Raw genomic sequence first — 56037 nt, forward strand, 5'->3', positions numbered from 1 at the left:
ATCCATATTAGCTCCACCTTTCTCAGGTACTATCCGCTGTATGATAAGTAAATAGACAATACCCCAATGACAATCATCGTTATAAAAGGTAGAACAAAGGCTAGGAAAATAACAGCAGATTCCGTTTTGTGCTGTTTTATTTTGGATAACACGAAGCCATTCTCCTTTCACTTTATCATTCACATCAATAGTATATCGAATATTCGCTTACCTTTTCGCTGCTTTCTTGAACGTTTCCGTACTATTCTAACATAAGTTCAATCATGACATGCATGATGAATCGCTTGATGAAGCAATGCCATCACATGTTGGTCGTCAGGAGAATAAAAGATACTTGTTCCGGCTCTTCTGAACTTAACTAATCGTAAGTTCTTTAGAAAGCGAAGCTGATGCGACACAGTCGACTGTGAAAGATGAAGGACATCTGCTATTTCACTAACAGCACATTCCCGATCAGCTAGTAAGTTCAAGATCCGTATCCTTGTAGGATCACCAAGAGCTTTGAAGGTTTGTGAAACAATGAAAAGCGTTTCTTCATCTAAATCCATTTCTTCATTTGTAAGATCCTTATCTTGATTATCCAAGTGAATCTCCCCCCGTTTCATTATATGAACAATTATTCATATTTCACTCTGTTGTCATTGTATGAAAGTCATCAGTCTATTGTCAACATCAGGCTGTCACGATTCCTTCACAGAAACTCTTGAACCTCCCTTGAGTTCACCTTCAATCCTTTTTACAATAGAAAGAGAAGAAAAAGTAAAGGCTTTCCTATCATAAGATAGGATGCCTGTTCATGATGTGGTATGATGAAAACGGTCAACATTTACGAAACAGTATTATGATCATAGATGGAGGTGTTCCTTATGTGGGAACAATTAACGAGCACGTTTTCGTTTAGTGCTCTCTGGAGCCCTGGAATTCTCGTAGCTGCGATTGTTATCGCTGGCTTCTATTTACTTCTTACAGGACCCTGGAAAGATAGCTTTAAAGACTCATCACCCTTCCCCCTTTATAAAAAGATCTTCTTCTTAATTGGGGTTGCCTTATTTTACATTGGACTCGGTGGACCATTATCACTAATGGGACATTTATTACTCAGTATTCACATGACTGAAATGGCTCTTGTCTATTTAGTGGCGCCACCTCTTATTCTCGTTGGGACACCCGCATGGTTGCTTCGACCATTACTAAATGTCAAAGTTATCCGCAAAATCGTTCAATTTTTTACTGTCCCAATTATTTCATTGCTTTTGTTTAATGGATTGTTTTCTTTTTATCACATACCAGAAATATTCGACTACTTAATGGTCCATTACACAGCTCAAAATTTCTATAAAGCAGCTCTGATTGTGACAGCTTTCGCGATGTGGTGGCCACTCGTCTGTCCAGTACCTGAATATGACACGTTATCAGGTGTAAAGAAGCTCGGCTATATTTTCGCAGATGGCGTTCTACTAACACCAGCATGTGCATTAATCATTTTCGCAACTACTCCACTTTACGCAACCTATACAGACCCGACCGTATGGGCCAATGCAATGGGATACTGTGTCCCTAGTGGCACAACCGTATCACCTGAACTATTTGACCAATTCAAGCCGCTAGGAATTATGGAAGACCAACAGCTAGGCGGAATCATCATGAAAATCATCCAAGAATTATCATACGGCAGCGCCCTTGGCTACATCTTCTTCCAATGGGCAAGAAAAGAACGCGAAAAAGACGCCGAAGAACTACAATCAGCAGAATTCAGAATGAGTGAGATTTAATAGAAAAGCGGAGTGGGCCCGTTTAAATCCGCAGGATGTTGGAGCCCTTTCGAATGAGACGCTTTTTGTCTCAATCGAAAGAGCGAAACAGCCGGAGGATTTGGCCCACGCAGCTAGACACGAAAAGCGGAGACGAGCGTTTAGAAACGGAGATATTGGAGTTCTTGAACTAGAACACGCCTTTGGTGTTCTGGTGAAAGAGCGAAATATCGCAGTTTCTGCGAGTCGCAGCTAGACATGAAAAGCGGAAGTGGGCGTTTAGGGTCGACAAACGCTGGAGGCCAATCAAAAGAACACGGTTTTTGTGTTCATTTGATTGGGTGAAGCGATCGAGACCCTGCCCACTGCAGCTAGACACGAAAAGCGGAGACGAGCGTTTAGAAACGGAGATATTATCTTAAACTAAAACTCATCGCTCAAAAGCCATGAAGCAAGTTTGCTTCATGGCTTTTTTGGTTCTTTTACACGTAGCGAATTAATAAAGTGCGTACCAAACTTCCAACACCCACTCCCAAAACGATACCAAAAATAGCGACAAATGTGGGTGGAAAAGGAATACCGCCTAAATTTGAAAATATGACTCCCACAGTAGAAAAATAAGCACCGGAAACAAAGGGGAGTGAAAGGTATTTCCTTGCTTGTTGACCGGACCTTTCTAAAGCACATAAATAGCTTTCATAAATGGCAAATAGATAAACACATGGATAAAACATCGCCCACTCATAATTAGTCACTTCAATTGCTTGAGTGGTTTTACCTTGAAAACTATAAAGAATATTCATGTTTAAATTTGCATTTACATTGATGACAAACTCTAAAACAATAAAAAAAGCACCTTTTAAATACATTTTATTTAAAATTTGTCCAAATCCGGGAAAGGCAATACTCCAAAGAAGAACTTCAAGTGGGTACACGTTTCTCTTCATCTCATCACCAGCTTCTCGTCAACTACCTCGTTACTTTTTCCAAATTAATGGTATTTCATCCATGCCTCATGGAATTATTTTCAGAAGTAACTCAAGGTATTTTAGTTCATACTACGTACATAAACAAACGAAAGGAGATTTTTCAATGCTAACGACAGGTCAACTCCGCTCATTTAAAAATACAATTCAAAAACGTATTAGAGCACTCAATGAAGAATTGGTTGATAATGATGAGTTTGGAATTTCTCAATCCTTTGTCCAACATTCTACGGGGGAACTTTCAAATTATGATAATCACCCTGGCGATACAGCTACAGAACTTTATGAGCGAGAAAAAGATCTTTCATTGAATGAACATGCGAAACAAGAATTAGCTGAACTTAACAATGCACTTGAACGTATAAGTAACGGCAAATATGGTAGATGTGAGATATGCGGAAATGAGATCTCCATCGAAAGGCTTTCCATTCTCCCCACTGCCAAAACCTGCGTCGAACATAGCCCGTCACAAAAAACGTCAAACCAAAGACCTGCAGAAGAAGATGTACTTGGTCAATCATTCAGTGAGCATATAAATGATGATGAAGAATCGAATTTTTTTGACGCTGAAGACTCCTGGCAACGAACCGCAAGATACGGAACATCTGAAACCCCTTCTGATTTTAATGATCAGCAAATGAGCTATGATCGCATGTATATCGATTCGAATGAACTAAATGGGTATGTTGAAGAAATCGAAACTTTTTTATCGGCTGATATTGACGGTAAACCCACTGGTGTCGTTCCTAATGAACGGCACGAACGATATGAGGATCAATTGGATGACTATGAAGAACAGGCTTCAGAAGGAATGATTGAAGATACTGATTTGAACAAGTGAAAGAAGCAACCCATTAATTTGGGCTGCTTCTTTACATTTCTTCAGGTGCATGAAGACCAAGTAATCGCAATCCCTCTTTCAAAACAATTGATACCGCCATAACTAGATGTAATCTAGCTTGTTTGGATGAGTTCTCTTCTAAAATACGGACTTGCCCATAGTATTTGTTGAAAGCACGTGAAAGTTCTAAAACAAATTTTGCGATTTGAGAAGGATCATATTCAGTAGCTGCTCGTTCAATCGCATGTGGGAACTGACGAAGTTTTGTGACCACTGACCAGGCTTCTTCACCTTCTAGCATTTCGACATTTTCTACTTTTTGATAATTCCCTTTACGTAGAATGGAACAAGCACGAGCGTGTGTGTACTGTACATATGGACCAGTTTCTCCTTCAACTCGTAACATATCTTCAAGGGAAAAGTCGATGTCATTTCGACGATCATTCTTTAAATCATGAAACAAGACGGCCCCAACCCCAATTTGTTCTGCAATAGCACTTTTGTTTGCTAAATCGGGATTTTTATCTTCAATATTTTCTTTTGCAAGTTCAATCGCCTCACTTAGCACCTCTTCAAGCAAAACGACTTTCCCTTTTCTCGTTGACATTTTCTTTCCATCTTTAAGCATCATCCCAAAGTTGATATGGTGCATTTGCTCTGCCCATTTGAATCCTAACTTTTTTAGAACTTCAATTAATTGTTTGAAATGAAGGCTTTGTTCATTCCCTACTACGTATAGAGATGCACTAAAGCCATATGTTTCATAACGATAAATCGCTGCTGCTAAATCGCGAGTGGCATAAAGAGAGGCTCCGTCCTTCTTTTTAATTAAGCATGGAGGGAGATCTTCTGCAAGCTGAACAACCATGGCACCATTGGATTCCACTAACAGGTCCTTTTCTTCTAGCATCTTAATCACTCGCTGCATTTTATCGTTATAAAAAGCTTCTCCATTTGTCGAATCAAATGTGATGCCCATGAGGTCATAAATACGATTAAACTCTTTAAGAGATTCTTCACGGAACCACTTCCAGAGCGTCACAGCTTCTAAATCGCCTTGTTCTAACTCTTTAAATGCCTTTCTCCCTTCATCTTCTAGTAAAGGATCAGCGGTTGCTTCTTCATGAAACAAAATATATAATTTAAGAAGTTCTTTAATTGTTTGTTCACGAACTTTTTGCTCATTCCCCCACTTACGATACGCCGTTATCAACTTTCCAAACTGCGTACCCCAATCTCCAAGATGATTAATTCGAATAGGACGATAGCCAACTTTTTCAACAATTAACGCTAGAGCATTCCCAATCACCGTTGAGCGTAAGTGTCCCATTGAAAAAGGTTTCGCAATATTAGGTGATGACAAATCGATCGTTACCGCCCCGGCTTTACCTAAATCGGAGCTCCCATACTCTTCTCCTTGACTAAGGACCTGATTAATAACATCACTCGTAACCATTTTCTTATTGAGAAACACATTGACATAAGGACCAACGGCGTCTATTTTCTCAAATAGAGGATCGTTCAATTGACTAGCAAGATTTGTCGCAATTTGATTAGGGGACATTTTTTCCAACTTAGCAAGTTGAAAACATGGAAATGCATAATCACCATGTGACTCATATTTCGGAATTTCAATGCGTTGCATTAATTCACTACTCTTTACTTTTCCACCGCATGCTTGAACGAGTTTGTCTGCAATGATCTTTTTATACATCTACATCTTCCTCCTTATGGCATTAAACGCTTTTGACTTAAACAAAAAAATCTCCGTCTCTCTAATAGAGACGGAGATTTTTTCCGCGGTACCACTCTGATTGCTCAACAAAGATACTTGAGCCAACTTCACTCGGATAACGGACGAGCCCGACTGTTTCTACTAAAGTTCAAAACAGTGTCTTGAAAGTCCGGTTCATGTCTAATTAGGTTCCGGGCTTTCACCATCCCCGTATCGCTTTATCCGTCAATAGACACTACTCTCTTTCGCTCTGACGATCAAATATTATTTTCATTATAGCCTATTTTATTATAAATTCAACTAATTATCTGATTATACCTGGTTCTGCCTCCAATTGTACGTTTTTCTCTCCATCCTGATAACCTTCCTGATAGGCTTCTCGATAAATAGAAGTTAAATACATTGAAATCAGCTGTCTTACTTTCGGCTCTACGTTAACGACCTCTAGATGTTTCATACACCGATCAACCGCTAATTTTTCCTTTTGGATATTTTTACTCGTCAACGTAAGAACCACCTTTCCATCTAAGTTTACTTCATTATACATTAATTAGACAAGTGGTGTACATTCTTTCGACAAATGTCGATTTTATGTTATAAAAAGTGATATAGATGAATACAAAAAGACAGTTTTCAATTACGTAAATGGCTTATTTTGCAAACGGATCCTCCTTCTACGAATCCTTTCCAATTTTGATACATAACTTTACCATTTCATCACAAGCTATACTTATCTATCATCACTAAGAGGAGGTTGCAGCGTGAGACGTGGTAAACGAAAATCGATTCGAAATGAACCTTATCAAATCCCAACTGCTACTGAATCATATGAAGCATTTCCTTCACTTGAGAAAAACAAAGAATATATACTTTCACAATTCCACAATACAGAAGATATTAAATTCAGAAAATTGACCATAGAGAATATTACATGCAAACTTGCCTATTTGGATCCTCTCGTTGATGAAGATAAGCTACAAAAAACAATAATGAAACCATTAATGGAGAAGAATACGTTAAATATTGAAGATACAGTGACATCTAAAGAATATCGAAGCTCAGTGGACTTAAATGAAGCTGTAACTGGTTTAACAAAGGGCTTTGTTGTTCTTTTTATTGAGGGACACCAGCATTTTTATTTACTAGAAGCCTTTTCTGCAAATTCTAGAGCAGTATCAGAACCAATCAATGAACAAGTTGTTCGTGGTTCACACGAAGGTTTTGTCGAAAACATTATGCAAAACTTACAAATGCTTCGGAGAAGAATTGAGAACCCAAATCTTGTGATAAGGTTTTTTAAAGTTGGGAAAACAACCGATACAAAGTTAGCGATTATCTATTTGCAACACCTTGTTAATCCAGAGCTGATTGATGAAGTAGAAAAAAGGATTACTTCCATAAAAACCGACTCTATTCAAACTCCAGGATATGTAGAAGAATTTATTGAAGACTCTCCATTTTCTCCATTTCCACAAATGCTAAGTACAGAACGGCCAGATCGCTTAACTGCTCATATCATTGAAGGCAGAATCGGGTTGTTAATGGAAGGAAGTCCTTCCACCCTAGTCATGCCTGTTACGTTCTTTGCATTTTATCAATCTCCGGAAGATTACAATAGCCGGTGGTATATTGGTTCAATCTTGAGGCTCATCAGAGTAGCCAGCTTTATTTTCGCACTCGGTTTGCCGTCTCTTTATATTGCCACCGTTTCCTTTCATTCTGAGGTGTTACCTGCTGAATTAATTTTAAACATCAAAAGTTCGCTTGAAAATGTGCCGTTTCCACCATTACTTGAAGCACTCATCATGCAAATTATTCTTGAATTATTAAGAGAAGCTGCCATTCGCCTGCCCGGTCCTATTGCCCAAACAATTGGTATCGTTGGAGGTTTGGTTATCGGGACTGCTATCGTCGAAGCAAATCTTGTCTCTAATATGATGATTATTGTAGTTGCTTTAACAGCCATTTCCTCCTTTGCTGTTCCATCTTATGAAATGAGTATGTCCATAAGGCTTCTAGGTTTTCCACTCATGCTACTCTCTGCGTCTTTTGGTTTTATAGGGCTTGTTTTTGGACTATCGATCATCCTTATTCATTTATGTAGTTTAGAAACATTCGGTACTCCTTACTTTTCGCCACTTGCACCTTTGCGTTTGAATGAACTAAAAGATTCCATTGTTCGACTTCCTAGATGGCTACTCGGGGATCGACCAACGGATGTACATCCGCAGTTTAATAAGCAAGAGTGGCGTTCTAGAAGGTGGAAAAAGAATGAAAACGACTAGCACGATTAATAATGCACAACTGTTTTTTATTATTTTCCAAACACAGGTTGGCGTTGGAGTCCTTTCACTTCCTTCATCCTTATATGCAGAGACAGGTACTGACGGATGGATCACGCTGTTGATCACCGGTGGAGCAATTCAATTCATTATTTTTATTCTATATTTTTTATGTGCCCGTTTTCCAACCTTAACGTTATACGAATTTGCTCCTAAAATTATTGGCAAGTATGCAGCAGGGAGCATTTCAGTTCTTTATGTTGCTTTTGCGATCGCAACTTCCGTCATTGTATTAGAGCTATTTGAAACAACCATCAAAACTTGGATTTTGTTTCGTACTCCGATGTTGGTTATTTTATTATTGCTAACCGTAAGCGGGACTTACCTTGCAGTTGGCAAGATCAAGGTGATGGGAAGGTTTTATCAATTTGTATCCATCCTCATCCTCCCGCTAATCGTAATGTCCGCTTATACATTGAAAGATGCAGATATCAGGTATATCCTACCAGTTGGTCAAAATGGCTTTGCTTCAATTCTCAAAGCGACTCAAAATGGGATTGTCTCCATGCTTGGATTTGAAATCGTTCTATTTATCTATCCTTATGTTCAAAACAAGGGTAAGGCAGCACTTAAAAGCCTAACTCTTGCTAATATTGCTGTCACAACTTTATATACTTTTTTGACCTTCACAACCTTTGTTTTTTTTAGTCCTAACCAACTTGAAGTGATTCCAGAGCCTCTCGTTTATATGTTAAAAGGCATCTCCTTCGTTATCGTAGACAGGGTTGATTTGATCTTCTTGTCCATCTGGATTATTTCAGTGATGACATCTTATGTGTCTTACTTATACATCGCAGGAAGAGGAATACAGCGCTTAACAAAAAGAAAAAAAACAACCGGTTCTATTCTGATTGCGTCCTTTATTGCACTTTTTTTCTCCATGTTTTCACATGATCGATATACAGTTGAAATGCTTTCGGGCTACCATGCAAAAGCCAGCTATTTTTTTGCACTTGGTTTTCCTCTCATGCTCTTGCTCATTAGTCTTTTATTTAAGAAGAAAGAGGAATCGCAATGAAAAAAACATGGCACCTTTCCATTATCTTTTCAACCACACTATTGTTTTTAACTTCTTGCTGGGACCAAGAACTGTTAAAAGAATCCAAGCTTATTTATGGGGCTGGATTGGATTATGAGAATGAAAATGAAATTCGCACAACGTTCGCCGTTCGTAACCTTGGTATTCCAGTTAGTCAAGGGGGCGTATACTCTAATCGTATTCTTTCCGTTTCAGGATCTTCACCAAGAGATACGCGAATTAAAGTGGATCGAGTTTTATCAAAGCAAGTAACAGCTTCAAAAAATCAACTCATTCTCTTAGGGAAAGAGATAGCCCGTAAAGACATTGACCACATTTTTGATGTCCTGTACAGAGATCCAAAAGGTCCACTAGACGCTAGAGTCGGAGTTGTCGATGGACGAGCAGAAGACATGTTAAATTTAGATCATATCGGCGATACTCTCATTACAGAATTTATGTCAGATCTTATTAAAGGCGCTGAAAATAAAACAGAAGCCCCGCCAATGACGATTGAAAAAACATTTCGTTATTCTAAAGATGTTGGACAAGATTACGCCCTTCCATATATTAGGTTCAACGAGGATGTTGGTGCACCTGAGATAAACGGAATTGCTCTATTTCACCAATCAAACTTCACCGGGGTCGTGCTCCCTCCTTTTGACGCTACACTTCTACTTCTTATGGCTGATGCTAAGAGTAAAAAAGCCAGTATTGTTGAAAATATAGGTAAGGAGCACGATCAAGGATTCCTTACTCAAACCGTTACGATTAATATTCAAAACGCGAAATCAGATATTGAGTATTCGTTTCAAGAGGGGAATATAAGTAAGGCAGTCATTCATCTAGAAGTTAGAGGAAATATCGAGGAATATCCTCAAAACCACCTCTTTAAAGAAAGTCAGGTAGAAAACATTGCAGATGAGTTATCGAAGAAATTAACGGAGAGAGGGAACAACTTATTAACAAAGCTCCAGGAAGCGAACTGTGATTTTCTTGGAATTGGACGCGATCTAAACGCTTATCATCATGAAGCATGGCATCCTAAACAATGGGACAAAGAATTCACCAAATTAAATATAGAAGCCAAAGTGAAGGTGAAAATTTCAGAAACAGGGATTATTAAATAGAAAGAGAATGAGCAATAATGCTCATTCTCTTTCTATTTGCTGCATCTCTTCGATTGTCGGTTCTTTTGAGCCATACCAGGAATAAGCCACTTCATAAATCTCGCCTTCTTGCACAAGATTCCAGGACATTTCGTCTTCCATTAAGAGTTCAATTGCCTCTCCTTCTCCTTCTGGCTGAACAAACACGTAATGATGATGTTCAGTACTTTCTTTCTTAATCACCTCTCCTCTTTCAAGATGTTCTTCATGCACATAGGTGTATCTTCCGATTAAAAAAATACTAACTAGTACAACGATGCTGGCAATGGAAATGTTTAATGCTCTCTTTTTATTCATAATGCCTCCGTCAAGTAATGGTTTACTAATAAAGTACCACAAACATGATTTGTTTAACAAAGTTAGGCATATATGTTTAATGAAAAATTCGCGAGGGTAACCCTGTACTAAGAGACATTACAAGGAGGAATTACAAATGGCTAAGAATTCACAATATCAACCGATTCATGAAAGCGGATTTTCTCTAAGTGACGCGCAAGAGGTAAAATACGCGAAAGACTTTAAAAAAGCAGATATTGCAGGAGGCATTCGTAAGCCTAAAGTTAAGCGAGCTAAGAATGAAAATCCTGATTTACTAAAGTAAACCGAATCATCTATCGACAGTAGCAAAGAAACAATCAATCTAAAGCTTACATGAATGAAATAGTAAGCTTATCGTAAATAAAGAGAGGGAGGCCAATGGCCTCCCTCTCTTTATTAGTGTACTTAGACCATTTAACCTTCTTGTTTCACAAATGCATCGTAACCTTTGTTTTTCAATTCTTCGCATAGTTGCTCGGCCCTGCTCTTTTCCTTATAAGCACCCGATTGGACGAAATAAATAGGACTGCCTTTTGTGTAACGCACAGCAGCAAGCGCTGCTTCTTCAGCTAACTGGAAACGATAGGATCGAACATTTAATTTCTTTCGATCGACAGCAGAGTCTAGAAAACCATACTCAATAATAAGTGTTTCAACCTGACCAGTTAATCGATGCATATAATAATAATCTTTCCCATTTGACCCTTCTCTTGAGAATACCCTCCGCACCGGCATTACCTTCTTCAATGCATCAGCAATGCTTTTAGCAAAAGCGGAGGTAGCATATTTCGAATGAATCACTTCTGCCCCACTTCCACCGCCTGCATTAAAGTGATTGCTTAAACAAACCGTTGCACCAGAAGATCGTACGAGCTCTGAGCGCTTATCAGGAGACAAATCACTATCCGTTTTTCGAGTCAGTTTACAAGGAATACCGAGCTTTTTCAAAAATTCATATTGATGTAAGGATACCTCTAAATTCCAATCCTTTTCTTTTACTCCATCCGCAATAGCCCCTGGATCCTTACCACCATGACCCGCATCAATGATAATCATTTTTTTCCTCCTTATTCTAAGTGAATTTGTTATTACTTCTTAAAACTACAGATCCTTCTTATCCTATATATCGAAAGAAAAAAGGAAAAAGGGGCAATGTTATCAAATTATTTATCAGTTAACGCAACTTTACAGCTACGGACTCGTCTTTATAATAAATGTCATTTAAAGGATGATCGTATGAATGAAAACTCACAAAGTGATTTCAAATTAGATTTCACTACCTATACTACTGTTCAAAAAACAGAATTAATTGAGCATTTAATGGAAACGTATGGTGAAGCGTTAGTAAGACTCGCTTATACATATACAAAGGACTGGGGAAAAGCAGAAGATATTGTACAAGAAGTATTTCTTGCATGCTTTTTAAAGCTTCACACGTTTCGTGGAGAGGCATCGTTAAAAAACTGGCTTTATCGCATTGCGATAAATCGTTGTCATGACCATGTGCGAAGCTGGTCTTTTCGAAATATTATACCGACAAACGTGATGATGAAGTTCGTCAAAAATCATACCACCTCACCCGAACTGATTGCAGTAAAAAATGAAGAATCGCATAAATTACGAACCTCTATTTTTCAACTTTCATTAAAATATCGTGAAACATTCATTCTCTATTACCATGAAGACTTATCCATTCGAGAAATTAGTTCACTCCTTGACACAAAAGAGGCCACGATTAAATCAAGGTTGCATCGCGCTCGTCGCCTTCTCGAATTAAGACTTAACGAAGAAAGGGAGTGAAGCACAAGATGGAGGAAAAACAGTTAAGAGAAAAGGTAAAAGAATCCTTGTTTCAAAAACAACATTTTACAAACAGAAAAAAAGAACAGATGCTCGAAACTATCCTTCTTACCCATTACGGTCACAACAAGAAAAAAAGAAACCTTATGCTAGAGTGGATGGGCATCGTAGCCTGCATTTCATTATTCGTTATCGCCACCCTCTTTGTTACTGGTATTTCTTTAGACTCACCTAAAATACAAGAAGGTTCACTCGACCAGAATGAGGCTCCATATATCAGTGCTGCCTATCTGAAAAGGGCTTCCGAAATTGCTCATCGTGATTTAGATATTATCGACGCTGTTTATTTTTCAATCGATTCCACCGTTTATCTCGATCTCATGGTATCTGACAAGCTTTCCGAACAGAAAATGAAGGAGCTCGCAACAGAGTATTTAGGCGTGCTGTCTCATTTGTATCAAACGGAAAACGTAGGCATCAACGATATTTGGAACCATTATCATGTGGAAGTGACCATTAAAGGTGATCGTGAGTATCCTTCAACCGCTTATTTTGATGAAGCAGATGAGTCCTATTATTTAAAAGGCTCAAAGAGAAAAAAGGAAACGACCATTCAGTGGTACTCTACTTCCCAATAAATAACCAAATGAATAATGAAGGAAAAGCACCACCCTAATTGTGCTTTTCCTTTTTTTGTTCGATATCAATTATCCTTTTAGCAAAGATGGGGAAGTAACGAAAAAATCTGCCTCCACAACTACCTACTGGCTGTTTTTCGTTCTTCTCCCCTATCAGTTCTTTCCAAGAAATAAAATGCGTTCGGATCGTAGCTCTTCTTATTACTGTCACTCCGAATAACCTTACGTGAACGTGGCATAGTTTGCTTTTCTATTAATTGCTTAAAACCTTCTAACAATAAATTTACACTGAAGATAACGAGCACAAAAAATAAAATCGGAACAAGAGGAATCCACGTATCATATGGGAGAAATCGAAATGTAGAACCGATTAGACCTGACCATTCAGATGACACAGACCGATATTCATCTCCTAATATTGGATCTGGATTAAAAAATGTGCCTCCAAAAAACAACTTCAATAAACCAAGATGAAGTAAGAGAATCAGTACGTTGATCAATTGTTGGAGAAATATAATGACCATCCGCGGTCCTAGGTGAGGAAGAATATGTTTTATTAAAATATGAACTCGAGATCCACCTAGCGTTTTAGCTCCTTCAATAAACCCTTTTCCCCAAATGGCATGCGTTTCATTGGAGATTAATGTTGTGGTAGTTGGAATCGCAACTGCTGTTAAAACAACAATTTCAAATACCATCCGCTCAAGAAATGAAAACTGAAATGTCCCTTCCATCCCATTTTCCATTAAAACACCGCTAAGAATAAAATAACAAAGCAGTGAAATCGGTATGTATTGCATAGCATCAACGAATCCAGACGTACTTCGCAACGTGCGGCGAAAATAGGTCCCCCCGACTACACCAGCAACAAAAGAGAGCGCAATTCTCATCGAGGCAACGAGAAATGCAATACCAATTGTATATTTTGCACCAATTATGATTTGATCAAATAGATGATACCCATACTTATCTGTTCCAAATGGAGCAACCTGTAACGGTGTAAAAGGTGAACGGTCGATTAAATTTCCGTCTTGATCATAAAGCATGGAGGTTTGCGGCACAACATCATCATAAGCAATGGAATAGGTTATACTGCTACCGAGCAGAAGAACAATGATAATCATTCCTGTGACGAACATTGGATTTTTTAAAGCATATTTCAAAGTTTGTAATCCCCCTTTTCTGCTACATCAAAGCTTCTTCCTGAGCAGTTCGCTCCGCCACAAGCTGATAAACGGTTAGAAATAAGAAAATAGGTATAAAAAGTAGTAGTGCACTAACAGTGAATATTTCTGGTGTTGGATGCTCATACATAAAGCGAATCAATCCATTAAGGTTAAACACATACTCCATAATAAAAAGATTAGACAATGTAAACCAAACAATCGATTTTGAGTGGAAATAAGTCGATAATAGTGTATTTCGAAAAATATGGACAAGAAATATTTTGGTGGGTTCTAATCCTTTTGTCCTTGCTAGTTCAACATACGGTTTCTCAATTTCCTCATCTAGCACGTGTATCATAATTCGATACAATAAAAAGGTAGGCAATATAGAAAGGATGAGAATTGGCATTGTGTAAATGCGTTCATATGCAGCAACGTCCATCAACAGAACCTCTGTTTTTTTATAAACCCAAATCACCCCAATCTGAACAATCGCGAGTATAAAAACGTCTGGAAAAGATTCTGTCAAAAATGCTACTCTTTTGAACCATTTTTGAATAAATGAAGGAGAGATGTAAGTTACATAGGTAAATAGAAATGCAACAATAAAAGCAAGAATCAAAGCACTAAATAAGATGATGATTGAATAGAAGAGGTATTCATAAATGAGAGGAAATAGTTGATAACTCTCATTCCCTGACCGAAACGTTAATTGTTGAAAATAAATCAATTCATCTATCGTGCGTTGAAGCCTTTTCATATAACCTCCAAGATCTAATTTCATTCCATTAAATAATCCTGGTGTGGAGCCAAGTAACAACACGCCTAGAAAAGCAGCAATAAACTGAAAGCCAATGCGTCCCATATTCCCCATGTGTATACTCCTTTCTTTGTGATATACATTTAAGACGGTCCTAACCCTCGAAGGTTTCAATAAAATGACCAATTTGATTAGCTGTGATGAAATAGTGCTCTCTCGAATAAGCTGGTAATAGTGCATTTTTGAAAGGAGGCAACACGTTGAAACACTCTGTCTCACTTGAAATAATCCGAAAAACAGAAGGGATTAAACGACTGGAGCACTATGTAAAAAATCTGATTGATCACGATAAAAGAGCAGTGATTTCTCTTTTAAATGAAGATACTCTATCTTACCCCACTATCTATGTCCTATCTCCCACTATAAGAGAGCACAATCTATCGAAACACTTGTCAGATCGAAACAGAATCGCTTTATCGATTCAAAAAGATATTCTCTCAAAGGAGCGTGCACCTGCTGCTCCATTTCCCTACTCGATCTGCGACCTCCCACAATATATCCACTCTGTACTCAGATGGATGGTTGAAACAGGTTCTGAAGAGAAATTAAACACCCGCTATCGTCTTGTAATTGATCGAGCAGCTGGATTATTGACAACGATCTATCAACATCCTGACGATTTATTACTTGTTTCAAAGTTACTATTCAACAGGAAACGCGCAGGCCTTTCTACTCACTATGTGACTTGGGCTTATTTTTCTTCACACAATATTGCAAGTTTACTTCCAATCGGTGAAAAATTACTATCAGCCGACGAAGAAGAAGTTGCATTTGCAAGAGAGCTTCTTCACTTTATTACTGGTTTAGATGAAAGTGATGACCCTTACGCTTACTTTAGAAGCTGGTATGAAGAAAACCTGCCATATCTTTTGCATAACGAAAATAGCTATGAATTAACTGCTGAGCTCGCACCATATGTTGTCGATCACGACACTAAATATCGGGAATGCTTCTCTCATAAAGCATCTTCCGACTTAAGAGAAGATGGATTTCATTCTCTTTCTGAACAAGAAAAAGAACAGTTAGCAAATCTTTCTTACAAAATCCGAATGAGGTCACGTAGTGAATGGATAGAGTGGATGAATCGTCCCCTGAGTGCCCAGTTGATGTTCATGGAGGAGGTTCAGCATGATCACGATAGCAGGTAGCAGTGCAAATAAAGAAGTTATAGTAAATGCAGGAATACAGACCCCTCTTGAACTAACCATTGTCGACGTCATGTTGATGAGTCCACATACTTATGCGTACAGGTCGCTCGATGCTTTGATGTTTGAAATTCGGTTCCGAGTTTCTATTACGAGTAGTTCACGTGACCTGTATTATAGCGGAGTCCAATTTGCTGACTTTTATCGTTCACGTTGTAATCCTATGTTTTGGCACCTCTTACCGGACGGCGCGTTTCAACTTAAGGCGGGGGTGCCGGCTTCAGAAGCGATTTTAGATATTTATCGGAATGGACCAATGTATGCATTTGAATGCGCCACGGCGATGATCATTATTCTCTATCATGCGGCTGTAAAAATGTTACCAGTTAACAAGTTTAATCAACTATTCGCCAACATGCGGCTGTGGGGATGGAAATACGACCAGGATTTGCAAATTGTTCACAATATACCACCTGATTATCTTCCCGGGGATATTCGTTATGTAAAGAACCCTGACGTGAACCCTCTTACACCGGAATGGCAGGGAGAAAACATAGTCGATTTAGGTGATGGTACTTTTTTTGGTCATGGATTGGGCTTTCGAACCGTAGGAGGAATGATTGAGGCACTGGCGATGCGAAGAAGACCAGGAGCAACACGAATGCCGTACTTAATGCTTCCGGCCACCAGGCCAGGTTTTTCTTATTTGTATCAGTACTCGTTCAATCGCACAATGTCAGACAACTCGATTTTACTTTTCGATAATGGGCTCGAGCGTTCATCACTATCACCTGAAGAATATGAAGAGAACCGTAGTGAACTTCTTAAGAATTTTATTACGGTTCGATTTGGAAACACGTATTAAACGAATTCGGGCTTTTCATCGTGTTATCCGCCCTCTACCCTTTCTTTTAAGAACATATGTTAAGGGTAAAGGATGGTGAAGTGATTGAGAGTTTTTCCTGAAATAGAAACAAAGCGCCTTAACCTTACCGCACTAAAAGAAGAAGATCAGACATCTCTTTTTTCCATTTTTTCAGATCCACAAGTTACGTATTATGATGGTGGTAACGTCATGAAAACACAAACTCAGGCTCTTCATTACATTCGGGCGTATAAAGATCCCTCTTCTATCTTATCCACCCATGCAATCCGTTTTGGAATCCGCTTAAAAGGTTCTGGAGAATTAATCGGAACAGCTGGTTTTCAAAATTGGGACCGCGCCTCATCAAAAGCAGAAATGGGTGCTATATTATCCAGAAATTATTGGAGTGGTGGATACGGACTTGAAGCAGCCAAAGCGATTATTCATTATGGGTTTCATCACATAAAGCTTCATAAAATTTATGCTCAAACAATCGAAGACAACCATTCAGCAGTTAAGCGGCTCGAACAACTAGATTTTGAAAAAGAAGGCCATTTTAAAGATCATATCTATTTGCGAAACCGTTATTATGACGTGGTTGTTTATTCTCTCATACACAAGTAAGCGCTCCTTCCGCGTGCGAGAAGAAGCGCTTTGCTATGCTTGTTTTCGTGGACCCCCATCAACCTCAAATCATTCGATCATGCGCGACTTCAACAATCACTCCGTTTAATCCCCCTACACCAACACAGTATATCCCTTCGTTTATTCTATACCTCTTCATCAAAAACTATCTCTTTTTGTAATCTTCCTGTAACCTTTTAATTAGATAACTCGTTTTGTTTAATAGAAGAAGGAGGGCTGAAGAATGGATAAGACATTTGAGCGTTTATACGATCGCTACCACACGAACTTATTTCAATTTTTATTTTATATGGTGAAAAATAGAGCGATTGCAGAAGAACTCGTTCAAGAAGTCTATATTAACGTGCTTCGTTCTTATCACGAATACGAGGAACGAAGCAATGAAAAGACGTGGCTCTTTGCCATTGCGAGAAATATAGCGATTGATTATTTACGTACACACAATCGCAGAACTTCAAGGTGGCTTAGTAAGTTTGACTTTAACAAACAACATCCGAAAGACGAGGCTCCTCTACCTGAGGAAATTCTTCTTCAAAAAGAAGAAGTTCAAGCTATTTATAAGTGTTTAAGAGAATGTACACTTGATCAACAACAAGTTCTTATTCTTCGCTACATCCAAGAGCTCTCCATTAACGAAACGGCTGAAATTCTAAATTGGAGTGTTAGCAAAGTAAAAACAACGCAGCACAGAGCAATTAAAGCGCTAAAGGAACTTGTTGATGATCCAGCGAATCATCAACTAAAGGGGGTCTTATGATGAATGATCGTACAAAATCCCTTCTTTCTCAGCTACCTATTGTAAAAGATGAAAGAAGTAAAGCAACCATTTATGAAAATATCGAGAAAAAAAGGAATGAGCAGATGTCCCGAACAACTAAAAAGAAAACGCCATGGATTATCCCTGGAATAGCTGCTGTTGTTGTTTTATTATTAGCTGTTCTAATCACTCCAGGACTCTTCAATCAAAATAACAATGATTCTAATATAGCAATTACCCAGTCATCAAACGAATCACGAGACAATTCTTCATACTCAGCAAGTGACTCGAAAGCGGAGACAACGACATTAGCTCCTGCCGAAGAAAAGACAAGCGATACTAAAGAAGAAGAGGTGCCAACGTTTGCGGAAGAACCGACTGTGTTTGATAGTTACATTCCAGCATTTCAACAATCTGATGGAATAAGCGTCATCATTTCTTATCCTGACCCAGAAAGCACGCTACTCGTACCGCTATCCTTTCCGCTAGATGAAAGTAAGAGCACACAAGAAAATATCGAGTTCATTTTAACGAACTTTCGCGCTTCCGATTATGGACTTGAACGCTCACCGTTAACCGATGCTACCTTCGAATTGACTAATATAACTGGAAAGGAAACGCTTATAGTTAGCTTTCCTGAACCTGGTGATGGTCTCTCATCTACAGAATCCATTATGATAAACGATAGTGTTCAACAGCTAGCCAAAAGCCTTGGTGCAGACCAAATCAATTGGCAAACCAATGGAGAAAACGGCTACACGTTGGGGAATTTCGGGAATGCTGATCCTTCAGTAAACAAAAAACCTTCGCCCTATTTTCTTTATAAATCGAGGACAGAATCACATTTTCTCGTAAACGGACCTGCCCTTCAAGGTGAAGAAGGAGCTGAGATGGATGTTGCTCTCTCTCTAATGAAAGATGGCGATCAAAGTACTCCTTATTACCTGCCATCTATACCAGCTACAGTAGCAATCTACTCTTTCGATGGAAACGGATCAGAAGCATCCATTGCCTTTACGGAAGAAAGCAAATTTCAGTCTGAAGAAGAAGCGATGCAAACAATAGAAGCTTTAATGCTTGTTGCTTCACAATACGACTATCAAACAATTCGCTTTGAAAATACGGGATTCGACAAGATTGGGAGATATTCACTAAACAAACCATTAACCATTCCATCGTCTCCAAACGCTGTCGAACTAAATTAATGGTTACGTTATAAACTAACAAAATAAAAAAAGTAAAAAACACCCGGCATTAGTATTCGCCGGGTGTTTCTCTATCGGGTAATTTCCTCTACAATCTCAGCAGAAGACATATCTGCTTTAAGGGTATAATCCCCCGGTTGCACAGCCATTTCCTTGTCCATGTCACGGAGAGCTTTAATAAAATCATCCGATTTCTTTACTAACATTTGATCCTGAAGACTTTGAGCCACTTCCTGACTCGTCATTCCCTCTTTAATGGTAAATTTGATCTCTTCAGGTTTATTGGCTGCTTCCTCTTTCTTAATCTCTGTTGCGCTATTTTCGTTATCAGGATGTTCTGCTGCTTTTAGAGAATCATATTTTTCCTTCGCAACCATAACCATCCCTTTTTCCTCTAAATGCTGTTTTATCATCGCATCTGTTACTTCATTGCTTTCTTCTGCTTTAGCTTGTGAAAACATAAAATAGTAAGCAGTTAAAAGAATCGCGGCAAAAAGGAGACCAGCTGCAATTCCCTTTGCTTCTTGTTTACTCATGTGGACCACCGCTCACTGACTTTGTTTTGCTTTCTAACATTTCAGTGCGCTTCTTAACCGTTTTCAATTCTTTCATTAAGTTGATATAAACATCATCAACTTGTCCTTTTACTTCTTTCGCATAGTCTTTCACGAAATAAGAATAAATAAAGAATCCAACTGACGCGGCAAGTAAAACAAAAATAATGGTTAACATTGTTTCCCCCTAAAAAATGTTTGGCATTCTCTCTATATACTGCGCTTTTATACAATTAATTCTTTCGTATCTTTCTGATGATTTTTGTCGTATATTCTATTAATTTAGAGCACTATTTGTAATGAAAAGGGCTAAGTTATTGATATTTCAAACAAAAAAACTAGAAAAAACCGACATAAATCGACCTTTTCTAGTTTACCTATATTTGAATCAATTCACAATAGATTGTTTTCAGAAAATGAGCTCAATCATTTATTCTCATCTAATAATTGAATAAAGTGGTACAAAATTCTTGCCGTCATGCCCCAAATAACATAATCCTGATAATAATAAAAAAACTCTGGCATGTTCGAGGAAGACCAGTTGTATTCTTCACCATTTGGAATAAGGTGAAAAGGAAAACTTTCATCAGGTTGAACATGAACACGAATTTCGTGGCGCTCCGGTGGATTGGCTATAAAATGAGAAAGAGGCACTGTAAATACCTCCTCTACCTCATCTCGATTAGGCGATAATTCAGATGCGACGTTAATCACACCTGCAAAAGGATAAACAATGGATTGAAAAGATGTCACAAGGAAATCTAATTCTCCCATAACAGTTACTTCTCTTTCTAGAATCCCAAGTTCTTCGCACGTTTCTCTAATTGCTGCATTTTTTGGACTTTGATCATGGCGGTCTACTTTTCCACCTGGAAAACAAACTTCTCCCGGTTGTCTTCTGAGCGTATGTGCTCTTACCTCGAATAAAACATGAAGTTCACCCTGTCGTTCGATGAGAGGCAGGAAGACCGCAAATTTATAAAACCGTTCATTTCCAAGTACACCTGCATTTCTGCCATTTACCCTAGTATGAATGTCAACTAATGATGGCTTCATTCTATCGAACTCCTTTAATTTAACTTGTCTATCTATTATATGGCTTATGTGACCATATATCCTGTTTCTACAGTCTGCTATAAAGAATTGTAACTTTCTGGGACCTCATCTCGTCTATTTAAAAAAGGAGTGATGAGATGGTTAAATATGCAATGATTGGAACGATGGTCCTCCTAACTTTATCTGGATGTGGAGAGGAGAACTCATTGATGATGAATACGAAGAACGAAAGTAGCGAACAAGCATCAGGCTCTTCTGGTATTGTCGCGGGCTCACTTGAACCTACGCTTACCCTCACACAGACCGAAAATGGTACAGCCACATTCTTGTATCGCATTCAAAATCAAACGGAACAAGTTCAAACGATCCACTTTCCAAGTAGTCAAACCTACGACTATACCCTTTATAATGACGAAGGCGAAGCTCTTAAAACATATTCAGCTAATAAAAGTTTTGTAAAAGAGGAAGAAAACGTTGAATTAAAACAAGCTGAAGTTCTTGAATATACGATTATGATAGAAGATCTTAAACCAGGGTCCTATACGTTAGAAATGTGGTTAGCTACTGAAGAGCAATTTAAGCAAACCGTTAACTTTTCAATTGAGTAAATGAAATGAGCTGTAGCCTAAAACAGGTAACAGCTCGTTTTTTTTACATCTAGGAGTTTTCCTTCATCTCCATACATCTTCTAAATATTGTTTTGATAACGATTGGTAAAAAGAAGCTTGAACGGAAAGTGCCGCAGAAATAAGCAACTTTTCAATATCTTCTTTTTGTTTTTCTGTTAAATCCGAAAAAATAGATGATAATTCCATTGCTTTCTTTCTAATACCCTCTTTAGTAGGTTTTACTTTCGTATGAATCGCTTCAAAAAGCTGTGAATAAGCCGTATAAAAAGCAAGCGGATCTATGAGATCATCATTTCGATCAGCAGGATTATTAAAGGCAAACTTTAAAAGAAGACGAATGCTTTCGAAGTCATGTGTATTCTTTAAATCCTCTACAATAAATAAAATCGCCGCTTGTTCGATAGCATATTTTTTACCTAATTGTGGCGCGCCAATCCACTCTTTAATGTCTCTTTTAACCCAATTTTGTACCGCTGTAGAACGAAAGCTAGCATACTCAAGCTGATTGCCAAGGGTCGCAATTTCATTTATTGAGAATCCAAAACTTCCTTCCGTTGCTTTTAATAATTTAGAAAAAATCGTTGGTAAGTCTTTTTTTTCACTACCGGACCTTTTCATTGCCTTCATTAAAATCTTATCAGGTATTTCTTGTCTACGAATGGTTTCGAGAATTGTTCCCATTTCTGTTCTAGTTAAATAAAATCCTCTCATCTGACACCTCTGTATTTAAGGTCATTTGAACTTATCGTATAGTTTCTGTATTGAAATTTCAACAAGAGAACGCATCTTTACTATGGTTACGCCCAATTTTTCATTAGGTTAGTAACTGTTTTCGATCTAGGTGAATATCCTGTGTTGTGTAAAGGAGGAACTGCTTATGAACATGTACGGTAATCATATGAATCAAGGAGTTCAGGGTGCAATGCAAGGATACATGCCTAACCAGGCTGTTCAAGGCGCCATGCAAGGCAATATGCCTAATCAGGCTGTTCAAGGCGCCATGCAAGGCAATATGCCTAATCAGGCCGTTCAAGGCGCCATGCAAGGCAATATGCCTAATCAGGCCGTTCAAGGCGCGATGATGCCTGGTAAAGAAAAGCAGCTTCAAGGGGATATGAAACAGCTATGTCAACGTTATCATAGCTACCACGCTAAAGTAAGAATGCAGGATGGAGTCGAATATGAAGGAATCATTATGGACTCAGATGACGAGCATATGTGCTTGATGATTCCACAAGAAGTGGAAGAAAGCGAAGGACAGGAAATGGAAAGACAATACGGTCGCTACCGCAGATTTGGACGTTTTTTCTTTCCATTAGCTGGCATCGCTGCACTTAGTCTGATTCCTTTTTATCGACCATATCCATACTATCCTTATTATGGGTACCCGCCTTATTACTATTAACATAGAAAAGGAAGCCGTTTGGCTTCCTTTTCTATACGCATAGATGAATATTTTCTTTAGAAGCGATCTGTTGTTACTTTTCAGCTAATCGAACCGCTAGTTTTCCGAATTGATGACTACTGTTTAAATGAGTAAAAGCTTCTTTAATCTCTTGAAAATCATATATCTTGTCCATGACGGGCTTAATTGAATGTTCATTTATAAAAGCAACCATATCATGAAATTCTTCAGAACTTCCCATCGTCGAGCCAAGCAAGTTATACTGACCGTAAAAGAATGTACGCAAATCAAATTCAATTTTATCTCCTGTTGAAGAACCAAAGATAACGAGCGTACCTCCTTTCTCTAATACTTCAAGAGATCGGTTAAATGTTGCTGCTCCGACACTTTCAATCACTAAATCCACTTTTTCATTAGTGGTTTCTTCTATCCAGTCTGCATCATCAGCAAGTGCACGATCCGCGCCAAGCGTTAGGGCTAATTGGCGCTTCTCCTCACTTCTTGAACTTACAATCACTCTTGCTCCTGCTGCCTTCGCAAATTTCAGCAAGAATGTTGCAACGCCTCCTCCAATTCCAGGAATAAAGACGGTTTGTCCACTTCGAAGCTGCCCTCTCGTAAACAACGAGCGATAAGCTGTTAATCCTGCTAAACCAATGACAGACGCTTCTTCAAACGTAAGGCTTTCTGGTTTTTTCACTACATTACCCTCTGGAACAACGATTGTTTCTGCAAAAGTACCATGCCCCGGAAAACCTACAATTTGAAATCCTTCTGGGGGAATGGGGGCATTTTTTTCCCAACCAAGGCCAGGGTTAATGATCACTTCATCACCTTCCTGAATCTCTTTCACACCTTCGCCTACTGAGATGACGACTCCGGCTCCGTCCGATCCAAGGATAACATCTGCCTCCTCGGGATCATGGCGATCAGGGATAAACAAATCGCGATGATTCAAACCAGCTGCTTTCAGTTTGATTTTCACTTCCCCATGCTGAGGTTCTTGTTCAGCAAGCTGCTCTTTCAGTGATAACCCCTTTAGTCCTGCGTGTCCTCCGTGAACAAATCCTTTCATATGTAGATCCTCCTTTCTGTTCTTACAGGCACTCAAAATCGAGTGCAAGTACATCACTCATTCCTATTTCTTTAAGGTAGGCCACTACTTCCTGATGGGCCGGATGTGGTCCATATGACTCTAGTGCTTCTTTCGATTCAAAGCGCACCGTTAACCCACTTTCAAACCCCTGGCTTCGATCAGAAAAGTTATTTCCAGCTTGAATATCAACAATACCTGGGATTTTGTCTTTTACTTTAATTAACCTTCTCATACCTTCTTCTTTCTGTTCTACCGTTGTTTCTTCACTGAATTTAAATAAAACTACATGCTCGATCATTTAAAGATCGCCTCCTTTTTATATAAGTTAAGTTAATCAAAAAAAGCGCCAGGAAACAAATCATTTACCTGACGCTTCGCTATAAGATTAGATAGGGTACGAAACTATTTAAAATAGATACCTACTTACTGATCCACGTGTACTCTTGTCCCCAGCTTTCCATGGCGAGTGATTTTACAATGGAGATGTTCTCAGCTTCAACTGCATAGGCATCTCCTTGTTCATATGGGTTATAGTGAAAAGCATATAAACGGGAAGTAAACTCCTCAAATGGTAGCGAGCTTTCACCTGAAAGCTCTCCTTTTCCCATAACCGTACATTCAATTCCTTGTCCCCAATTTTGAGAACCATCATTATTTGGATTGTAAAAGTAGACGCGGTATTCTCCATCTGGACTTTTAGCAATTCTTTGAATGGACACCGCATGAAAGCCAAGCATTTTTCCATGAACGTTTGTAATAAAAATCCCTACCGGATTCGGATAGATCAATTCATAATCATCATTGTATTCCGGATGGTGTGTGGCATAAAATAATCTGACGAAACCTGGATAGTCTGTCACGCTACCGGTAATCGGTTCAATGACCGTGCTAAATCCTTTTTGAACCCAATTTCCATAAAAGGCTGGGTTTACCCAGCGATGACCATCTTCTCCTCTTAATGCCACTCTGCTCATCATCTCACTATAAATGCGATCAAGATGAGGAACGAGGACAAGCGATACGGGATCAAGTTCTGGATGGAGATCAGGTGCGAGTCCACCTTGAAGGTCTTTCGAATGAATCTGAACCCCTTCAAACACCATATCTATATCTCCATCTCTCGCAGCTCTTGGGATGATCTCCAGTAAATATCCAGGCGCATGTTGAGCCCAAAGACTAATTCCTCTTGCTGCCTGACAAGTTGGGTTTAGACCTTGTCCAACACCAAGCGGCTGACCAAGAACGCTAATTACACCTGCTAACAAAATGCTGTTAGCCGTTAGACCCTCTCCTTCACCAACCGTGTTAAATAAGGCACTTCGCACTTCTGGTCGAATATCAAGCTCAATCATTCGCCTTAAACCTGGAATTACTGGCGAAGCAGAAAGCACGCCTCTTTCTAATAAAAGAGCTAATCCATAGACCGATTGACAAGTCGATGGAAATAGCGAAACTTTTATTAGTTGGTGAACGAGCTCAGCGTGTTCTTCAAGATTAGCCTTTCCTTTACCAGTTAATTGCAATAGTACTGGAAGTAAGTGCGGCGATTTTCTACTTAAGAAACGGGCAAGTACACTGTGATGCGGGGAGCAAAGCCCTGTTTTTCTCATGGAGAGCCCAAGCTGCTCACTCTCTTTTCGCAGCTCTTCTGTGGAGAGCGCTAATAGTTGTTTTCGATATTCATTTGGCTGCTGATAGGAACGACTTAACTCTGAAGGTCCTTCAATGGAAGATACGTACGATTCTAGCATAACGCGCTGATCCTCACTTGTTTCAGAGCGAAGCATTTCTTTCGCCATTTTTATCATCGACACGGTTCTTTTTACCGTAATTGGTCGTTGTGCAGTTAAGCGTTCAATCTCATAAATAAGTGTTTCTGATAAAGCACTCGAAGAAAGATATTGTGAGATAAATTGGAATAATCGCTGTGTTTCAACCGTATTTTCTTTTTCTTCAATTCGTGAAGCTTCTGATGCGTTTGGAAAAAGCAAGTCAAGATTTAAGGCCATGACTTCATTTAAGAAATCCATAGCCATTTCTTTAGAAACCTTGGGATGCTCACCCTTTCCTTCCGCTAGTGCAAGCATACGAAGATCACTCAGCATCTCAATGACATAAGGGAGTCCTTTCGCTTGAAGAGATCCCGCGACAAGCGGTGGCTGAAGTTTTGATGGATCTTCCCACGGTCCATCCTGAAAAACACCTGCACCGTCAAATCGATGGGCATACTGGTAAAGAAACTCAAGACCTTCTTCCGTTTCCAATAGGCGGTTTGCCTCTTGGAAAACATCTGTTTGATAGCGGGATTTCGCATAAGAAGGCGCTTCCTCCAAACGCGTTAACGACCTGGAAAACCTTGCAATCTTTCCTTCTGTTACTTCAGATGGCATGCTTAATTCTCCTTTATTGTAAAAATATTATGCTACAAATAGAAATCATACTTTTCATAGTCTACAAGTAAACGAGTCATCTCTGCACTGTCATCCCCGAAAAAGAAAATGGTGCCATAGTGATTTCCAAATCCAACGCGCTCAGCGACTTTCCCCTGCGGAGGCGTAAACATATCATGCTTCTCAAAGAAGGAATGTTCTTCAAGTTCTTCAGGAATGGTTAACTTCTCAATGTAATTCACATGAGGATGCACCATCAAACATCCAGCATAACCTAACGCCTCATCTTCTGTGGGGAAGAACTTTCTTAACTCTTCTTCCGTTGTATTAGGGTCACTACATAGAATCTGTGCTTCATAAGCGCTAAATCCGTAAGCGCGCTCTATAAGATCAAAAATGTGTCCACCTGGAACGCGAGCTGCTACTTCTCCAAAGTGTAGCGTTCCATCAGGCATAATGAAGTATTCCGGATGAATAACACCATTTTCGATCTCAAACGCTTCAATAAGCTGTTCAATCGCTTTTCTAATAACAGGACGTTTCTCTTCAAGAGAAGGAGAAGGTGGGACAAAATTCGAATACCCTAACTTTACGTATTCCGTTATATTTAAAAATTGAATCTTTCCATTGTTAACGAACACTTCGCACGAAAATTCTTGCCCATCAAGGTGACTTTCCATCAGTAGCGGAAAGTCATTATCTGTCAACGCTTCAATATCTGCAGGATCATCAATTGCACGGTGACCAACTGATCCAGCCTTATCTAAGGGCTTACAGTGAATCGGCTCATATTTATCCCCATCAACTTTCAAGAGAGCATCATTTACTCTTTTAAGAAAACGCTTTACATCCTCTTTATCTCTTGCTTCTTCAAAGACGCCTACTTTAATACCGGCCATCTGTGCTTTTCGTTTCATCATCCCTTTATCTCTTAAGAGAAGAGATCGGTTAAATAGTCTTGGTTCTTCTCTAAAGCGAGAATTGAGAGCACCTGCCCATTCTACACACTCTTCATAGAGAGGCACCGCCACCTCAGCTCCGAGGGCTTTAAGCTGCTTATAGAGCTTGTCTGATCCCTCATTCAACCTATCAAACTCCCACCCTACGAAAGTAATGTCGTGCTTTTCGGCGTAATCCTTAAAATCAGGAGGACCTACCACTACAAAAGGCCGATTCAACTTGTCACAGGCCTCAATTGCGGGAAGACTCCATCCAATTAATGCTGTTAAATAAGGAATTGTCTTTCCTTCTGGCTGACTTTCTTGTAACGTCTGGTTCAACTCTAACTGATCCAGTTCCATTTGTTCTCGCTCCTTTATAAAAATAGTAGAGAAGTCTTTCCTGACCTTCCTTATCTAACGTAGCAGATCTCACAACTTATTTTAACTAATATTCTGACTTTTCGACTTATAACCGCAAAAGAAGTCAAAATCGTATAAGATTCGACAACATTATGAAAGGTAAGAAATCAGGATTGTGTATTAATAACTTCCCTATTATTGTAAAAACTAACATCAAAAAAGTCGCTCCATCTTATAGAGCGACTTCCTTACTTCAAAATTATTTCTTTTGTGAAACAACAATCTTATCTTCTACAATTTCAACCGTTACAGATTTGATACTGCCTTCATCCACAAGCAAATCAGCAATACCATCTTCCACATGTTCTTCAATTACTCTGCGAAGAGGACGTGCACCAAACTGTGGATTATATCCAAGTACAGCCAACTTCTCTTTTGCTGCTTCACTAATTGTAAGTGTAATATTCTGTTCTTCAAGACTTTCATCTAAATCATTAATCATAAGATCTACGATGGTAACGAGACTTGATTGTTCAAGTGACTTAAATGGAATAATTCCATCAAACCGATTTAAGAATTCAGGTCTAAAGTAACCACCAAGGCTCTCCATCACCCCTGTATAGCTTTCTGCTGATTCAAAACCAACAGTAATTCTTCGCTCAGAAGTTCCGGCGTTACTTGTCATGATAATAACCGTATCTTTAAAGCTTACCGTCCTACCTTGACTATCTGTAAGACGACCATCATCAAGGATTTGAAGGAACATATTTTGAACATCCGGATGAGCTTTCTCCACTTCATCAATTAAGATGATGCTATATGGTTTACGGCGTACTCTTTCTGTTAATTGTCCTGCTTCCTCATGACCAACGTATCCTGGAGGGGAACCAATCAATTTTGAGACAGAGTGCTTTTCCATATATTCACTCATATCAAGTCGAATCATCGCTTCTCGATCACCAAACATTTCTTCAGCTAGCGAACGGGAAAGTTCCGTTTTTCCGACACCAGTTGGACCGACGAATAGGAAAGAACCAATCGGTCGATTTTGCCGCTTCAATCCTGCTCGACTTCTGCGGATGGCTTTTGCTACTTTGTTAACCGCATCTTCCTGACCAATTACTTTAGCATTCAGTCGCTCTGCAAGGTTTTTCATTTTCGTCTGCTCATCTTCTCGAAGCTTACGAACTGGAATTCCTGTTTTTCCTTCGACAATCTGCTGAATCTCTTCAAGATCGACTGAATGGTTCATATTTGAGTTACTTTTCAATGTTTCTTCAAGCTGTTTTTCAAGCTGCAATTCTTCTGTTCTTAACTTTGCAGCAAGCTCATAATCTTCGGCCTCTGCTGCCTTGTTTTTTTCAGTAGCGATTTGTTGAAGACGCTCTTGAATTTCATCGTGGTTCGATACAGCAAATGTTAAGTTCATTTTAGCTCCGGCTTCATCCATCAAATCAATCGCTTTATCTGGAAGAAAACGATCTTGGATGAATCGATTCGATAAAGATACACAAGCTTGAATTGCTTCATCTGTGTATTTCACTTCATGATATTCTTCATATTTAGGCTGTAGACCCTTCAGAATTTCAATGGCTTCTTCTACCGTTGGTTCATTTACCATTACTGGTTGAAAACGTCGTTCTAATGCGGCATCTTTTTCGATTTGACGATACTCTTTAAGCGTTGTAGCCCCAATTAATTGAAGCTCGCCTCTCGCAAGTGCTGGTTTTAAAATATTTCCTGCATCCATTGACCCTTCTGCAGATCCAGCGCCTACGATTTGATGCAGTTCATCTATGAATAAGATGACATTTTTCCGACTTTGAAGTTCAGAAATTAGTTGTTTCATTCTTTCTTCAAACTGTCCTCTTACCCCTGTATTTGAAACAAGTGACGCGACATCCAATAAATAAATTTCTTTATTCTTTAGTTTAGAAGGAACTTGACCTTCCGAAATCCTTAGAGCAAGACCTTCTGCAATCGCCGTTTTACCGACTCCTGCTTCACCGATTAAAACGGGATTGTTTTTGTTACGACGGTTTAACGTTTCAATCACTCTCGCTACTTCATTTTCACGCCCAATGACTGGGTCAATCAAACCAGCTTTTGCTGCGTCAGATAAATTCCGGCCAAGGTTGTCTAGTAAACCGCCTTTACCTTTTCCTGATTTTGTTTGTGGTCCATCTTCTTGACTTGTAAAACCATTCTGTTCTGCTGAAGCCATAAAAGATTGAAAGAAATCATCCATTTGACCTTTTGGTGATGAAGCTGTTTGACCATTCATCACATTTGCGTAACACGTGCTACAAAGGTTAACTCTTTTCTTATGTTGATTCATTTGCACATTCAATTGAACTGAAGCCTGGTTTTGTTGGCATTGATCACAAAGCATATGATGGCCTCCTTATTATTTATCTATCTCGTCATTAATTAAATTAGTTAAAAGGTGAAAGACGTCTCCTTTGACTTTGACTATCTTTGACCTTGTAACCATATTATAATTTGACTATCTCTGACTTTCAAGTCTTTTGCTCAAACATTTTTAAGGTTAACGGTTTAAAATAAATTATTCGTAGGAAAGTGTATTCAAAACAATTTATCTTCAGCTTATGAGATAAAGCATTCCGAAGAAAATATTTGTAATATTTGAAATGAAGGAATTTTTTCGGAGGTTGGATAATAGATTGTAATAACTACTTTTCGACAAAGGGGTATACAAGTTTACTAGTACGGTAACAATGATGATAGATTACAAAGGGAGGATACGAACGATATGAATGATTCTGTCTATCAGTTGATTGTTGAAACCACCGTCAAACGAGTGCCTAGCTGTCATGAGTCCCCAGCAGACTTCTTTATTGCCCTTGATGATCAGGAATATCCTTATTTAATCTTACCCACGCCGAAGGAAATGTTTGATAATGACGATGTTTTCACTATCCGCTTGATTCCAGATGCCCTTAATAAATTTCGATTTGAATTGGACAACTCATTTACCAAACTATCTTTTAGACGGTTTTCTACTTTTTTTGACGATAAGACATACTACTTTGGACCTGATGATAATATGCTGATACATTTTCTAAAATCGCCAATATACCGAAGCTACGTAGCGTGGATAAGTCATTTGTACTTTAAGCGCATTGATGACCTGATTGAACGATACAACAAGGAACAGTTGCCTGAAGAAAAAAGATCAATTAAAGCGAAACTTTCTCGCCTTCTGATCGAAGCTTAATATCTAAACGATCAATTTCATTCTGGACAAGTCGCTTCCCTTCTTCGAACGACTCGTATGAAAGATTGATGATGTTGCCTTCATTTTCATAAGCTTTATGTTCGTATCTTGGATCATAATAATAAAGCAACAATCGTTCAATAATGACAGCATAGTTTTTCGCTTCAAGAGCCTGGTCAATCACTTCTTTATCTTCACCAGAGAATCGTTTTTCAATTTTTGTAATGGCGTCAGTGATTTCTTCATGATGTTGTTCAGGATGATACGTATTTAAGATCGTACGAATTCGATAAGAAAGCGGGGCGTGGACTTGTATACGCGTCCCTTTTTGTTTGCCCTCTAGAATAAAGTCAGGAATAATGATATTTCCAAGGCGCTTACTTTCAGATTCTATAATATAATAAGGTGTTTCTCCAATCTCCTTCAATCGGTGGTAAAGCTTCGCTTCAAATTCCTTCTGACTTCTTTCAGGTAAATCTACTCTACCAAATACTGAACCTCTGTGAGCAGCTAGACCTTCGAGATCAATCACTGGATATCCCTTCTTTTCTAATGCAGTTAGTATTTTGGTCTTCGAAGTTCCAGTTAATCCTTCTAGAACAAGGTATGGAGTTAATTGACTTGAAAAATCATCTAAGCCAGTTGTTACTTTCTGTCGGTAGGCTCGAATCCCACCTTCGACCTGAAGACTCGGTAATCCCATCATCTCAAAAATCGTAGCAAGACTTTTACTTCGCATTCCGCCTCTCCAACAGTAAACAGCAAACTCTTGATGATTTGTTATTTCTTTTGCACGTTTATAAAACTCAGGGAGTAATGGCGAGACAATCGAAATCCCCAAATCTTTCGCTGCATCTGTCCCTTTTTGCTTATAAGTAGTCCCCACCAATTCCCGTTCTTCATTCGAGAAAATCGGCAAGTTAACTGCTCCAGGAATATGAAACTTCTCAAATTCAGCCGGGGTTCTAACATCTAATAAAGGTATTTTTTTATTTAAAGCTTCATCGATCGATATTTTTTTCATAACAATCATCCTTCATCTCATTTCATAGTACAAGTATATCATCATCCCTGATGGAAATTTAGTTAGACGGTTTATGTTACCTTCAGATGGGGAAAATTAGGAACGAGGTGAATAAAATGGATACTACAACGTTATCAGAAGTTCGCAATACGCTAGCTGATTGGGTTGGTGGTCATATCATCATCGAAAAAAAAGAACAGGAAGATCTTGATAAGACAATTATGAAACTTGAAGACTTTTCCTTTCAACATCGCGGTGAAACCGTTGACGACTACACCGCTTCAACTCTCCTTCAGCTTAAAGGTGAAGGAAAGGTGATTTCGGAGGAAGCTGCCGTACCACTTCCTCACTCTATTTTCGAAATACCACTTGAAGAACTAAACAATGTAAAAAAGCAGTCGGCTGAATTAATCTTTCTCACCAACCGTGCCTCCTATCACATCAGCTATAACGCAAATTAAGGGACCAGAATTGGTTCCTTTTTTTATTGAAGAATTTCTTAACGGCATATCCCAAACCATTTTCTAATATGCTGAACATAGGTAGAGGCTACGGGAGGGATTGTGATGGAAAAGAAAGACATGACACCTGATCAAATCACACGTCAGTGGGCTATGTATGTTCATCTTTCTGCATTGTCTGGTTATTTAGTTCCCCTCGGACATATCATCGCTCCCATCATAATTTGGTCAATTAAGAAAGAAGGGAATTCGTTCATCGATGCCCAGGGTAAAGAGTCTCTAAACTTTCAAATTAGCATGACGCTGTATGCCGTTATCCTTGCTATTCTCACCTTTGTGATCATTGGATTATTTCTTCTCCCATTGCTTTTTATCGTTCACCTTACTTTCATCGTCGTCGCCTCTGTGAAGGCGAATCAAGGTGAGTTTTATCGATATCCCATTACGATTCGGTTCATATCTTGAATTTCTAACAATTTCAATCGTTCACACATAATTTAGCTATGTCCATGTTATAATGAAACTAAACTTATGATGTGGAGGGTCTGCTCTTGGCTACTAAGGAAAAAGAATGGAACCGTTTTACTGTATGGGCACTAGCCTTTATGGTTTGGATTGTGCCTATCGCATTTGTAATCGGTTTCTACATAATCTCTCAACCCCAATAAGGTGAATTGAACGATCCTTAATGAACAACAATTTCTCAACTCGACTAACCTCATCTCTAGGTAGGTTGAGGAAAATCAGCGTAAATGCGCTGATTTTTTTAATTCTCATAGAAAGCAGGTTTTATTCTCCTTTATCGTGGGAAGTGTTAATTATACACAGCTTAAAGGAGGATATAACTATGAAGGAATATACAGTAGCACCAAATAAAGACGTTACAGGTTGGTACGTTAAAATTGAGGACGTTGCTCCAACGGATCTTTACGATATGCGTTCAACTGCTATTGAAAAGGCAGAAGAACTTGCGAAAGGTGATTCCCCAAGTCGCCTATTAATCCTTAATGATCAGCATGAAGTTGAAGAAGAACGCACATTTTAATACATAAAACATCCCTTCGCTCCTGCGAAGGGATGTTTTATGTATAGCTTTAGACCTTCATTAGTCATTGTTTAGTAAAAAATAAAAGAACGGAGGGAAATCCCTCCGCTCTTTTTCTTACCGATTCCTCAATTGTTACCGCTCTTCTTACCGCCCTTTTTGCCTATTTCTTCGTAAAATTCTTTATCTTGATTTTTGGATGTTTGTTCTCCGCCTTTTTGGCCTATTTCCTGATAAAACTCTTTGTCGTGCTCTCTAGCTGTTTTCTTACCGCCTTTTTCACCTATTTCTTCAAAGAACTCTTTGTCATGTTCACGAGCCGTTTTTTTGCCACCTTTTTCGCCTATTTCTTGATAGAACTCTTGATCATGTTCCTTGGCTGTCTTTTCTCCACCTTTTTGTCCAATATCTTGATAAAAATCTTTGTTATGTTCTCTAGATGTTTTGTTTCCACCTTTACGCCCTGCTTCTTCTCTACTCATTTTGTCATTACTGTTATTACTATTGTTAGCCATTTTTGAAACCTCCTCTAGTAATTTTGATAACCTTTGCTACACTAGTTGTATTCCACGCTATCTAATTGATAAACGACAAAATGGATTCTTTTTACATTTTTGATTCCTTCTTACTAAAAATAAGAAAGTTGCTTCAACTAAAAAAACGCCCCTTACTAGGGACGTTTTGTCTTTAAGAATAGTAAACATGTATTGGTTTTTCATATTTCTTAGAAATCTTTTCAAGAGATTTTTTTACGTTAATCAAATCATCTTTATCTATTCCACAACCAATTTTTATTTTAAATCCCTTTTCTTCAAATGGCTTTAATTCTTTAATCATATGTTCAAACGATTTTAACCACGCAGGGTAATTGGTTTGCAGACCAGCAGGTTTATACTGACCATAGAGATTGGCAATGATCCGTTTATTATCTCGACTTAAAGCAAATGAACATTTCCCTAACTTCTTTTTTGGTGAAAACGGAAAGTCCTCATCTGCTTTCGCTGCTTCAGGATAAGTTTCTTTTACTGATTTTGCAATTCCAACGTCCATCGCATTAAAACAGTCACATTGATGCGCAATCACAGTACAGTCACTTTTAAGAAGGTTGCCTTTTTCTAAACGAATCATACATGCACTCTCCTTTTTTGAGAACCCTTTTGTATGATTATAATGAAAATTCTATTAATTTCAATAGGAATATTTTACTTCCTTCAGCATATTATGATAAGTTTCGCGTTACGGCCTCTCTTTCATATAGGTAACTGCCTGGAAAATTGGTTTACAATTATTATTGCGAAATATTTGCTGCATGGGTTTATTCTCAATGCCTGTACTGCCGATATAATAAGTAGCCCCTTTTTCCTGCAATAATGCTAATCCAAGATGATGGAAAGGCGTTCCGAGTCCTTTGCCACGCCATTCTGGTAAAATGCCCATATAAAATAGCCTTCCCTCTTCATTTGTACCAGGTTCAATAATAGGAATCATCATGCCTAATGGCTTGTCATCCCAATAGATACGAAAACAGCTTGTTTTGTACTGCTTTCCAATCTCCTGCTTCATTGCTTCATATTGAACGTGGATAGAATGCTTAGAAGGCGAATTGAGCGAGCCCTTTGAACATAACTCCCACATCGATAGAAAAGCATCAATTCTCGAGGCTTCGACCTGTTCATACGTAATACTACGATTATAATTTGCAACCATTTTTTCCAATTGAAATCTTTTATAGTATTCGATCGTTGTAGACTGTAAAAAATAATCTTTTTTTTCTAACAGCTGACTTCCTTTTGTAAAAAAACGATCCAGCGTAATTGAAACTTGGTTTACTTCATTGGATTTTAAAGCAATATCCAATCGATCCAACAACGATTCAATGACCTCTTCTTCTTTCAATTTTTCAATTCCCTCTAATGAAAGATAGAAAGGTCGGCCATCAAGTAATTTCACACCTTCTTTAAGTTCACTCTCTTTCAATGAAAATGACATTTTCACCCCTGATTGTTTTGCATATATACTTCTTCATAAGGCTGGACGACCACAAAACCGTCCCCTTCGAATCTCATTTGAACAGACTCACCGCTCCCTCTACCAAAGAAAGACTTTAAGGAAATATCTGTTTGAAAATCCGGCTGCAATTGGCCAGACCAGGCTACAGTTGCATTTGGATCGGTAATGACTGGTTTCCCTGGTGACACTCGAATTGTAAGAGGTTCATAATGGCTTGTAATTGCGACCATTCCAGGGCCCTTACAGGTAACATTAAATAATCCACCTGCCATCATTCCTGTTATCCGTTTCATCATTTTGATATCCCACTGGATTCCATCTTCAAATGCAAGAAGATCATTCCCATTTACACTGATTGATTCTCCGCTTTGCAAATGAAGAATGGATATCTTCTTCCCTGCATCGGCAAGATAGAGCTTCCCATTTCCTTCTGCTTTCATCAAAGAAGCGCCTTCACCTGTGAGAGCTTTTTTGAACATTTTCCCTAGACCGTGTTCAAGAATTCCTTCTCTTTCAAACTTTATTTGACCATTATAAGTAATCATTGCGCCCGCTTTTGCCCAAACTCTCCCTGATAAGTTCACTTCTAGCATACGTTGTGTTTCAAGTTCAAAAAAGCCTTCACCCTTATCCTGTTGTTCTGTAGACTTTACAAATTCCTCGATCGAATAACGATTCATTTTTCATCTCCCCTTCCAATTATTGATTACGTTTCAAAGGATCCAAACGTTTCAATTTTCTGCAAAACGTTTTCACAACAATTTGTTTGCGTATAGCACGTTAAGGGTAAGAGAATATTAACTAATGGTTTTAAATAGGAGGTTATGAAATGGTTATTGTTTACATTAGCATCGGCATTGTTGTTCTTTCTATTATTTATTTAGGATACATAGCAGTTAAGAATATGAAAGAAACAAAAAAATCATTAACGGATCTATCAGAAACAGCAGCTAGGTTTCAAGAAAAAGTGGATCAAATTAATGAGGAAACAACTAAGCTAACGACAACGGCAGCATCAATTTCTGAAGGTATTCAAACTAAGAAAGAAACTGTGCAAGGCGTTATTCAGACAGCTAAATCCTCACCAGAACCCTTTAAAGATCTTGTATCATCCATTAAGAATACGCCCAATCCGCAGCGTGAAACAAGAGATTCACAATTAGTTGAAATAGGTGATCAGCTTATTGATTTATGGGGTAGATACCGCGTGAAGCGTAAATCCAAACACGCTGAGTAAGGGCTATGCCCTTACTTTTTTTGTTCAAATTCAAATGAGGTGGGCTACATTATGAAACAAGCAAGACAAATACTATTCTTTCTTCTTATGACAACATCCCTTTCAATTATTCTGTTCACTTCTTTAGAGCCTATCTGGAAATGGGGAGCAGGCTTTCTTTATGCCGCTATTTTACTATCTATTTTATACGTTCTATTACTTGAAGGAAGATCTCCCTATAAATCATTATTATGGATCTACGTATTGATCTTCTTCCCTATTGTCGGATATGTTTTCTTTTTATTTTCTGGTCAACTCGAAGTAAAAGGGCATTTATTTAAAGAAAAGCGAACCAATGGACTCGAGTTCTTTCAAAAGTACGTTAATTTTCCTGCTTCTGAAAAGTGGCACGAGCTAAGTGAGCGAAATCAAAACTTTTCGAATCTTATTGCTACAATGGTCTCAAGTCCCATTAGTATGCGATCTTCCACGAAACTTTTACTAAATGGGAGAGAAACATTTACCGCCATTAAAGACGAAATTGAAAAGGCTGAAACGTATATACACATGGAGTATTACACGTTCCGATCAGATGAGCTTGGACTTTCAATCATTGATTTACTTATCAAAAAAGCGAAGCAAGGTGTTGAAGTTCGTGTCCTATATGATTCAATTGGGAGTCACAACCTTTCAAGAGCTTCGAAAACAGCATTAAGGGACGCTGGTGCAAGTGTTCAACAATTTCTGCCCATTAAATACGGGTTCGTGAATCAAACAGTTAATTTCCGTAACCATCGTAAAATCATTGTCATTGATGGGAAATCGGGATTTGTAGGTGGATTAAATATTGGTGATGAATATGCTGGAGATATGAATTCAATGCCTTTCTGGCGTGACACTCACCTCCATGTTAAGGGAGAGGTCCTTTCTGCTCTTCATGGCGTTTTCCTAATGGACTGGTCGTATATGTCTGGAGAAGAATTGCTATCAAGAAAATACCTTGATACTTATGATGTTGAAGGAGATGGAGGAGCACAGCTGGTTGCTAGTGGACCTGATACGAAAAGAGGCGCTATGTCTGATTTGTATTTTAGCTTAATTACTTCAGCTAGAAAGCGAGTCTGGATTGCAACTCCTTACTTTGTTCCGAATAAAGCCATTCGAACTGCACTAGCCATGGCTTCTATGAGAGGCATCGAAGTCAGACTCATCGTTCCGGAAATAAGTGATGGTTTTCTCACTCAATATGGAACACGGTCTTACTTTTCAGAGCTTCTTGATTATGGCGTCGAAATATATATGTATCAAAAAGGATTTTTGCATCAAAAAATTATGATTGTCGATGATGATCTTGCTACAATCGGTACGGCTAATATGGATATGCGCTCTCTAAATTTAAATTTTGAAGTAAACATGTTCTTATTTCAATCAAGTACAATTCATGACTTAATTGAAGCCTATCAAAATGACCTAACCGATTCGGTAAGCGTAACAAAAGATTCATACAGTAAACGCGGACTTAAACACCGCACAAAAGAATCTTTCGCAAGACTGTTCTCTCCAGTTTTGTAATTTAAATTTAAGGATGAGACGTTCTCTCATCCTTGAGTTTATCTAAGCTGTGTACCATTCTTTTGTTAGGATTGAGTACATAATCAAATCCATATACACTCCTCCTGCATACACATAATCCCTCAAAACACCTTCTTCACGAAATCCTAGATTTTGCACAAGCTTTCTCGAAGAATTGTTATTTGGGTGAATTAATGCTCCAATTCGGTGAATATTCATTTGTTGAAAGGCGAACGGAATCATGATTGAAAGTGCTTCAGACATGTATCCTTTGCCTTCTTTTTCTTGATTTAATTCATATCCCATTTCTATGCGATTCACCCGTTTTGCCCAGTTATGTAAGCCACAGGTCCCAATCAATTCTCCAGTCTCTTTTAACTCAATTCCAAAACGGATAGCCTGTTTTTTTTCAAATCCTTGTTTGAAACTCATTAACATTCCTTCTATTTCTTCAATCCCTGTCATTTTTTCGCTACCATAGTACCTCATTGTGTGCGGATTTGAAAATATAGATAGGAGAACAGGAGCATCTGATTCTCTTAATTCTCTTAATCGTAATCGCTTTGTTGATAACTCTGGGAATTCTTCCACTTCGCTCACTCCTATCGAATTTAATTTTCATACTTTTCCAAAACTCACTTATGAAAAAAATGCTTAAAGAATGGATAACCATACTTTAAGCAAACAGGGGGTAAAACATCTTGTTAAAAAGGGGTCTCTCTTATAACGACTATGCCGACATAAAAGTTTCAATATTCTACAAATGATTTCCAACAAACCTTTTGGATGTTAAAATCGATCATAGTATTCCTTACTCCAATTACGAGGAGCGGCGACAATAATGAAAAAAATATATCTCGTCAGACACTGCCAGGCGACTGGCCAAGAACCAAGTGCTTCATTAACAAAAGAAGGACGTAACCAGGCTACAAAGCTAGCTCAAACTCTTGGATCTATCCCGTTTGATAAATTGTATAGTTCTCCTTTTAGACGTGCCGTCCAGTCGATAGAGCCACTTGCACTTCAATTAGATAAAGCGATTACGTTGGATGATCGACTAGAGGAAAGAACGTTATCTGGAAACCCAATTGACAATTGGTTAGAAGAATTAGAGAAAACTTTCAGAGACCTTTCTTATACCGTTCCAGGTGGCGAATCAAGTCAGAAGGCTATGTCAAGAGGCATTGCTGCGATAAGTGAAGCTATTCATCACACAAAAGAATATGCCCTCCTAATGACTCATGGAAACCTATTAACCTTATTGCTACATCACTTCGATCCAACATACGATTTCAACACTTGGAAAGCTCTGAGAAATCCGGAGATTTACTGTCTATCTTTTCAACATGATGAGATAGACTCTATTGAAAATGTACCGTTAATAGAGGATACACCCTAATGGCTGGACGCTATTCTCGTTTTCATTGCTGTGCTACATGTATTCATTTCGAAGTTATAAAAAGGGCAAGAACAACTTATCGCTGTGAAAGACTGGGGTTTGAAACGAAGCCTACTTATCAGTTTAATTGCTGGGAACCAAAAGAGATTGTCAAAAAGAAAATAGAAAAAGAAAACATTTCGAGGGCTGATAATAACCTATAAATATGCTGTTATAGACCATTTCATATCGTTCAGCATACACCTTGAATCTTTCTCTTCTTGAATGTCTTCTAGCTAGAAGACATTCAAGAAGAGGTACCTGACATAGCCATCTCTTCCTTCCATTTATTGATTAGCTCTTGTGGTACATCCCAACTAATCCACGAAACCATAATTTTTACATCTTGATTCTCGACAATCCAATATTCATATCTTTTCTCGGAGAAATTCTCAATGATGCCCGTCCGGTCTATCTTCATCTATTGATCCTCCTTTAGTTGACTTTACTTCCTGTATACCCTAAAAACAGTTTACTTAATTCTCTTTTGCTCTTCTCCACTTTCATTATATGTATGAAACATCCCCATTTTTTCACATACTAACCCTAATCTTTCTATTTGGAGGCAAAGGGGATATGGAGCATAATAAGTTTAAACGAATCCAATCAAGCTTCTGGTTTATCCCAACATTCTATGGGGTAGGGGCATTTCTTGCTGCCATTTTAACTCTGATAATTGATCGTACAGTTATTCAAGGGCAGCCTGTCGTTCTTCCCTATTTTTTCTTTGCAACTTATGACACAAGTGTTACGATCTTAAGCACGCTTGTTTCCTCCATGTTAACAATGACCACAATTACGTTCTCAACAATAATGGTTGTTCTGACAACGTACCTATCTAACTTCTCACCAAGAACCCTACAAAACTTCATCACAGATCGCATTACAAAAAGAGTACTTGGTATTTTCGTTGGAGGCATTATTTATTTTATTATACTTCTTCTCTTAATTGAACAAAGCAGTCAAGATGATGTCGTCTATCTTTCACCCGTTTTCGCCGTTATTTATGCCATCGTCTGTGTAGCGTATTTTGTATTCTTTATCCATCACGTTTCAAATTGGATACTTGTCGGCAATTTAATTCACCACATTACAATGAACACATTGACCACAATTGATCGTACTTTCCTAGACTTTGAAGAAGCTAATCAAGGTAACCTTGCTTCGTGGGACTCCTGGGAATTAGATGAGATTAAGATGAAAAAACCGATTTCGATACGATCAACAAAATCAGGGTATTTACAAAATATCGATTTACCTGATTTAATTTCAATCGCTACAAAACTTGATTTTATCATTCGACTTGAACGTGATATTGGAGAGTATGTTGATGAAGGAACAGTCATTTTTTCCTACTGGTCTTCTTCAGATCAGAATCCCAATAAACAGGTTCTACTTAACACACTCTCACTTGGAACAGAACGAACGACCGACCAAGATATTGAGTATGGCATCCAAAAGCTTGTTGAAATAGCCTTAAGAGCGATTTCACCTGGAATTAATGACCCAAACACAGCCATTAACTGCATTAACCGATTAGGAAGAGTATTATCGCGCCTTGGGCAAAAACACATTCCTCATCCTCTCTACCATGATGCCAAAAAGAACTTAAGGGTAATTACAAGGCCCATCACATATGATACGTACCTTTATAAAAGCTTCTATCAAATCAGACATTATGCGAAGGAAGATGTATCCGTTCTAGGATCAATTCTACACTCGTTAGTGTTAGCTGCTGATGGAAACAAACACGATACGCACGAAACCATCTGGGAGTTTGGACAATTCGTTATTAGAGGATTTGATCCTAAAGTTCTCGATAAGTTTGATCATCGCTACATTAATGAAAAACTTGAAAGACTAGCAAAGGCAACAGGTTTTCAAGATGCTTTTCAGCCGATATCCCACAAATAGCTTCCATTTTCGCAATAAGAAAAACGGTCTCAGTTTTTGAGACCGTTTTTTCATTTTACTTGATCAAGCCATCCTTCCATGTCTTTTAACGTCAACGGACCTACTCGTTTCTGGCGAATAACTCCTTCACGATCAATCATGAATGACGTTGGCATTGAAATAACTTGATAAAGATTCTCCCCAACTTTGCCTTCTCGATCCATAAGAATCGGGAATGTTAGGTTATGTGATTCCACAAATTTAGGAATGGCTTCCTTATTGGGTTCAAACTTAGTGAAATTCACGGATAATACCGCTACTTCTTCTCCATATTCATCTGAAAATTGTTGAATATCAGGCATTTCTTCTTCACATGGTGGACACCACGTTGCCCAGAAGTTCAAAAAAACAGGTTGTCCTTCATAATCTGAAAGGCTGACTTCTTTGCCTTCCATCGTTTCAAGGGTAAAATCTGCCGCCTGATCACCAACCTCTGTACCAACACTTCGATCAGCAATCACAGTCTTATAGATCCCCCATCCAAGTGCAACCGCAAGAACAATCAACACAAACTTCTTAATCATTTTCATTCTGGATTTTTTATCCATCCGTTACTCCAATGAAAAGCGATCATCACGAATAAAAACCTCTTCTCGCTCAACCGCTTCCTGTTTTGAGGCTAGAACTAGACCAAGCGGTGTGTCTGTTTCTTTATCATTCACGATTGTAAATGATATAGAAAGCTTACTTGCTTCCTTAATATATTTTGAAAGCATCGAATAGGATAAGTCTCCGTTCAAATAAAGAATTCCATTACGAACTCTTCTCATTTCTTCTTTCACTTCTTTATAAACATTATTTTGCGCAACTTGTCTTTTGGTAAGGGCAATATACACTCGCTCTCTAAATGTTGATAAGAACAAGGCTTTTTCAGCTGGCTTTAATTCCGGTGTTCCATATATGCCAGCATCAAGTACTCTTTTAATTTCTTCGTTCACGTTTGTCACCTCATCATCATTAATCTAACAATATGCATAAAGCACGATCTCATACTCTACTTTACTACTCACTATTCATCCTATACTATCTTTCCTTTTTCTTAAAGTGAAGGTTCTGTTACGGTAAGAACACTTTCAAAACAGGATACCCTACAAGTTGTTGGTTATTCATAAAAAAAGACGCCCCTTAGTCATTGGGAGCGTCCTTTTCGTATTCATTTAACATAATTAGTCGTTCCATCATCGTAGGATGCCCATATTTAAAGTATTTTACGATAAATGGCGGATTCACTTCATTTAAGCTGTTTACAGTCAACGTTTGAAAAGACCCAATTGCAGCATCAACATCATGAGTCATTTCGATAGCATACGCATCTGCTTTCATTTCGGCGTTACGAGAAATCGCTAGTTCAACAGGACTAGCGATGAAAGACATAAGTGAAAAAAGCAGGAATAATGCTGGTAAGGATGCAAGATCTGATGCTGAGGTAATTCCCCATGCATCCCCCCATTTTCGAATCATCGCTCCTAGAAGCCTGTATGCGAGATACAATCCCATAAAGCTCGTAATGAGTGCACCAACTAAATTTCCATATAAATGATTCATCACATAATGACCCATTTCATGAGCCATAATAAACAGCACTTCATCATCATCTAGCTTATTCAGAGTGGTATCCCAAAGAACAATTCTTAAATTTGAACCAATACCAGATACGTAGGCATTCATTGCGTTCGTTTTCTCTGACATGTTTACTTCAAATACTCGATCAGCTGGAATGTCAGCACTATCCGCCATTGTAAGAATTTCTTCTTCTAGTGCTTTATCTGTTAGGGAAGTAAAATCATTATATAAAGGATCTATGACAACTGGTTGAATGTACATCATAAAGGCAAGGTACGGAACCATTAGCCCCCACGCCATCAGCCACCACTTTTTCTTATAACGTTTCATTAACGCATAAAGGACACCGATAACAAGGGATGTCAATAGAATGTCAATCCAAAAGGATATCATTTCATCTTTCATCCACCCAGAGAACGATTGAGTGTTAATGCCGTATTTAACTGAAAGTGATCTCGCCCAATAATGCAGAGGAAATGTGAGCAACCATGTAAACGTCGTAAGTAGAAGCAAATAAAGAGGAACCACAATGACACTTTTTCTAGAAACTCCTTCACTAAATTGCTTAAATAGCTTTGATAAGCCAAATCCTAGAACGGCTAAATAAATTAACCATTCATAAGGGATTGCGATAAAGGATAAAAAACTTCTGTAACGTGAATACTCCTCTGATAGTTCTAACTGCCTGTCTGTCATGAAAGTTGCTGGATCTGCCGCTGTTCCCCGATACGCCTCAGGTACTCCAAAATCCGCCCAATTAAATAAATAGAGCCCCAGAATCAGGGCATACATAGAGAATCCTAGAATGATCCATGTTATACGTTTCTTCATCTTCATTCTCCTCCCGATACGACCTCTATATAAATAGTACGAGCAAAACATTTTTTTAGAACAGGCCAATAACGGTCTCTCCTATATGTTCTACAAAAGCACTATAAACCTTTCAATAGAATTTAAGAGGGTAATCTTAATCAATGCCCCCTCAAAAAAAGCCGACAGATAATCTGCCGGCTTTCTAACGCATTTATGAACTTTCTACATAGACATTTGTACGATCGTAACTGTGATCAAACCGATTGAGGATACCACATACCGGACATTCGGCAAGGACATGAAGTTCAACAATTGGTGCCTGACTGCTTTTTGTCGTAATTCCCGTCGATTCAACACGATCATTTGCATGTACGTCTTCCTTAGCAATCGGAATAAACCACGTATACTCTGTCTCACACATCCGACACGTTGCTTTTTCTTCAATTTCTGTTGGTTTCATCATTGTTTTTTCCAGCTCCTTTAGCAGAGTATTTCAAAGACTGCGCGAACAAGGGTCCGGAAAACCTCCTTCAAACTGGGAATCCCTTCCTATAAAAAGCAGTTCCCGTTGTCGAAAAAGTTAAACATCTTCTAGACTTCTCTTAACTAGAAAGAAGATCTTCGTCCATTAATTTATAAATAGCATGCGCAACGCCGTCATGTTCGTTGCTTTTCGTGACAAACGAAACTTGTTGTTTTATTTTCTCATCGGCATTTCCCATCGCGATGGAATAGGATGCTTTTTTAAACATGGAAATGTCATTATAATTATCTCCAATTGCAGCCGTTTGCTTCATATCTAGTCCAGTTTGGGCAACAAACGTCTCAAGAGCTAGTCCCTTTTGTGCATTCTCGTGATTGATTTCGAGGTTTTCTTTACCTGATGAGGTCACAACTGTCTTCTGTACACTTTCCGCTGAAGACGCCGCTCGTTCCAATCGTTCTTCATCAAAAGAGAAACTAAGGAATTTATAGACATGGAGGCTTTTATCTGACAACAATTCATCAAAGTTATCAACGGCCTTGAGTGACAAACTCTCAAACTGACGCTTAGCGCCAACAAGCAATTCTTCTTCAGTTAAATTAGGATTTGAACTTTTCATCATATCGATGATTAAGTCAATCGTGCCCTCATAGTCATGAGTGAATACACCCTTGTTTGTAAATAGCTGATAATAAATGCCTTCAGCATCAAGAATTCCTTTTATCGACTGAACTTGCTCATCATCAAGGTAAATGGCGTGTGTAATGTCTCCTTCAATTGAACGAATCTCAGCACCGTTATAGCAAATGATCGGGAGCTCTAGACCCGTGCCTTCAAGTGGCTTTTTGGCACCATCATAAGCTCTCCCAGTATTAAGAACTACTGTAATACCTTGACTCTGTGCCTCTCGAATAGCATTTACATTCTCAAAACTAACCGTTTGTTCGTTCGTTAACAGCGTTCCATCCATATCAATTGAAATACATCTCATAAGGGCAACATCCTTTTCTATTTGGTCCTATCTTTGTTGCAAAGTTCTTGAATAGTATAGCAAAATTTTAATGCACATTAAAAAGCAAAGAAAAAAAGAGCTTTCGAAAGCTCTTTTTCAACACGTTATCTTTTATTGTGAAAGAATAAGTCAATAAATGAGGAGATTACTTCGACAGATTGGAACCAAACGAGTGACACAGCGGTCATTGAGAAAAAACCAACCATCAAAATACGAAACAAATGCATGTTTCATTCCTCCTCTTTAGAAGACAATATTTAGTTTTACTTTGGTTATATCACAAAAATCAGAAAATATAAATCATTTAATTTTTGATTATATTAAATAAAATAGGCATACGTACTTAAAACCGCTACTGCAAACATAACGACAACGATTAAATTTGCCCCAAGGTATGCAGCAAAGATTGCCGCCACAGCTCCAATAACACCAAATAGAAAATCTTCATGGATTGAAAGGATGCCAGGAAAGATGAGCGCCCCTAGAATAGCGAAGGGAACATTCTTTAGTACGTTTTGAACAACAGATGGTATTTTATCTGAGTTAAAAAAAACAAGTGGAATCATTCTTGGAATATACGTCACAATAGCGAGACCTATAATTAGCCAGATCATCGTGTTACTCATTTTCCCCCTCCCCCATCACCCACTCAACGATTATGGAAGACAACAAAGTAGCAAGCACAATCGCCCAGCCAGTTGAAAAATGAGCGAACGTAAGGAAACTATTAAATAAAGCAGCAAGGGCCGCGAGAAAAAGCACTTTCCGACTTTTTTTAGCAGAGGGAATAAGCAGCCCGATAAACATCGCATAAAGCGCAACGCTCATTCCTTGCTGAATCACATTTGGGAGCGTAGCACCAGCTAAGTAACCTCCCCCTGTAAAAAGAACCCAGCTGGAATAAGAGATCAAACATAAACCAAACATATATCCAGTCGTGAGTCTACCTGCTTTCGTTGCTGAAACTGTAAACGTTTCATCCGTGATACCAAAAGCATAGACTGCTTTTTTCCACGGTGTATCTTCTTCCACTTTCTCATTAATAGAGGCACTCATTAGGAGATGTCGAATATTAACAATAAAGATTGTAAAAATAATTTCAAATGCACCTGTGCCAATCGCGATTAAGCTTAACGTAATGTACTGAGCAGCCCCAGCAAAGACGAGGACGCTCATAAGAACAGCTTCATAAAGTGTAAGTCCTGTCGTTCTTGCGAGTAAACCAAAGGTCAGGGCAACTGGCATATACCCGACAGCAATGCTTATTCCTGCCTTTAATCCCTCTCCAAACTCTGAATCGTTTGCTACGCTTGCCTCCATCATATCCCTCCTGTTGCTCTAATTTGTTTAATATATTAAACTTATTGTATGTTATATTAAACGAATTTTCAATAAATGACCTCCATCAAACAGTTAAAAAAGGAGTAGGTAATGGAAAACCAATCGTTAACGCAACAAATCGGTCAGAAATTAAAAAAACTTCGTCTTGAAAATAGATTAAGTCTCGATCAATTATCAGAGCGATGTTCTGTTAGTAAGCCAATGCTTGCACAAATTGAGCGAGGAGCTTCGAATCCTACCGTTAACACGTTGTGGAAAATTGCTAACGGACTGGGCGTATCTTTCACAGCATTCATTGATGAAGAACAGCCCGTAATCAAAAAAGTAAACAGATTTGAAATAGAGCCTCTAATAGAAGAAGGCGGAAGTATGAAAGTCGTTCCCCTCTTCCCTATGGAACCTGGAAAATCATTTGAAACTTTTTATATTGAACTTGCCCCGGGCTGTAACTACCTTTCAAACCCTCACCCTGAAGGCGTAGAAGAATATGTGTTTATTGAAGAAGGGAGTATGGAGCTTGAAGTTGATACACAAACATTTATAATTTCACATGGAGAAAGTTTAAGATTTACAGCAAATTACCCCCACTATTATCGAAATACTTCTGATCAACCATGTAAAGCCACAATGATCATTCATTATCCCTCTCCTTTCCGCTGATCAGTAGGTTTTTAAAAGCAAATCAAAAAACGCTCCAATCGGAGCGTTTTATTGACCTACTTTTGTTTCCACCTTGATCTCCACTGTACGTTCAATTGCATCCGTCCATGCTTCTCCATAACCTGGATGTGGTGTATAAGGATAGATAAAATCTTCATCCCTCGCACCCATTTCAATAGCAAGCGTTGCTTTTTCAATGAGTTCTACTGCACCAGCACCTATGGCATGAAATCCTAACAACACATGATTTTCTCGATCATGATGAATCACAATCTTTCCTTCTGTGTTTCCAGTGACCATCGCATAACCGTTTGCTTTCATTGAGGAGCTAGCTGTCATCACTTCGTAGCCTGCTTCTTTCGCTTCTATTTCGGTTAACCCTACCGACGATATCGGAGTTTGGGTTTGTATGACCTTTGGAAGGCATTCAAGCGAGAAGGCAGACTTTATCCCACAACAATGATCTGCAGCTGTCTTTCCCTGCTTAATTCCTTTCACTGCGAGGAAAGGTCCTCCTGTTAGATCACCACAAGCATATATATTTGCGCTTGTTGTTTTACATTCCTCAGAAGTAGCAATGATGCCATCATCCTGTATATCAATTCCTACTTGGTCCAGCCTTAACGAATCACTATTTCCGACTCGGCCAATTGAATAGACAATCATCTCTGTTTCTACTTCTACGTTCTCTCCTTTAGCATCACAAAAAACCAGGGTCATTTCTCGTTCCTTCACCAGACAACCGGATACTCCTGTGTAAAAGGCGACTTTTTGCTTCTTAAACTGCCTTATCGATTCTCGTTGGATGCTTTCATCCCATTCAGGAAGAATGGTCTCTTGATCCGTCACAATCGTTACTTCAACTCCTAGCGCACGAAACGTGCTAGCAGCCTCAATTGTGAGATAATCAGAGCCAAACAGGATAAGCTGATTTGGAAGAGATGATAAGGTATAAAGATGTTCTAAAGGAAAGATGTTAGGGTGAGAAGAAGATGAAAGAAAGTTAGGCGTAATCGGGCTGCTACCCGTCGCAAGAATGGCATGGTTAAATGACCACACCTCAAACTTCTCCCCCTGTTCAGCTCCAATCCTGTTTTCTGAGAGAAAAGATGCCTGTCCTTTTACACAATCGATGTTGCTTGAATGAAAGCGGGCTTGTAGTCCTTTTTCCATCGTAGCAATTAAAGAATTCTTTTCTTCCTGCCATTTGTCCATGCAAAATGCTGGTGTCACCGTAATTCCTGGTGTCTTTTCATGCATTTTCCTAGCAGCGGTTGCAAGCAGTTTTGAAGGAATGCATCCGCTATGGAGGCATTCCCCACCGGGACGAAATCGATCAATGAGCGTAACGTCTCTCCCATTCTTAGCAGCACGAAATGCCGCTTCATATCCGGCTGGACCTGCACCAATTATGACAACGTCTTTTTCATGTATAATTTCACCTACCACCATTAGACAAGCTCCGTTAATAGTAGGGAAGGTTGTTCAATCAATTCAATAAAACGATTCGTAAAACGCATAGAGGTACCTCCATCTGCAATCCGGTGATCAAATGTCATAGAAATCGACATAATCGAGCGGATGATAATTTCATCATTCTTTGTTACAACCGGCATTTTCTTCGTCTTATGGAAAGCGAGAAGGGCTGCTTCTGGATAATTAATAATCGGCGTTGCTCCTGTACTGCCAAGTGGCCCTGCGTTACTAATAGTAAACGTACCAGATGATAGGTCTTTGCTAGTGAGTTCATTGTTCATTGCTGCTTTATGAAGGCTTTTCATTTCTTTATGAATATCGTTGATTGAGAGTTTATCACAATGATGGATAACCGGAACGATTAGTCCTTCTTCCGTATCAGTAGCTAAACCAATATGAAGATCGGGCTTCAAGTAAATCAGACCTTCTTCTTCTCTTAACTCCGAATTAAAAATAGGGAACTCTTTTAAAGCCACGCATACCGCTTTAATATAAAAAGCAGCAACCGAAATAGATTGACCTTTACCTTCTTTCATTGCCTTTTTCATTTCTAAGATGTTCGTTACATCAACTTCGTCAAAATGAGTCACATGTGGAATGGTTAAAGTGGACTTTTTCATTTTCGCTGAAATTTGTTTCCGTCTTGTTGAAAACGGAATGGTTCGTTCCTTTGCTTCTTTCTCTATTGCTCTCTCTGTTTCTTTTTCTTCGGGCTTTTGAGTTGTCGCAAGATGTCTAAAAACATCTTCATCAGTAATTCGTCCCGCTGGCCCTGTCCCCTTAACTTCCTCAATATCGATATTATTTTCGCGCGCAACTTTTCTCGTGAAAGGGGCTGCTAAAATTCTTTTCGTTCGCTTAGGAAGCCGTGTTTGCTCGGTATGCTGTGGAATTGGAGAAATCGTTAACAACGTCCCTCCTACTTCAATAACTTCACCTGCTTTTACATAAATCGTTTCTACTTTTCCTGCAAAAGGAGACGGGAGCTCCGCCGTCACTTTATCGGTCTGTACTTCGACTAATGGCTGGTCAACTAATACATGATCGCCTGGCTTAACTAGAAGCTGCACGATTTCGCCTTCTGACATTCCTTCTCCAATGTCATGCAATTTCACATCCATCATTCAACCTCCCTTCAGAAGCGAACTGTCTCTTCAATCGCTCGCAAAACTTTGTTAGCATCCGGTAAATAATCATCTTCTAGCGTAAACAAAGGAACAGGCGCATCATAACCCGTTACTTTTTTAATAGGAGACTTCATATAAAGAAATGATGTATCATTAATGATTGAAATCACTTCACTACCGACGCCACCAGAGGAAGGGGCTTCATGGATAATAACTGCTCTACCTGTTTTCTGCACCGATTCTGCGATCAGTTCTTTATCTAAAGGATAGAGAGAACGAAGATCGATAACATCACATCCTACTCCTTTAGCAGCGGCTTTCTCCGCTGCTTCTTCCGCAACTTTCACCATTGCTCCCCATGCAAAAAGGGATACATCCTCTCCATTACGCCGCCTATAACCTTTACCAAGTGGAATTGTATAACTTCCTGTAGGAACGTCACCTTTACCAGTCCGGTACATTTTCATCGGCTCAAGAAACAGCACCGGATCAGGATCTTTAATACTACTAATTAATAGCCCCTTTGCATCATGTGGCGTTGAAGGAACAACTACCTTCAACCCAGGTATGTGAGTAAAAAGCGCTTCTGTACTATCACTATGAATTTCAGGAGCCCGTACACCTGCTCCATAAGGTACTCGAATCGTAAGTGGCACGGTATATCGACTTTGCGTTCGGGTTCGAATGCGCGTTGCATGAGTAATTAATTGATTAAAGCCTGGATAAATAAAGCCAAGAAACTGGATCTCCACAACAGGAGTATATCCATTCATCGCAAGTCCAATTGATGTACCAATTAAACCTGATTCTGCAAGAGGTGTATCCATCACTCGCTGATCACCAAACAGTTCAAACAAACCGTCAGTTGCTCTAAAAACTCCGCCGTTTCTTCCTACATCCTCTCCTAGAACAAGGACAGACTCATCTTCTTCAAGAACCACTTTTAGTGCTTCTGTAATCGCCTGCACCATCGTTAGCTTTTTCATATTGACCGCTATGCTCATTTCCCACTCTCCTTATGAAAAAAGCGCTCCTTTTGTTCTTGAACCGGCCAAACATCCGTCCCAAACACATGATCAAATATAAGTCCTTCATCCGATTTTTTTGTTTTTTCCATTTCCTCAACAGCAAGTTGTAATCGTTTCTCAGACTTTTTCTTAAGCTCTTCCTCCCATTCAGCATCCCAGCTACCTTCAGCTTTCAGATACTTTTCAACTCGACTAATTGGATCATCCGTCTGCCTTCTCCGTTCACTTTCTCCCTGGTCACGATATTTTGATGGCTCATCGGTCGTCGTGTGAGCTCCATAGCGCCATGTAACCGCCTCTATCAACGTTGGACCATCACCTTTTCTCGCACGTTCAACTGCTTTTAGCGTCTCACTATACACAGCAAAAACATCATTTCCATCCACTCTTACACCAGGCATGTCATAAGCAAGGGATTTTTGAGCAATGGTTTTTGTATTCATCTGTCGCTCTATTGGAACGCTAATGGCGTAGCCATTATTTTGATTAAAGAAAACGACTGGGATTTGGAACACACTCGCAAAATTTAATCCCTCGTGAAAATCTCCTTCCGATGTTGCACCGTCTCCAAAATAGACAAGCGATACTCTGTCGCTTCCTTTTTTCTTCTCAGCCCATGCTGTACCAGTCGCATGAAGAATTTGGGAAGCAATCGGAACGGATGGTGGAAAAATGTGTTTTCCTTCTGGAGGAACACACCCTTCAATACACCCTTTCCAGTAAAGAAAGATATTGACGAGTGAATGCCCAAAAGCTGCCGTTGCGGCATGATCACGATAAGTAGGAAACATCCAGTCACCATCTTCTAAAGCTAGAGCACTTCCAATTTGCGCGCCTTCTTGACCTTCAAACGGAGCATAGGTACCGATTCGACCCTGACGCTGGAGATTAACAGCTTTCCGATCAAACATACGGGAAAACGTCATTTGTTCATAAAATCGTTTTGCATTCGCTACCGTAATGGATGGATTTTCTTCCAGTTGCTTGCCTTCTCCATTGACTAATTGAATGAATGGGAATTGCTCAGTTACGTCCATTAAACTCCTCCTCTCACATTAATATTAAGAGCGAACAGACCACTTCCCTGGTTTCTTATGCGCAAAGAAGCTATTTCTTCGTTTTCGGCTTTCGATTCGCTGTTCACAAAAAAGGTTCGCCGCTTTTATCGTTGAAAATGAGTGAGTCTCCGCCTGCTCAAAAATGGACAATAACGTATCGTAAATCGCCTTTGTTTTTTGAAGCACTCGTTTGGGGTTTGGGGAATACAATTCATCAGATACCTGGATTAAGCCCCCGCTATTTACAATATAGTCTGGCGCATAAAGAATACCGCGTTCATTGAGCTGATCACCGTGCTCATTTGTTAAAAGCTGATTATTCGCAGAACCGACAATCGCTTGTACTTTAAGCTTATGGATGGTTTGATCATTAATGATCCCTCCAAGTGCACAGGGAACAAAAACATCGGCGTCCGCTTCATAAATGTCATCTCCAGTAACGACCTTTACCCCCTGGTTGAGCTCAATCGCTCGTTGAATTAAGCGATCAATCGCTGATTGATTAATATCTGAAACAATCAAATCTGCTCCTTTTTCAAGAAGCATTTCCGCGACTTTATAGCCAACCTTTCCAAGACCTTGAATCGCATATGTTCTCCCACCTAATTCTTCTGAACCGAAAACAGTTTTATTCGTAGCTTGTATGCCGTAAAGAACGCCGTTAGCTGTTGGAATGGAGGAATCTCCACTGCCACCATATTCTTCTGGAACCCCTACAATACAGCTACTTTCTCTTAGTGAATGAACAAAATTATCAGGAGTTGTTCCCATATCTGTTCCTGTGTAAAATCGTCCATTCAACGATTCTACAAATTGACCAAAGGCTCGAAAAAGCTCAGGCGTCCGATCTTTCAGCGGATCACCGATAATCACTGCCTTGCCACCTCCAAAATCCACATCAGCAGCTGCACATTTATACGTCATGCCTTTGGAAAGTCTTAAGACATCTTCAATGGCATCATCTACCGTTTCATAGGGACGCATTCGACATCCACCAAGCGCTGGTCCTAGCGTTGTGTTATGTATGGCGATTATGGCTTTTAGACCTGTATCAGCATCATTACAAAATAATAATTGCTCATGCTCTGCTATGCGATCAAACACGATTTTCACCCCTTTTATGAAATCGCTTACATTTTAGCGTTTTCTAATTTCTCGTCGATCACCTTTTTAGGGAGAATAAACTGAATCACTTTTCCTGTTCCAATAAGCTCTCTTCCTTTTTTAACATCTATTCTGCTAATAACCGATTTGTGTGTAAGTGTAATAATAACGGCTCGTATTGTAAGGGACTGCCCTTCACACGCTGGACCCATATGCTTTACCTCAACACCGCCGCCGATTCCCTCTTCATCATCTTCAAGATAAGGAAGGATTAACTGTCTTGCGGCCCACTCCATATGATAGACCATCGATACAGTCGAATAAGCTTGATGAATGATTTTGCCTTCAAACTGAGCATACATATCTGGCGTGACCTTTACATGAATGACAGCACTCTGTCCAACCGAAATTCCCTGTTTCATCAGCTACACCTCACACCATATTATATGACGTTTATTTAACGATATAATAACATCACGTATAATAACCGTCAATAAATTGTCAAAAAATTAAGAACTAAATAATAGTGAAATATTCTAAAGGTAAGCATGCTAATCATCCTTACCTCCATAAGCCATTTAAAGAAAAACCAACCGGAAATCCGATTGGTTTCAATTCCTACCCTAAAAGGGCTCGGTCATTATTCATCTTTGTACCTTTGATTCGCTGGAATTCTTGAAGCAGAGCCTCAATTGTTAAATTCTGCTTATCTTCTCCTTCAACTTCTAATATAATTTTACCGCTATCCATCATAATTAGTCGGTTGCCTAAGTCCAGCGCCTGTTGCATATTATGAGTGACCATAAGTGTTGTTAATTGAGTTCTTTCCACAATTTCACCAGTCAATTTCGTAATTAAAGCTGCTCTGGCAGGATCGAGAGCTGCAGTATGTTCATCTAATAAGAGCATTTTAGGCTCTGTGAATGTCGCCATTAAAAGGGACAGTGCTTGCCTCTCTCCTCCCGATAGCATGCCAACTTTCGCAGACAGGCGATCCTCAAGACCAAGATGAAGCGTCTCAAGCGCTTCTTGAAAAGTTGTTTTCAGCTTTTTAGTCACGCCTTTCATTAGCGTTCTTCTTCGATTTCGATTGTAGGCGAGGGCAAGGTTTTCCTGTATCGTCATGGATGGAGCTGTTCCTGCCATAGGATCCTGGAAAACGCGTCCGATTAACTTTGACCTCTTATATTCTGGTAAGCTTGTAATCTTCTTATCATCAATAAAGACATCTCCAACATCAGGTGTTAATACCCCGGAAATCATATTCATTAAAGTTGATTTCCCTGCTCCGTTACTTCCGATCACTGTAACAAAATCACCTGGATCAAGCGTTAAATTAATATCTTCAAGTGCAATCTTCTCATCAAGCGTACCTTCGTTAAATACTTTGTGAATTTGATTTAGTTGAAGCATACTCTTCGCCTCCATCCTTCATTTCTTTTAACTTCAACTCTTGCTGAAGACGTTTTCGCTTCTTTCGATTTCGTTCTTTTTGACCATCTATTAATTGTGGAAGAACAAGAGCAGCAATTACAATCACAGCTGTAATCAATTTCATATCACCTGTCTCCAGGAAATCCACTCGCAGCGCTAAACTGACAACAATTCGATAGACAATCGCTCCTCCAACTACAGCGAATGTCGTCACGGCTATTGTCCGTGTTCCAAAAATTGCTTCTCCAATAATCACTGAAGCAAGTCCAATAATAATCATTCCAATGCCCATCCCAACATCTGCAAATGAGCTATACTGTGCAATTAATGCGCCGGCAAGTGCTACAAGAGCGTTCGAAAGCCCAAGTCCAAGAATCGTAAATTGATCCGTGTTCGCTGAGAAACTACGAATCATTCGTTTATTATCACCTGTTGCTCGAAGTGCAAGACCAATTTGCGTGCGTAAAAATAAGTCTGTCAAAATTTTTATAAGTGTCGTAACAAGTAGCATGCTTATTAAAACGGACCATGTTGATGTTAGGTTGCCAAGTCCAATTGATGAAGCTAAGTTGCTTAGTAGAGGATCGAACCCAGATGCTTCAAAAAAACCTTCTAATTTGGTAAAAACCGATTCCTCATTTAGCAACGGAACATTGGACCTTCCCATTATTCTTAAGTTTATGGAATAGAGTGCAATCATCATAAGAATCCCCGCAAGAAGAGGATTGATTTTCCCTTTTGTATGTAGGAGGCCTGTTACGCAACCCGCTAAAAACCCCACTCCGATCGCTACAAGCGTAGCAAAAAAAGGATTCGTTCCATTTACAATTAGAATTGCAGCAATAGCTGCACCAGTGACGAAGCTCCCATCAACGGTTAAATCGGGAAAATCTAGAATACGAAACGATAAATAAACACCAAGTGCCATAATTGCATAAATAATGCCAGATTCTACTGCTCCAAACATTGCTGAACCCATACCGAACTCCCTCCTATTCTTTTCACAGTGGATTTATCCATTTGAAAACGGTATTCGTAAAAAAAGGTTCGAAAAAGAAAACCCCTTCTTTTTCGAACCCATTTTTCTACTCTGTGTACTCCCCCATCTCTTCCCATTCTGACTTCACTTCGATGCCCATTTCTTCTGCTGCTGTTTCATTCATTTTAAGTTTTAAATTCTGAGGGTATTGCACTGGAATATCTGCCGACGTTTCTTCACCTTTTAAAATCTTTGCAGCCATCTGACCTGCTTCATAGCCAATATCTTGATAATCAAAACCATAAGCCGCAAAGGCACCGCGGTTAACAGAATCAAATTCTCCCGCAAACATCGGAATGTCCTTATCAT

At 39.0% G+C, this 56037-nt stretch carries 69 protein-coding genes and 1 other annotated feature (2 of these 70 only partly in view); of the genes, 26 read left to right on the forward strand and 43 right to left on the reverse strand.

Features of this window, described 5'->3' with window-relative positions:
- The 3 genes from LCL91_RS18460 to LCL91_RS18465 form a co-directional block, all read right to left on the reverse strand.
- A protein-coding gene (locus LCL91_RS18460) for a hypothetical protein (protein WP_160921092.1) crosses the window boundary here: on the reverse strand, nt 1–6 show its beginning. Its footprint begins 135 nt before the window's first position; only the first 6 of its 141 coding nucleotides appear in the window; its start codon is at nt 4–6; the stop codon falls past the left edge of the window.
- 23 nt (nt 7–29) lie between these two features.
- Nucleotides 30–152 (reverse strand): hypothetical protein, encoded by a 123-nt coding sequence (locus LCL91_RS22085; RefSeq protein WP_255462049.1) that lies wholly within the window; start codon nt 150–152, stop codon nt 30–32.
- A 105-nt stretch (nt 153–257) separates the two neighbouring features.
- Nucleotides 258–548: an ArsR/SmtB family transcription factor gene (locus tag LCL91_RS18465; RefSeq protein WP_160921200.1), complete on the reverse strand. Its 291-nt coding sequence runs from the start codon at nt 546–548 to the stop codon at nt 258–260.
- Nucleotides 549–866: 318 nt separating this feature from the next.
- On the opposite strand from LCL91_RS18465, the gene ctaG reads away from it, so the two are divergent.
- Both ctaG and LCL91_RS18475 read left to right on the forward strand, forming a co-directional pair.
- The gene (ctaG, locus tag LCL91_RS18470) at nt 867–1772 is read left to right on the forward strand and encodes a cytochrome c oxidase assembly factor CtaG (RefSeq protein ID WP_224884516.1); all 906 of its coding nucleotides are present in this window, start codon (nt 867–869) and stop codon (nt 1770–1772) included.
- A complete protein-coding gene (locus tag LCL91_RS18475; protein ID WP_224884518.1) occupies nt 1762–2007 on the forward strand; it encodes a hypothetical protein in 246 nt (81 codons plus the stop codon). The genes ctaG and LCL91_RS18475 overlap by 11 nt, the downstream gene beginning before the upstream one ends.
- Before the next feature lie 226 nt (nt 2008–2233).
- Here the strand turns inward: LCL91_RS18475 and LCL91_RS18480 are convergent, their stop codons facing one another.
- Nucleotides 2234–2698, reverse strand: coding sequence for a hypothetical protein (locus LCL91_RS18480; protein WP_224884520.1), 465 nt, complete (start codon nt 2696–2698; stop codon nt 2234–2236).
- Nucleotides 2699–2843: 145 nt separating this feature from the next.
- Here LCL91_RS18480 and LCL91_RS18485 point away from each other — a divergent pair, with 145 nt between their 5' ends.
- Nucleotides 2844–3578 (forward strand): TraR/DksA C4-type zinc finger protein, encoded by a 735-nt coding sequence (locus tag LCL91_RS18485; RefSeq protein ID WP_224884522.1) that lies wholly within the window; start codon nt 2844–2846, stop codon nt 3576–3578.
- Nucleotides 3579–3609: 31 nt separating this feature from the next.
- On the opposite strand, the gene argS is transcribed toward LCL91_RS18485, so the two are convergent.
- Both argS and LCL91_RS18495 read right to left on the reverse strand, forming a co-directional pair.
- Nucleotides 3610–5292 carry an arginine--tRNA ligase gene (argS, locus tag LCL91_RS18490; protein ID WP_224884524.1) on the reverse strand — a complete coding sequence of 561 codons (1683 nt, stop codon included), beginning with the start codon at nt 5290–5292 and terminating at the stop codon, nt 3610–3612.
- A 63-nt stretch (nt 5293–5355) separates the two neighbouring features.
- Nucleotides 5356–5573, reverse strand: a binding site (T-box leader).
- Nucleotides 5574–5617: 44 nt separating this feature from the next.
- Nucleotides 5618–5818, reverse strand: coding sequence for a hypothetical protein (locus tag LCL91_RS18495; protein ID WP_224884526.1), 201 nt, complete (start codon nt 5816–5818; stop codon nt 5618–5620).
- A gap of 256 nt (nt 5819–6074) precedes the next feature.
- Between LCL91_RS18495 and LCL91_RS18500 the strand changes: the two genes are divergently transcribed.
- The 3 genes from LCL91_RS18500 to LCL91_RS18510 are packed head-to-tail and all read left to right on the forward strand — an operon-like array spanning nt 6075 to nt 9803.
- Nucleotides 6075–7598: a spore germination protein gene (locus LCL91_RS18500; protein WP_224884528.1), complete on the forward strand. Its 1524-nt coding sequence runs from the start codon at nt 6075–6077 to the stop codon at nt 7596–7598.
- The gene (locus LCL91_RS18505; protein ID WP_224884530.1) at nt 7585–8673 is read left to right on the forward strand and encodes a GerAB/ArcD/ProY family transporter; all 1089 of its coding nucleotides are present in this window, start codon (nt 7585–7587) and stop codon (nt 8671–8673) included. Before LCL91_RS18500 ends, LCL91_RS18505 begins: the two co-directional genes overlap by 14 nt.
- Entirely contained in the window at nt 8670–9803 is a 1134-nt protein-coding gene (locus LCL91_RS18510; protein WP_224884532.1) for a Ger(x)C family spore germination protein, read from the forward strand. The genes LCL91_RS18505 and LCL91_RS18510 overlap by 4 nt, the downstream gene beginning before the upstream one ends.
- A 21-nt stretch (nt 9804–9824) precedes the next feature.
- Here the strand turns inward: LCL91_RS18510 and LCL91_RS18515 are convergent, their stop codons facing one another.
- Entirely contained in the window at nt 9825–10139 is a 315-nt protein-coding gene (locus LCL91_RS18515) for a hypothetical protein (RefSeq protein WP_224884535.1), read from the reverse strand.
- A gap of 136 nt (nt 10140–10275) precedes the next feature.
- Here LCL91_RS18515 and LCL91_RS18520 point away from each other — a divergent pair, with 136 nt between their 5' ends.
- Complete coding sequence (locus LCL91_RS18520; protein ID WP_098446533.1) at nt 10276–10443, forward strand: YfhE family protein; 168 nt, start codon at nt 10276–10278, stop codon at nt 10441–10443.
- 131 nt (nt 10444–10574) lie between these two features.
- Here the strand turns inward: LCL91_RS18520 and LCL91_RS18525 are convergent, their stop codons facing one another.
- On the reverse strand, nt 10575–11216 hold the full coding sequence (locus tag LCL91_RS18525; protein WP_224884537.1) for an N-acetylmuramoyl-L-alanine amidase: 642 nt from the start codon (nt 11214–11216) through the stop codon (nt 10575–10577).
- 180 nt (nt 11217–11396) lie between these two features.
- On the opposite strand from LCL91_RS18525, the gene LCL91_RS18530 reads away from it, so the two are divergent.
- On the forward strand, nt 11397–11960 hold the full coding sequence (locus tag LCL91_RS18530; RefSeq protein ID WP_224884539.1) for a sigma-70 family RNA polymerase sigma factor: 564 nt from the start codon (nt 11397–11399) through the stop codon (nt 11958–11960).
- 8 nt (nt 11961–11968) lie between these two features.
- Nucleotides 11969–12598: a hypothetical protein gene (locus LCL91_RS18535; protein WP_224884542.1), complete on the forward strand. Its 630-nt coding sequence runs from the start codon at nt 11969–11971 to the stop codon at nt 12596–12598.
- A 119-nt stretch (nt 12599–12717) separates the two neighbouring features.
- On the opposite strand, the gene LCL91_RS18540 is transcribed toward LCL91_RS18535, so the two are convergent.
- Together LCL91_RS18540 and LCL91_RS18545 are read right to left on the reverse strand one after the other, a co-directional pair.
- Nucleotides 12718–13761, reverse strand: coding sequence for an ABC transporter permease subunit (locus LCL91_RS18540; RefSeq protein WP_224884543.1), 1044 nt, complete (start codon nt 13759–13761; stop codon nt 12718–12720).
- Between the two features lie 22 nt (nt 13762–13783).
- The gene (locus LCL91_RS18545; protein ID WP_224884545.1) at nt 13784–14638 is read right to left on the reverse strand and encodes an ABC transporter permease subunit; all 855 of its coding nucleotides are present in this window, start codon (nt 14636–14638) and stop codon (nt 13784–13786) included.
- 146 nt (nt 14639–14784) lie between these two features.
- On the opposite strand from LCL91_RS18545, the gene LCL91_RS18550 reads away from it, so the two are divergent.
- From LCL91_RS18550 to LCL91_RS18570, 5 genes are all read left to right on the forward strand, one after another.
- Nucleotides 14785–15732 carry a hypothetical protein gene (locus tag LCL91_RS18550; protein ID WP_224884547.1) on the forward strand — a complete coding sequence of 316 codons (948 nt, stop codon included), beginning with the start codon at nt 14785–14787 and terminating at the stop codon, nt 15730–15732.
- Nucleotides 15713–16594: a protein-glutamine gamma-glutamyltransferase gene (locus tag LCL91_RS18555; RefSeq protein ID WP_224884549.1), complete on the forward strand. Its 882-nt coding sequence runs from the start codon at nt 15713–15715 to the stop codon at nt 16592–16594. Before LCL91_RS18550 ends, LCL91_RS18555 begins: the two co-directional genes overlap by 20 nt.
- Nucleotides 16595–16678: 84 nt before the next feature.
- Nucleotides 16679–17218: a GNAT family N-acetyltransferase gene (locus LCL91_RS18560; protein ID WP_224884551.1), complete on the forward strand. Its 540-nt coding sequence runs from the start codon at nt 16679–16681 to the stop codon at nt 17216–17218.
- Between the two features lie 244 nt (nt 17219–17462).
- The gene (locus LCL91_RS18565) at nt 17463–17996 is read left to right on the forward strand and encodes an RNA polymerase sigma factor SigX (protein ID WP_224884553.1); all 534 of its coding nucleotides are present in this window, start codon (nt 17463–17465) and stop codon (nt 17994–17996) included.
- Nucleotides 17996–19201 carry a hypothetical protein gene (locus tag LCL91_RS18570; RefSeq protein WP_224884555.1) on the forward strand — a complete coding sequence of 402 codons (1206 nt, stop codon included), beginning with the start codon at nt 17996–17998 and terminating at the stop codon, nt 19199–19201. Before LCL91_RS18565 ends, LCL91_RS18570 begins: the two co-directional genes overlap by 1 nt.
- Nucleotides 19202–19272: 71 nt before the next feature.
- Here LCL91_RS18570 and LCL91_RS18575 read toward each other — a convergent pair whose 3' ends face one another.
- From LCL91_RS18575 to LCL91_RS18585, 3 genes are all read right to left on the reverse strand, one after another.
- A complete protein-coding gene (locus LCL91_RS18575; protein ID WP_224884557.1) occupies nt 19273–19737 on the reverse strand; it encodes an endolytic transglycosylase MltG in 465 nt (154 codons plus the stop codon).
- The gene (locus LCL91_RS18580) at nt 19730–19933 is read right to left on the reverse strand and encodes a hypothetical protein (protein WP_098446521.1); all 204 of its coding nucleotides are present in this window, start codon (nt 19931–19933) and stop codon (nt 19730–19732) included. Before LCL91_RS18580 ends, LCL91_RS18575 begins: the two co-directional genes overlap by 8 nt.
- A 248-nt stretch (nt 19934–20181) precedes the next feature.
- Nucleotides 20182–20811, reverse strand: a complete 630-nt coding sequence (locus LCL91_RS18585) for an NUDIX hydrolase (protein WP_224884559.1) — start codon at nt 20809–20811, stop codon at nt 20182–20184.
- A gap of 137 nt (nt 20812–20948) precedes the next feature.
- Here LCL91_RS18585 and LCL91_RS18590 point away from each other — a divergent pair, with 137 nt between their 5' ends.
- Nucleotides 20949–21419: a BsuPI-related putative proteinase inhibitor gene (locus LCL91_RS18590; protein WP_224884561.1), complete on the forward strand. Its 471-nt coding sequence runs from the start codon at nt 20949–20951 to the stop codon at nt 21417–21419.
- 63 nt (nt 21420–21482) lie between these two features.
- On the opposite strand, the gene LCL91_RS18595 is transcribed toward LCL91_RS18590, so the two are convergent.
- Complete coding sequence (locus LCL91_RS18595; protein WP_224884563.1) at nt 21483–22151, reverse strand: DUF1836 domain-containing protein; 669 nt, start codon at nt 22149–22151, stop codon at nt 21483–21485.
- A gap of 166 nt (nt 22152–22317) precedes the next feature.
- Here LCL91_RS18595 and LCL91_RS18600 point away from each other — a divergent pair, with 166 nt between their 5' ends.
- Entirely contained in the window at nt 22318–22845 is a 528-nt protein-coding gene (locus LCL91_RS18600; RefSeq protein WP_224884566.1) for a hypothetical protein, read from the forward strand.
- Between the two features lie 73 nt (nt 22846–22918).
- On the opposite strand, the gene LCL91_RS18605 is transcribed toward LCL91_RS18600, so the two are convergent.
- From LCL91_RS18605 to LCL91_RS18625, 5 genes are all read right to left on the reverse strand, one after another.
- A complete protein-coding gene (locus LCL91_RS18605) occupies nt 22919–23920 on the reverse strand; it encodes a zinc-binding dehydrogenase (RefSeq protein WP_224884568.1) in 1002 nt (333 codons plus the stop codon).
- A 22-nt stretch (nt 23921–23942) separates the two neighbouring features.
- Nucleotides 23943–24239: a Dabb family protein gene (locus LCL91_RS18610; RefSeq protein WP_098446515.1), complete on the reverse strand. Its 297-nt coding sequence runs from the start codon at nt 24237–24239 to the stop codon at nt 23943–23945.
- Between the two features lie 121 nt (nt 24240–24360).
- Nucleotides 24361–26331 carry a hypothetical protein gene (locus LCL91_RS18615; protein ID WP_224884570.1) on the reverse strand — a complete coding sequence of 657 codons (1971 nt, stop codon included), beginning with the start codon at nt 26329–26331 and terminating at the stop codon, nt 24361–24363.
- A 32-nt stretch (nt 26332–26363) separates the two neighbouring features.
- Nucleotides 26364–27632 carry an ATP-grasp domain-containing protein gene (locus LCL91_RS18620; protein ID WP_224884572.1) on the reverse strand — a complete coding sequence of 423 codons (1269 nt, stop codon included), beginning with the start codon at nt 27630–27632 and terminating at the stop codon, nt 26364–26366.
- A gap of 259 nt (nt 27633–27891) precedes the next feature.
- Nucleotides 27892–30024 (reverse strand): ATP-dependent Clp protease ATP-binding subunit, encoded by a 2133-nt coding sequence (locus LCL91_RS18625; RefSeq protein ID WP_224884574.1) that lies wholly within the window; start codon nt 30022–30024, stop codon nt 27892–27894.
- A gap of 381 nt (nt 30025–30405) precedes the next feature.
- Between LCL91_RS18625 and LCL91_RS18630 the strand changes: the two genes are divergently transcribed.
- Nucleotides 30406–30870 (forward strand): hypothetical protein, encoded by a 465-nt coding sequence (locus LCL91_RS18630; protein ID WP_098446511.1) that lies wholly within the window; start codon nt 30406–30408, stop codon nt 30868–30870.
- On the opposite strand, the gene mnmH is transcribed toward LCL91_RS18630, so the two are convergent.
- A complete protein-coding gene (mnmH, locus tag LCL91_RS18635) occupies nt 30833–31894 on the reverse strand; it encodes a tRNA 2-selenouridine(34) synthase MnmH (protein ID WP_224884576.1) in 1062 nt (353 codons plus the stop codon). The two genes, LCL91_RS18630 and mnmH, sit on opposite strands and share 38 nt — an antisense overlap.
- 116 nt (nt 31895–32010) lie before the next feature.
- On the opposite strand from mnmH, the gene LCL91_RS18640 reads away from it, so the two are divergent.
- The 3 genes from LCL91_RS18640 (at nt 32011) to LCL91_RS18650 (ending at nt 33400) form a co-directional block, all read left to right on the forward strand.
- On the forward strand, nt 32011–32355 hold the full coding sequence (locus LCL91_RS18640; RefSeq protein ID WP_224884579.1) for a hypothetical protein: 345 nt from the start codon (nt 32011–32013) through the stop codon (nt 32353–32355).
- A 105-nt stretch (nt 32356–32460) separates the two neighbouring features.
- Nucleotides 32461–32820, forward strand: coding sequence for a DUF4870 domain-containing protein (locus tag LCL91_RS18645; RefSeq protein WP_224884581.1), 360 nt, complete (start codon nt 32461–32463; stop codon nt 32818–32820).
- Nucleotides 32821–33202: 382 nt separating this feature from the next.
- The gene (locus tag LCL91_RS18650) at nt 33203–33400 is read left to right on the forward strand and encodes a DUF2188 domain-containing protein (RefSeq protein ID WP_098446507.1); all 198 of its coding nucleotides are present in this window, start codon (nt 33203–33205) and stop codon (nt 33398–33400) included.
- A 128-nt stretch (nt 33401–33528) separates the two neighbouring features.
- Here LCL91_RS18650 and LCL91_RS18655 read toward each other — a convergent pair whose 3' ends face one another.
- From LCL91_RS18655 to LCL91_RS18670, 4 genes are all read right to left on the reverse strand, one after another.
- Nucleotides 33529–33915 carry a KGG domain-containing protein gene (locus LCL91_RS18655; RefSeq protein WP_224884583.1) on the reverse strand — a complete coding sequence of 129 codons (387 nt, stop codon included), beginning with the start codon at nt 33913–33915 and terminating at the stop codon, nt 33529–33531.
- Between the two features lie 172 nt (nt 33916–34087).
- The gene (locus LCL91_RS18660; RefSeq protein WP_160921031.1) at nt 34088–34528 is read right to left on the reverse strand and encodes a hypothetical protein; all 441 of its coding nucleotides are present in this window, start codon (nt 34526–34528) and stop codon (nt 34088–34090) included.
- A 108-nt stretch (nt 34529–34636) separates the two neighbouring features.
- The gene (locus LCL91_RS18665; RefSeq protein WP_224884585.1) at nt 34637–35389 is read right to left on the reverse strand and encodes a GNAT family N-acetyltransferase; all 753 of its coding nucleotides are present in this window, start codon (nt 35387–35389) and stop codon (nt 34637–34639) included.
- A 2-nt stretch (nt 35390–35391) separates the two neighbouring features.
- Nucleotides 35392–36090 carry an AIM24 family protein gene (locus LCL91_RS18670; protein ID WP_224884587.1) on the reverse strand — a complete coding sequence of 233 codons (699 nt, stop codon included), beginning with the start codon at nt 36088–36090 and terminating at the stop codon, nt 35392–35394.
- Nucleotides 36091–36239: 149 nt separating this feature from the next.
- On the opposite strand from LCL91_RS18670, the gene LCL91_RS18675 reads away from it, so the two are divergent.
- Entirely contained in the window at nt 36240–36647 is a 408-nt protein-coding gene (locus LCL91_RS18675; protein WP_224884589.1) for a DUF948 domain-containing protein, read from the forward strand.
- Between the two features lie 51 nt (nt 36648–36698).
- On the forward strand, nt 36699–38198 hold the full coding sequence (cls, locus tag LCL91_RS18680; RefSeq protein WP_224884590.1) for a cardiolipin synthase: 1500 nt from the start codon (nt 36699–36701) through the stop codon (nt 38196–38198).
- 42 nt (nt 38199–38240) lie between these two features.
- Here the strand turns inward: cls and LCL91_RS18685 are convergent, their stop codons facing one another.
- Entirely contained in the window at nt 38241–38789 is a 549-nt protein-coding gene (locus LCL91_RS18685; RefSeq protein WP_224884592.1) for a GNAT family N-acetyltransferase, read from the reverse strand.
- Nucleotides 38790–39039: 250 nt separating this feature from the next.
- Here LCL91_RS18685 and LCL91_RS18690 point away from each other — a divergent pair, with 250 nt between their 5' ends.
- The gene (locus tag LCL91_RS18690) at nt 39040–39597 is read left to right on the forward strand and encodes a histidine phosphatase family protein (protein WP_224884594.1); all 558 of its coding nucleotides are present in this window, start codon (nt 39040–39042) and stop codon (nt 39595–39597) included.
- Nucleotides 39597–39800: a hypothetical protein gene (locus tag LCL91_RS18695; protein WP_224884596.1), complete on the forward strand. Its 204-nt coding sequence runs from the start codon at nt 39597–39599 to the stop codon at nt 39798–39800. Before LCL91_RS18690 ends, LCL91_RS18695 begins: the two co-directional genes overlap by 1 nt.
- 83 nt (nt 39801–39883) lie before the next feature.
- Here LCL91_RS18695 and LCL91_RS18700 read toward each other — a convergent pair whose 3' ends face one another.
- The gene (locus LCL91_RS18700) at nt 39884–40057 is read right to left on the reverse strand and encodes a hypothetical protein (RefSeq protein WP_224884598.1); all 174 of its coding nucleotides are present in this window, start codon (nt 40055–40057) and stop codon (nt 39884–39886) included.
- A gap of 155 nt (nt 40058–40212) precedes the next feature.
- On the opposite strand from LCL91_RS18700, the gene LCL91_RS18705 reads away from it, so the two are divergent.
- The gene (locus LCL91_RS18705) at nt 40213–41550 is read left to right on the forward strand and encodes a DUF2254 domain-containing protein (protein ID WP_224884600.1); all 1338 of its coding nucleotides are present in this window, start codon (nt 40213–40215) and stop codon (nt 41548–41550) included.
- Between the two features lie 50 nt (nt 41551–41600).
- On the opposite strand, the gene LCL91_RS18710 is transcribed toward LCL91_RS18705, so the two are convergent.
- From LCL91_RS18710 to LCL91_RS18740, 8 genes are all read right to left on the reverse strand, one after another.
- Complete coding sequence (locus LCL91_RS18710) at nt 41601–42137, reverse strand: redoxin domain-containing protein (protein WP_224884602.1); 537 nt, start codon at nt 42135–42137, stop codon at nt 41601–41603.
- Between the two features lie 3 nt (nt 42138–42140).
- Entirely contained in the window at nt 42141–42527 is a 387-nt protein-coding gene (locus tag LCL91_RS18715; RefSeq protein ID WP_224884604.1) for a YueI family protein, read from the reverse strand.
- Between the two features lie 187 nt (nt 42528–42714).
- Nucleotides 42715–43983 carry a M48 family metallopeptidase gene (locus LCL91_RS18720; RefSeq protein WP_224884606.1) on the reverse strand — a complete coding sequence of 423 codons (1269 nt, stop codon included), beginning with the start codon at nt 43981–43983 and terminating at the stop codon, nt 42715–42717.
- Between the two features lie 193 nt (nt 43984–44176).
- Nucleotides 44177–44428 carry a hypothetical protein gene (locus tag LCL91_RS18725; protein ID WP_224884608.1) on the reverse strand — a complete coding sequence of 84 codons (252 nt, stop codon included), beginning with the start codon at nt 44426–44428 and terminating at the stop codon, nt 44177–44179.
- Between the two features lie 139 nt (nt 44429–44567).
- Nucleotides 44568–45440, reverse strand: a complete 873-nt coding sequence (locus tag LCL91_RS18730) for a Cof-type HAD-IIB family hydrolase (RefSeq protein WP_224884610.1) — start codon at nt 45438–45440, stop codon at nt 44568–44570.
- 125 nt (nt 45441–45565) lie between these two features.
- Nucleotides 45566–45688: a hypothetical protein gene (locus tag LCL91_RS22090; RefSeq protein ID WP_255462048.1), complete on the reverse strand. Its 123-nt coding sequence runs from the start codon at nt 45686–45688 to the stop codon at nt 45566–45568.
- Between the two features lie 93 nt (nt 45689–45781).
- Nucleotides 45782–46087, reverse strand: a complete 306-nt coding sequence (locus LCL91_RS18735; protein ID WP_224884613.1) for an AzlD domain-containing protein — start codon at nt 46085–46087, stop codon at nt 45782–45784.
- Entirely contained in the window at nt 46080–46781 is a 702-nt protein-coding gene (locus LCL91_RS18740) for an AzlC family ABC transporter permease (protein ID WP_425589696.1), read from the reverse strand. The genes LCL91_RS18735 and LCL91_RS18740 overlap by 8 nt, the downstream gene beginning before the upstream one ends.
- A gap of 111 nt (nt 46782–46892) precedes the next feature.
- On the opposite strand from LCL91_RS18740, the gene LCL91_RS18745 reads away from it, so the two are divergent.
- On the forward strand, nt 46893–47462 hold the full coding sequence (locus LCL91_RS18745; protein ID WP_224884617.1) for a helix-turn-helix domain-containing protein: 570 nt from the start codon (nt 46893–46895) through the stop codon (nt 47460–47462).
- 48 nt (nt 47463–47510) lie between these two features.
- Here LCL91_RS18745 and LCL91_RS18750 read toward each other — a convergent pair whose 3' ends face one another.
- The 9 genes from LCL91_RS18750 to LCL91_RS18790 form a co-directional block, all read right to left on the reverse strand.
- Nucleotides 47511–48914, reverse strand: coding sequence for a dihydrolipoyl dehydrogenase family protein (locus LCL91_RS18750; protein WP_224884619.1), 1404 nt, complete (start codon nt 48912–48914; stop codon nt 47511–47513).
- On the reverse strand, nt 48914–50059 hold the full coding sequence (locus LCL91_RS18755; protein ID WP_369522971.1) for a dihydrolipoamide acetyltransferase family protein: 1146 nt from the start codon (nt 50057–50059) through the stop codon (nt 48914–48916). The genes LCL91_RS18750 and LCL91_RS18755 overlap by 1 nt, the downstream gene beginning before the upstream one ends.
- A 14-nt stretch (nt 50060–50073) precedes the next feature.
- Nucleotides 50074–51069, reverse strand: coding sequence for an alpha-ketoacid dehydrogenase subunit beta (locus LCL91_RS18760; protein ID WP_224884623.1), 996 nt, complete (start codon nt 51067–51069; stop codon nt 50074–50076).
- Nucleotides 51066–52130, reverse strand: a complete 1065-nt coding sequence (pdhA, locus tag LCL91_RS18765) for a pyruvate dehydrogenase (acetyl-transferring) E1 component subunit alpha (RefSeq protein ID WP_224884625.1) — start codon at nt 52128–52130, stop codon at nt 51066–51068. The genes LCL91_RS18760 and pdhA overlap by 4 nt, the downstream gene beginning before the upstream one ends.
- A gap of 24 nt (nt 52131–52154) precedes the next feature.
- Nucleotides 52155–53255, reverse strand: coding sequence for a Glu/Leu/Phe/Val dehydrogenase dimerization domain-containing protein (locus tag LCL91_RS18770; RefSeq protein ID WP_425589697.1), 1101 nt, complete (start codon nt 53253–53255; stop codon nt 52155–52157).
- 26 nt (nt 53256–53281) lie between these two features.
- A complete protein-coding gene (locus tag LCL91_RS18775) occupies nt 53282–53677 on the reverse strand; it encodes a thioesterase family protein (protein WP_224884629.1) in 396 nt (131 codons plus the stop codon).
- A gap of 196 nt (nt 53678–53873) precedes the next feature.
- A complete protein-coding gene (locus LCL91_RS18780; RefSeq protein ID WP_098446483.1) occupies nt 53874–54668 on the reverse strand; it encodes an ABC transporter ATP-binding protein in 795 nt (264 codons plus the stop codon).
- Entirely contained in the window at nt 54634–55668 is a 1035-nt protein-coding gene (locus tag LCL91_RS18785) for an ABC transporter permease (protein ID WP_224884631.1), read from the reverse strand. Before LCL91_RS18785 ends, LCL91_RS18780 begins: the two co-directional genes overlap by 35 nt.
- 106 nt (nt 55669–55774) lie before the next feature.
- Nucleotides 55775–56037, reverse strand: the 3' end of a protein-coding gene (locus LCL91_RS18790; protein ID WP_425589698.1) for an ABC transporter substrate-binding protein. Its footprint extends 748 nt past the window's final position; 263 of the gene's 1011 nt are visible here — the last part of the coding sequence; its start codon lies beyond the right edge, outside the window — the gene reads right to left on this strand; it ends in the stop codon at nt 55775–55777.

The sequence above is a fragment of the Guptibacillus hwajinpoensis genome (assembly GCF_020171785.1).
GTDB classification, from domain to species: Bacteria; Bacillota; Bacilli; order Bacillales; family Guptibacillaceae; genus Guptibacillus; species Guptibacillus sedimenti.

Coding starts and splice junctions, on each gene's coding strand:
- LCL91_RS18465 (WP_160921200.1), bottom strand. CDS start 548: ATGGATTTAGATGAAGAAACGCTTTTCATTGTTTCACAAACCTTCAAA.
- ctaG (WP_224884516.1), top strand. CDS start 867: ATGTGGGAACAATTAACGAGCACGTTTTCGTTTAGTGCTCTCTGGAGC.
- LCL91_RS18480 (WP_224884520.1), bottom strand. CDS start 2,698: ATGAAGAGAAACGTGTACCCACTTGAAGTTCTTCTTTGGAGTATTGCC.
- LCL91_RS18485 (WP_224884522.1), top strand. CDS start 2,844: ATGCTAACGACAGGTCAACTCCGCTCATTTAAAAATACAATTCAAAAA.
- argS (WP_224884524.1), bottom strand. CDS start 5,292: ATGTATAAAAAGATCATTGCAGACAAACTCGTTCAAGCATGCGGTGGA.
- LCL91_RS18505 (WP_224884530.1), top strand. CDS start 7,585: ATGAAAACGACTAGCACGATTAATAATGCACAACTGTTTTTTATTATT.
- LCL91_RS18510 (WP_224884532.1), top strand. CDS start 8,670: ATGAAAAAAACATGGCACCTTTCCATTATCTTTTCAACCACACTATTG.
- LCL91_RS18515 (WP_224884535.1), bottom strand. CDS start 10,139: ATGAATAAAAAGAGAGCATTAAACATTTCCATTGCCAGCATCGTTGTA.
- LCL91_RS18520 (WP_098446533.1), top strand. CDS start 10,276: ATGGCTAAGAATTCACAATATCAACCGATTCATGAAAGCGGATTTTCT.
- LCL91_RS18525 (WP_224884537.1), bottom strand. CDS start 11,216: ATGATTATCATTGATGCGGGTCATGGTGGTAAGGATCCAGGGGCTATT.
- LCL91_RS18530 (WP_224884539.1), top strand. CDS start 11,397: ATGAATGAAAACTCACAAAGTGATTTCAAATTAGATTTCACTACCTAT.
- LCL91_RS18535 (WP_224884542.1), top strand. CDS start 11,969: ATGGAGGAAAAACAGTTAAGAGAAAAGGTAAAAGAATCCTTGTTTCAA.
- LCL91_RS18545 (WP_224884545.1), bottom strand. CDS start 14,638: ATGGGGAATATGGGACGCATTGGCTTTCAGTTTATTGCTGCTTTTCTA.
- LCL91_RS18555 (WP_224884549.1), top strand. CDS start 15,713: ATGATCACGATAGCAGGTAGCAGTGCAAATAAAGAAGTTATAGTAAAT.
- LCL91_RS18565 (WP_224884553.1), top strand. CDS start 17,463: ATGGATAAGACATTTGAGCGTTTATACGATCGCTACCACACGAACTTA.
- LCL91_RS18570 (WP_224884555.1), top strand. CDS start 17,996: ATGAATGATCGTACAAAATCCCTTCTTTCTCAGCTACCTATTGTAAAA.
- LCL91_RS18575 (WP_224884557.1), bottom strand. CDS start 19,737: ATGAGTAAACAAGAAGCAAAGGGAATTGCAGCTGGTCTCCTTTTTGCC.
- LCL91_RS18580 (WP_098446521.1), bottom strand. CDS start 19,933: ATGTTAACCATTATTTTTGTTTTACTTGCCGCGTCAGTTGGATTCTTT.
- LCL91_RS18585 (WP_224884559.1), bottom strand. CDS start 20,811: ATGAAGCCATCATTAGTTGACATTCATACTAGGGTAAATGGCAGAAAT.
- LCL91_RS18590 (WP_224884561.1), top strand. CDS start 20,949: ATGGTTAAATATGCAATGATTGGAACGATGGTCCTCCTAACTTTATCT.
- LCL91_RS18595 (WP_224884563.1), bottom strand. CDS start 22,151: ATGAGAGGATTTTATTTAACTAGAACAGAAATGGGAACAATTCTCGAA.
- LCL91_RS18600 (WP_224884566.1), top strand. CDS start 22,318: ATGAACATGTACGGTAATCATATGAATCAAGGAGTTCAGGGTGCAATG.
- LCL91_RS18605 (WP_224884568.1), bottom strand. CDS start 23,920: ATGAAAGGATTTGTTCACGGAGGACACGCAGGACTAAAGGGGTTATCA.
- LCL91_RS18610 (WP_098446515.1), bottom strand. CDS start 24,239: ATGATCGAGCATGTAGTTTTATTTAAATTCAGTGAAGAAACAACGGTA.
- LCL91_RS18615 (WP_224884570.1), bottom strand. CDS start 26,331: ATGCCATCTGAAGTAACAGAAGGAAAGATTGCAAGGTTTTCCAGGTCG.
- LCL91_RS18620 (WP_224884572.1), bottom strand. CDS start 27,632: ATGGAACTGGATCAGTTAGAGTTGAACCAGACGTTACAAGAAAGTCAG.
- LCL91_RS18625 (WP_224884574.1), bottom strand. CDS start 30,024: ATGCTTTGTGATCAATGCCAACAAAACCAGGCTTCAGTTCAATTGAAT.
- LCL91_RS18630 (WP_098446511.1), top strand. CDS start 30,406: ATGAATGATTCTGTCTATCAGTTGATTGTTGAAACCACCGTCAAACGA.
- mnmH (WP_224884576.1), bottom strand. CDS start 31,894: ATGAAAAAAATATCGATCGATGAAGCTTTAAATAAAAAAATACCTTTA.
- LCL91_RS18640 (WP_224884579.1), top strand. CDS start 32,011: ATGGATACTACAACGTTATCAGAAGTTCGCAATACGCTAGCTGATTGG.
- LCL91_RS18645 (WP_224884581.1), top strand. CDS start 32,461: ATGGAAAAGAAAGACATGACACCTGATCAAATCACACGTCAGTGGGCT.
- LCL91_RS18650 (WP_098446507.1), top strand. CDS start 33,203: ATGAAGGAATATACAGTAGCACCAAATAAAGACGTTACAGGTTGGTAC.
- LCL91_RS18655 (WP_224884583.1), bottom strand. CDS start 33,915: ATGGCTAACAATAGTAATAACAGTAATGACAAAATGAGTAGAGAAGAA.
- LCL91_RS18660 (WP_160921031.1), bottom strand. CDS start 34,528: ATGATTCGTTTAGAAAAAGGCAACCTTCTTAAAAGTGACTGTACTGTG.
- LCL91_RS18665 (WP_224884585.1), bottom strand. CDS start 35,389: ATGTCATTTTCATTGAAAGAGAGTGAACTTAAAGAAGGTGTGAAATTA.
- LCL91_RS18670 (WP_224884587.1), bottom strand. CDS start 36,090: ATGAATCGTTATTCGATCGAGGAATTTGTAAAGTCTACAGAACAACAG.
- LCL91_RS18675 (WP_224884589.1), top strand. CDS start 36,240: ATGGTTATTGTTTACATTAGCATCGGCATTGTTGTTCTTTCTATTATT.
- cls (WP_224884590.1), top strand. CDS start 36,699: ATGAAACAAGCAAGACAAATACTATTCTTTCTTCTTATGACAACATCC.
- LCL91_RS18690 (WP_224884594.1), top strand. CDS start 39,040: ATGAAAAAAATATATCTCGTCAGACACTGCCAGGCGACTGGCCAAGAA.
- LCL91_RS18695 (WP_224884596.1), top strand. CDS start 39,597: ATGGCTGGACGCTATTCTCGTTTTCATTGCTGTGCTACATGTATTCAT.
- LCL91_RS18700 (WP_224884598.1), bottom strand. CDS start 40,057: ATGAAGATAGACCGGACGGGCATCATTGAGAATTTCTCCGAGAAAAGA.
- LCL91_RS18705 (WP_224884600.1), top strand. CDS start 40,213: ATGGAGCATAATAAGTTTAAACGAATCCAATCAAGCTTCTGGTTTATC.
- LCL91_RS18710 (WP_224884602.1), bottom strand. CDS start 42,137: ATGGATAAAAAATCCAGAATGAAAATGATTAAGAAGTTTGTGTTGATT.
- LCL91_RS18720 (WP_224884606.1), bottom strand. CDS start 43,983: ATGAAGAAACGTATAACATGGATCATTCTAGGATTCTCTATGTATGCC.
- LCL91_RS18725 (WP_224884608.1), bottom strand. CDS start 44,428: ATGATGAAACCAACAGAAATTGAAGAAAAAGCAACGTGTCGGATGTGT.
- LCL91_RS18730 (WP_224884610.1), bottom strand. CDS start 45,440: ATGAGATGTATTTCAATTGATATGGATGGAACGCTGTTAACGAACGAA.
- LCL91_RS22090 (WP_255462048.1), bottom strand. CDS start 45,688: ATGCATTTGTTTCGTATTTTGATGGTTGGTTTTTTCTCAATGACCGCT.
- LCL91_RS18735 (WP_224884613.1), bottom strand. CDS start 46,087: ATGAGTAACACGATGATCTGGCTAATTATAGGTCTCGCTATTGTGACG.
- LCL91_RS18740 (WP_425589696.1), bottom strand. CDS start 46,781: ATGGAGGCAAGCGTAGCAAACGATTCAGAGTTTGGAGAGGGATTAAAG.
- LCL91_RS18745 (WP_224884617.1), top strand. CDS start 46,893: ATGGAAAACCAATCGTTAACGCAACAAATCGGTCAGAAATTAAAAAAA.
- LCL91_RS18750 (WP_224884619.1), bottom strand. CDS start 48,914: ATGGTGGTAGGTGAAATTATACATGAAAAAGACGTTGTCATAATTGGT.
- LCL91_RS18755 (WP_369522971.1), bottom strand. CDS start 50,059: ATGGATGTGAAATTGCATGACATTGGAGAAGGAATGTCAGAAGGCGAA.
- LCL91_RS18760 (WP_224884623.1), bottom strand. CDS start 51,069: ATGAGCATAGCGGTCAATATGAAAAAGCTAACGATGGTGCAGGCGATT.
- pdhA (WP_224884625.1), bottom strand. CDS start 52,130: ATGGACGTAACTGAGCAATTCCCATTCATTCAATTAGTCAATGGAGAA.
- LCL91_RS18775 (WP_224884629.1), bottom strand. CDS start 53,677: ATGAAACAGGGAATTTCGGTTGGACAGAGTGCTGTCATTCATGTAAAG.
- LCL91_RS18780 (WP_098446483.1), bottom strand. CDS start 54,668: ATGCTTCAACTAAATCAAATTCACAAAGTATTTAACGAAGGTACGCTT.
- LCL91_RS18785 (WP_224884631.1), bottom strand. CDS start 55,668: ATGGGTTCAGCAATGTTTGGAGCAGTAGAATCTGGCATTATTTATGCA.